Source organism: Dissulfuribacter thermophilus (genome assembly GCF_001687335.1).
Lineage (GTDB): Bacteria > Desulfobacterota > Dissulfuribacteria > Dissulfuribacterales > Dissulfuribacteraceae > Dissulfuribacter > Dissulfuribacter thermophilus.
This window is the reverse complement of record NZ_MAGO01000011.1, coordinates 57,672-115,342: the sequence shown is the minus strand read 5'-3', so window position 1 is coordinate 115,342 and position 57,671 is coordinate 57,672. Positions and strand designations below refer to the sequence as shown.

Annotated in this window: 55 protein-coding genes and 1 tRNA gene (2 of these 56 cut by a window edge); 11 read left to right on the top strand and 45 right to left on the bottom strand. The window is 42.3% G+C overall.

Annotated elements, in window-relative coordinates; translation table 11 throughout:
* The 3 genes in view from DBT_RS10015 to DBT_RS10005 are tightly spaced (at most 16 nt apart) and all read left to right on the top strand, a layout consistent with a single transcriptional unit that may run on beyond the window.
* On the top strand, positions 1–963 hold the end of the coding sequence (locus DBT_RS10015; RefSeq protein WP_083186761.1) for a bifunctional acetate--CoA ligase family protein/GNAT family N-acetyltransferase. It extends 1,776 nt beyond the left edge of the window; only the last 963 of its 2,739 coding nucleotides appear in the window; its start codon lies beyond the left edge, outside the window; its stop codon occupies positions 961–963.
* Complete coding sequence (locus tag DBT_RS10010) at positions 964–1,929, top strand: histone deacetylase family protein (protein WP_083186760.1); 966 nt, start codon at positions 964–966, stop codon at positions 1,927–1,929.
* Between the two features lie 16 nt (positions 1,930–1,945).
* Complete coding sequence (locus DBT_RS10005) at positions 1,946–2,590, top strand: CBS domain-containing protein (protein ID WP_067619999.1); 645 nt, start codon at positions 1,946–1,948, stop codon at positions 2,588–2,590.
* A gap of 41 nt (positions 2,591–2,631) precedes the next feature.
* Here DBT_RS10005 and DBT_RS10000 read toward each other — a convergent pair whose 3' ends face one another.
* The 6 genes from DBT_RS10000 to tatA (DBT_RS09975) form a co-directional block, all read right to left on the bottom strand.
* Positions 2,632–3,663 (bottom strand): Lcl C-terminal domain-containing protein, encoded by a 1,032-nt coding sequence (locus tag DBT_RS10000; RefSeq protein ID WP_067619996.1) that lies wholly within the window; start codon positions 3,661–3,663, stop codon positions 2,632–2,634.
* Positions 3,653–4,531, bottom strand: a complete 879-nt coding sequence (locus DBT_RS09995; protein WP_067619993.1) for a nucleotidyltransferase family protein — start codon at positions 4,529–4,531, stop codon at positions 3,653–3,655. The genes DBT_RS10000 and DBT_RS09995 overlap by 11 nt, the downstream gene beginning before the upstream one ends.
* Positions 4,532–4,541: 10 nt before the next feature.
* Positions 4,542–4,754 carry a twin-arginine translocase TatA/TatE family subunit gene (gene tatA / locus DBT_RS09990; RefSeq protein WP_067619989.1) on the bottom strand — a complete coding sequence of 71 codons (213 nt, stop codon included), beginning with the start codon at positions 4,752–4,754 and terminating at the stop codon, positions 4,542–4,544.
* A gap of 81 nt (positions 4,755–4,835) precedes the next feature.
* Positions 4,836–5,678 (bottom strand): c-type cytochrome biogenesis protein CcsB, encoded by an 843-nt coding sequence (gene ccsB / locus DBT_RS09985; protein ID WP_067620040.1) that lies wholly within the window; start codon positions 5,676–5,678, stop codon positions 4,836–4,838.
* On the bottom strand, positions 5,678–7,036 hold the full coding sequence (resB, locus tag DBT_RS09980) for a cytochrome c biogenesis protein ResB (protein WP_141674278.1): 1,359 nt from the start codon (positions 7,034–7,036) through the stop codon (positions 5,678–5,680). Before resB ends, ccsB begins: the two co-directional genes overlap by 1 nt.
* A 26-nt stretch (positions 7,037–7,062) precedes the next feature.
* A complete protein-coding gene (gene tatA / locus DBT_RS09975; protein ID WP_067619981.1) occupies positions 7,063–7,230 on the bottom strand; it encodes a twin-arginine translocase TatA/TatE family subunit in 168 nt (55 codons plus the stop codon).
* A gap of 421 nt (positions 7,231–7,651) precedes the next feature.
* On the opposite strand from tatA (DBT_RS09975), the gene DBT_RS09970 reads away from it, so the two are divergent.
* The 6 genes from DBT_RS09970 (at position 7,652) to priA (ending at position 14,305) form a co-directional block, all read left to right on the top strand.
* Complete coding sequence (locus DBT_RS09970) at positions 7,652–8,731, top strand: type IV pilus twitching motility protein PilT (RefSeq protein ID WP_067619979.1); 1,080 nt, start codon at positions 7,652–7,654, stop codon at positions 8,729–8,731.
* A 3-nt stretch (positions 8,732–8,734) separates the two neighbouring features.
* A complete protein-coding gene (locus DBT_RS09965) occupies positions 8,735–9,901 on the top strand; it encodes a type IV pilus twitching motility protein PilT (RefSeq protein WP_067619976.1) in 1,167 nt (388 codons plus the stop codon).
* Positions 9,898–10,557: a zinc-ribbon domain-containing protein gene (locus DBT_RS09960; protein WP_067619973.1), complete on the top strand. Its 660-nt coding sequence runs from the start codon at positions 9,898–9,900 to the stop codon at positions 10,555–10,557. Before DBT_RS09965 ends, DBT_RS09960 begins: the two co-directional genes overlap by 4 nt.
* 143 nt (positions 10,558–10,700) lie before the next feature.
* Entirely contained in the window at positions 10,701–11,201 is a 501-nt protein-coding gene (locus tag DBT_RS09955) for a metal-dependent transcriptional regulator (protein ID WP_067619970.1), read from the top strand.
* Positions 11,191–12,060, top strand: coding sequence for a UTP--glucose-1-phosphate uridylyltransferase GalU (gene galU / locus DBT_RS09950; protein WP_067619967.1), 870 nt, complete (start codon positions 11,191–11,193; stop codon positions 12,058–12,060). Before DBT_RS09955 ends, galU begins: the two co-directional genes overlap by 11 nt.
* 145 nt (positions 12,061–12,205) lie before the next feature.
* Entirely contained in the window at positions 12,206–14,305 is a 2,100-nt protein-coding gene (gene priA, locus DBT_RS09945) for a replication restart helicase PriA (RefSeq protein WP_067620038.1), read from the top strand.
* Positions 14,306–14,373: 68 nt separating this feature from the next.
* On the opposite strand, the gene DBT_RS09940 is transcribed toward priA, so the two are convergent.
* The 31 genes from DBT_RS09940 to DBT_RS09790 all read right to left on the bottom strand — a co-directional run bounded on the left by DBT_RS09940 (position 14,374) and on the right by DBT_RS09790 (position 44,865).
* Positions 14,374–15,309, bottom strand: coding sequence for an RluA family pseudouridine synthase (locus DBT_RS09940; RefSeq protein ID WP_067619966.1), 936 nt, complete (start codon positions 15,307–15,309; stop codon positions 14,374–14,376).
* The gene (locus DBT_RS09935; protein WP_067619963.1) at positions 15,306–15,788 is read right to left on the bottom strand and encodes a CarD family transcriptional regulator; all 483 of its coding nucleotides are present in this window, start codon (positions 15,786–15,788) and stop codon (positions 15,306–15,308) included. Before DBT_RS09935 ends, DBT_RS09940 begins: the two co-directional genes overlap by 4 nt.
* Positions 15,789–15,961: 173 nt before the next feature.
* Positions 15,962–16,047 (bottom strand) — tRNA-Leu (locus DBT_RS09930).
* 3 nt (positions 16,048–16,050) lie between these two features.
* Complete coding sequence (secG, locus tag DBT_RS09925; RefSeq protein ID WP_067619962.1) at positions 16,051–16,443, bottom strand: preprotein translocase subunit SecG; 393 nt, start codon at positions 16,441–16,443, stop codon at positions 16,051–16,053.
* The gene (tpiA, locus tag DBT_RS09920; protein ID WP_067619959.1) at positions 16,444–17,208 is read right to left on the bottom strand and encodes a triose-phosphate isomerase; all 765 of its coding nucleotides are present in this window, start codon (positions 17,206–17,208) and stop codon (positions 16,444–16,446) included. It abuts the gene before it with no gap.
* 1 nt (position 17,209) lies between these two features.
* Entirely contained in the window at positions 17,210–18,400 is a 1,191-nt protein-coding gene (locus DBT_RS09915; protein ID WP_067619956.1) for a phosphoglycerate kinase, read from the bottom strand.
* Between the two features lie 15 nt (positions 18,401–18,415).
* Positions 18,416–19,645, bottom strand: coding sequence for a type I glyceraldehyde-3-phosphate dehydrogenase (locus DBT_RS09910; RefSeq protein WP_067620029.1), 1,230 nt, complete (start codon positions 19,643–19,645; stop codon positions 18,416–18,418).
* A 45-nt stretch (positions 19,646–19,690) separates the two neighbouring features.
* Entirely contained in the window at positions 19,691–23,911 is a 4,221-nt protein-coding gene (locus DBT_RS09905) for a PEP/pyruvate-binding domain-containing protein (protein ID WP_067619953.1), read from the bottom strand.
* The gene (gap, locus tag DBT_RS09900) at positions 23,911–24,918 is read right to left on the bottom strand and encodes a type I glyceraldehyde-3-phosphate dehydrogenase (protein ID WP_067619950.1); all 1,008 of its coding nucleotides are present in this window, start codon (positions 24,916–24,918) and stop codon (positions 23,911–23,913) included. The genes DBT_RS09905 and gap overlap by 1 nt, the downstream gene beginning before the upstream one ends.
* A gap of 47 nt (positions 24,919–24,965) precedes the next feature.
* The gene (locus DBT_RS09895; protein WP_067619947.1) at positions 24,966–25,409 is read right to left on the bottom strand and encodes a GNAT family N-acetyltransferase; all 444 of its coding nucleotides are present in this window, start codon (positions 25,407–25,409) and stop codon (positions 24,966–24,968) included.
* Between the two features lie 43 nt (positions 25,410–25,452).
* Positions 25,453–25,854, bottom strand: coding sequence for a PTS sugar transporter subunit IIA (locus DBT_RS09890; protein WP_067619944.1), 402 nt, complete (start codon positions 25,852–25,854; stop codon positions 25,453–25,455).
* A gap of 2 nt (positions 25,855–25,856) precedes the next feature.
* Complete coding sequence (gene rapZ / locus DBT_RS09885) at positions 25,857–26,729, bottom strand: RNase adapter RapZ (RefSeq protein WP_067619941.1); 873 nt, start codon at positions 26,727–26,729, stop codon at positions 25,857–25,859.
* A gap of 41 nt (positions 26,730–26,770) precedes the next feature.
* Positions 26,771–27,244, bottom strand: coding sequence for a PTS sugar transporter subunit IIA (locus DBT_RS09880; protein ID WP_067619938.1), 474 nt, complete (start codon positions 27,242–27,244; stop codon positions 26,771–26,773).
* A gap of 21 nt (positions 27,245–27,265) precedes the next feature.
* The gene (gene hpf, locus DBT_RS09875) at positions 27,266–27,757 is read right to left on the bottom strand and encodes a ribosome hibernation-promoting factor, HPF/YfiA family (RefSeq protein ID WP_161939961.1); all 492 of its coding nucleotides are present in this window, start codon (positions 27,755–27,757) and stop codon (positions 27,266–27,268) included.
* A 16-nt stretch (positions 27,758–27,773) separates the two neighbouring features.
* Entirely contained in the window at positions 27,774–29,258 is a 1,485-nt protein-coding gene (gene rpoN / locus DBT_RS09870; RefSeq protein WP_067619932.1) for an RNA polymerase factor sigma-54, read from the bottom strand.
* Between the two features lie 5 nt (positions 29,259–29,263).
* The gene (lptB, locus tag DBT_RS09865; protein ID WP_067619929.1) at positions 29,264–29,980 is read right to left on the bottom strand and encodes an LPS export ABC transporter ATP-binding protein; all 717 of its coding nucleotides are present in this window, start codon (positions 29,978–29,980) and stop codon (positions 29,264–29,266) included.
* 58 nt (positions 29,981–30,038) lie between these two features.
* Positions 30,039–30,542: a lipopolysaccharide transport periplasmic protein LptA gene (lptA, locus tag DBT_RS09860; RefSeq protein WP_067619926.1), complete on the bottom strand. Its 504-nt coding sequence runs from the start codon at positions 30,540–30,542 to the stop codon at positions 30,039–30,041.
* Between the two features lie 9 nt (positions 30,543–30,551).
* The gene (gene lptC, locus DBT_RS09855) at positions 30,552–31,091 is read right to left on the bottom strand and encodes an LPS export ABC transporter periplasmic protein LptC (protein ID WP_067619923.1); all 540 of its coding nucleotides are present in this window, start codon (positions 31,089–31,091) and stop codon (positions 30,552–30,554) included.
* Positions 31,092–31,195: 104 nt separating this feature from the next.
* Entirely contained in the window at positions 31,196–31,744 is a 549-nt protein-coding gene (locus tag DBT_RS09850) for a KdsC family phosphatase (RefSeq protein WP_067619921.1), read from the bottom strand.
* Positions 31,731–32,576 carry a 3-deoxy-8-phosphooctulonate synthase gene (kdsA, locus tag DBT_RS09845; protein WP_067619918.1) on the bottom strand — a complete coding sequence of 282 codons (846 nt, stop codon included), beginning with the start codon at positions 32,574–32,576 and terminating at the stop codon, positions 31,731–31,733. The genes DBT_RS09850 and kdsA overlap by 14 nt, the downstream gene beginning before the upstream one ends.
* A 79-nt stretch (positions 32,577–32,655) precedes the next feature.
* Positions 32,656–32,886: a DF family (seleno)protein gene (locus DBT_RS09840; RefSeq protein ID WP_067619915.1), complete on the bottom strand. Its 231-nt coding sequence runs from the start codon at positions 32,884–32,886 to the stop codon at positions 32,656–32,658.
* Between the two features lie 43 nt (positions 32,887–32,929).
* The gene (locus tag DBT_RS09835) at positions 32,930–34,573 is read right to left on the bottom strand and encodes a CTP synthase (protein ID WP_067619912.1); all 1,644 of its coding nucleotides are present in this window, start codon (positions 34,571–34,573) and stop codon (positions 32,930–32,932) included.
* A 43-nt stretch (positions 34,574–34,616) separates the two neighbouring features.
* A complete protein-coding gene (locus tag DBT_RS09830) occupies positions 34,617–35,060 on the bottom strand; it encodes an ACT domain-containing protein (protein ID WP_067619909.1) in 444 nt (147 codons plus the stop codon).
* 13 nt (positions 35,061–35,073) lie between these two features.
* Complete coding sequence (locus DBT_RS09825) at positions 35,074–36,369, bottom strand: phenylacetate--CoA ligase family protein (protein WP_067619906.1); 1,296 nt, start codon at positions 36,367–36,369, stop codon at positions 35,074–35,076.
* A gap of 106 nt (positions 36,370–36,475) precedes the next feature.
* Complete coding sequence (cobO, locus tag DBT_RS09820; RefSeq protein ID WP_067619903.1) at positions 36,476–36,991, bottom strand: cob(I)yrinic acid a,c-diamide adenosyltransferase; 516 nt, start codon at positions 36,989–36,991, stop codon at positions 36,476–36,478.
* Positions 36,992–37,002: 11 nt separating this feature from the next.
* On the bottom strand, positions 37,003–40,512 hold the full coding sequence (locus DBT_RS09815) for an AsmA family protein (RefSeq protein ID WP_067619900.1): 3,510 nt from the start codon (positions 40,510–40,512) through the stop codon (positions 37,003–37,005).
* Positions 40,509–41,489 (bottom strand): aminoglycoside phosphotransferase family protein, encoded by a 981-nt coding sequence (locus DBT_RS09810; protein WP_067619897.1) that lies wholly within the window; start codon positions 41,487–41,489, stop codon positions 40,509–40,511. Before DBT_RS09810 ends, DBT_RS09815 begins: the two co-directional genes overlap by 4 nt.
* A gap of 276 nt (positions 41,490–41,765) precedes the next feature.
* Positions 41,766–42,089, bottom strand: a complete 324-nt coding sequence (locus DBT_RS09805; protein ID WP_067619894.1) for a hypothetical protein — start codon at positions 42,087–42,089, stop codon at positions 41,766–41,768.
* A gap of 1 nt (position 42,090) precedes the next feature.
* Positions 42,091–43,038, bottom strand: a complete 948-nt coding sequence (gene hflC, locus DBT_RS09800; RefSeq protein WP_067619891.1) for a protease modulator HflC — start codon at positions 43,036–43,038, stop codon at positions 42,091–42,093.
* Positions 43,039–44,022, bottom strand: coding sequence for an FtsH protease activity modulator HflK (hflK, locus tag DBT_RS09795; protein ID WP_067619888.1), 984 nt, complete (start codon positions 44,020–44,022; stop codon positions 43,039–43,041). It lies immediately after the preceding gene.
* A 171-nt stretch (positions 44,023–44,193) separates the two neighbouring features.
* Positions 44,194–44,865: a TrmH family RNA methyltransferase gene (locus tag DBT_RS09790; RefSeq protein WP_067619885.1), complete on the bottom strand. Its 672-nt coding sequence runs from the start codon at positions 44,863–44,865 to the stop codon at positions 44,194–44,196.
* A gap of 100 nt (positions 44,866–44,965) precedes the next feature.
* On the opposite strand from DBT_RS09790, the gene DBT_RS09785 reads away from it, so the two are divergent.
* Positions 44,966–47,368 (top strand): bacteriohemerythrin, encoded by a 2,403-nt coding sequence (locus tag DBT_RS09785; RefSeq protein WP_067619882.1) that lies wholly within the window; start codon positions 44,966–44,968, stop codon positions 47,366–47,368.
* A gap of 309 nt (positions 47,369–47,677) precedes the next feature.
* Here the strand turns inward: DBT_RS09785 and DBT_RS09780 are convergent, their stop codons facing one another.
* The 5 genes from DBT_RS09780 to DBT_RS09760 are packed head-to-tail and all read right to left on the bottom strand — an operon-like array spanning position 47,678 to position 54,066.
* Positions 47,678–48,859, bottom strand: coding sequence for a hybrid sensor histidine kinase/response regulator (locus tag DBT_RS09780; RefSeq protein ID WP_067619880.1), 1,182 nt, complete (start codon positions 48,857–48,859; stop codon positions 47,678–47,680).
* Complete coding sequence (locus tag DBT_RS09775) at positions 48,837–51,620, bottom strand: response regulator (protein WP_067619877.1); 2,784 nt, start codon at positions 51,618–51,620, stop codon at positions 48,837–48,839. Before DBT_RS09775 ends, DBT_RS09780 begins: the two co-directional genes overlap by 23 nt.
* Positions 51,617–52,483: a CheR family methyltransferase gene (locus DBT_RS09770; protein ID WP_067619874.1), complete on the bottom strand. Its 867-nt coding sequence runs from the start codon at positions 52,481–52,483 to the stop codon at positions 51,617–51,619. Before DBT_RS09770 ends, DBT_RS09775 begins: the two co-directional genes overlap by 4 nt.
* Complete coding sequence (locus tag DBT_RS09765) at positions 52,470–53,825, bottom strand: HDOD domain-containing protein (RefSeq protein ID WP_067619871.1); 1,356 nt, start codon at positions 53,823–53,825, stop codon at positions 52,470–52,472. Before DBT_RS09765 ends, DBT_RS09770 begins: the two co-directional genes overlap by 14 nt.
* A 40-nt stretch (positions 53,826–53,865) precedes the next feature.
* Positions 53,866–54,066 carry an SHOCT domain-containing protein gene (locus DBT_RS09760; protein WP_067619868.1) on the bottom strand — a complete coding sequence of 67 codons (201 nt, stop codon included), beginning with the start codon at positions 54,064–54,066 and terminating at the stop codon, positions 53,866–53,868.
* Positions 54,067–54,182: 116 nt separating this feature from the next.
* On the opposite strand from DBT_RS09760, the gene DBT_RS09755 reads away from it, so the two are divergent.
* A complete protein-coding gene (locus DBT_RS09755; protein WP_067619865.1) occupies positions 54,183–54,632 on the top strand; it encodes an NUDIX domain-containing protein in 450 nt (149 codons plus the stop codon).
* Here the strand turns inward: DBT_RS09755 and glk are convergent.
* The 3 genes from glk to DBT_RS09740 form a co-directional block, all read right to left on the bottom strand.
* Positions 54,565–55,494 (bottom strand): glucokinase, encoded by a 930-nt coding sequence (gene glk, locus DBT_RS09750; RefSeq protein ID WP_067619862.1) that lies wholly within the window; start codon positions 55,492–55,494, stop codon positions 54,565–54,567. The two genes, DBT_RS09755 and glk, sit on opposite strands and share 68 nt — an antisense overlap.
* Positions 55,494–56,567 carry a uroporphyrinogen decarboxylase/cobalamine-independent methonine synthase family protein gene (locus DBT_RS09745; protein ID WP_067619859.1) on the bottom strand — a complete coding sequence of 358 codons (1,074 nt, stop codon included), beginning with the start codon at positions 56,565–56,567 and terminating at the stop codon, positions 55,494–55,496. The genes glk and DBT_RS09745 overlap by 1 nt, the downstream gene beginning before the upstream one ends.
* 92 nt (positions 56,568–56,659) lie before the next feature.
* A protein-coding gene (locus tag DBT_RS09740; RefSeq protein ID WP_067619856.1) for an Rne/Rng family ribonuclease crosses the window boundary here: on the bottom strand, positions 56,660–57,671 show its 3' portion. Its footprint extends 509 nt past the window's final position; only the last 1,012 of its 1,521 coding nucleotides appear in the window; the start codon falls outside the window, past its right edge; the stop codon is at positions 56,660–56,662.

Sequence of the window (57,671 nt, the reverse complement as noted above, 5' to 3'; positions counted from 1 at the left end):
CATGAAATAGCCATTGGGGCAAAAAAGGATGCGACCTTTGGGACATGTGTGCTTTTCGGGACTGGTGGCCGGCTGTTTGAGACACTAAAGGACTATTCAGTAGGCCTTCCACCTCTGAATCAGACGCTTGCCCGACGTTTAATGGAGCAGACCAAGATATATCAATATTTAGCCCATCGGGCATATCCAAGGCCCTCTATAAAACTCCTTGAGCAGACCCTCATCAGGTTTTCACAATTATTGGTGGATTTTCCCCAGATCCAGGAGATCGACATCAATCCATTCTATATTGGGGAAAAGAGAGGGGTCTGCCTAGATGCTAGGATTGTCCTGGATGAAGGCCTTGGAAAGAGGATATTTATGGCCACAGGGCCCTGTTGTCCCTCAAATCTTGTCATATGTCCGTATCCCTGCCATTTCATAGACGATGCAAAGATGAAGGATGGGACTCCTTTTTTGATTAGGCCTATTAAGCCAGAAGATGAACCAAAGATGTATGAGCTCTTCGAGACATTTTCTCCTGAGACCATCCTCATGAGGTTTTTCCAGCCCATATCAGAGATTCCACATGAACAAATGGTGAGATATTGTCAGATAGATTATGACAGGGAAATAGCACTTGTTGCCACTGTTAATGAGGGGGAAAAGGAGCGTTTCATTGGCGTTGGGAGACTGACTATACTGCCGGACAGGGAATCTAGTGAATTTGCAGTGGTTGTTGGTGATCCATGGCAGGGAAAGGGAGTGGGTAAAATACTAATGAAGAGGTGTTTAGAGATTGCAAGGAGTCAAGGTGTGAGGATGGTTTACATGGATATCCTAAGGGACAATTTTAAGATGAGGTCCCTTGCAGAGAGTTTTGGTTTCAAAAAGAGTGAAGTTCAGGACGAGTTGATCAGGTACTCCCTTGATCTTGTTGATAGCCCTTTAAGAGGTCGAAGGTCAAAAAAGAGGAGGAATTAATTGGCAAAATTTGATGATATCTTCTTGATAACACACGAAAAATGTCTATTGCACCAGACTCATATAGATCACCCTGAATCACCAGAAAGATTGAAAGTCATATTGAAAAGGCTAAAAGAGAGCATTTTGGGCCCCTCTCTAAAGATCGTAAAGGCAGACAAAGCCAAGAGGGAATACCTGAAATTGGTTCATAGTGATGAATATCTTTTTAGATTTGAGGAGACCTGTCTATCTGGAAAGGAGTTTTTCGGTCATCCTGACAATTCCGTATCCTACGATACATTTGAAGCATCTCTATATGCCGTTGGGGCATGTCTCAAAGGGGTAGATCTAATCGAGGCAGGTGAGGCAAAATACGTATTTTGCTGCGTCAGACCCCCTGGACACCATGCAGAGGCGGAGATTCCACTAGGCTTTTGTTTCCTCAACAATGTTGCAATTACGGCTCGCTACTGGCAGTCGGTTTATGGTAGGGAAAAAATTGCGATTATAGACTGGGATGCCCATCATGGTAACGGCATTGAGGGAGTTTTTTTAGAGGACCCAACTGTGTTATACATAAGCATTCATGAGCACCCCACTTTCAGTTTTCCTGGTACTGGTTACAGCGAGGACCGGGGTGAAGGACAGGGGAGGGGGGCTACATTGAACATACCTCTTCCTCCTGGGGCTGGAGAAAATGAGGTAATGGAAATCCTTAAGGAAGAGGTAAATATTGCACTTGAGTCCTTTAATCCTCAGGTGATCATAATAGCTGCAGGTTTTGACGGACATGAAATGGACGACATGTCAGGGCTTTCATATCCCACAAGGGTTTACGGAAACCTCGGCATAGCTGCAAGACTCTGGGCAGATAAGTATTGTGGGGGCAGACTATTGACTATCCTTGAAGGTGGCTATCATCTTGAGGCTCTGTCAGCCTCTTGTGAGAGGTATCTTGGAGGATTGGCACTAAGGGCTCAATAAGGAGGACCAATTTATAATGTACATCAGATACCACATGACTTCAGATCCCATTTCTATCAGACCTGATACAACCATAGGACAGGCCAGAGACATACTCAAGGCACACAATTTCAGGCACCTGCCAGTAGTAGACGACGGAAGACACCTAATAGGGATGGTAACTGACAGAGATATTCGATCGGCATACCCCTCATCTGTTGCATCCAGTGGTTATCAAGATGGCCTCCTCGAAGAAGTGGGAAATACAAAGGTGGAGACCATTATGAGTAGGGATCTTTGTACCCTTGGTCCATCTTCAACATTAGATGACGCGTTGTTGCTATTCGAACATCATAAGGTTGGGGCCATACCAGTGATAGACAGAGAGGGGAAGCTTGTGGGCATATTTTCGATACGGGACCTCATAGAGGCATATGGCAGTATATTTGGGCTTGGAGACAAGGGCTCTACGCTAATCGAGATAGAAGATGATGGCTCTCCTTTTGTCATGAAGACCCTCGTGGATGTGTTGTTTAAAAAGGGGATCGACTTTACCAGGCTTGTTAGATTGAGGGAAAAAGGGGTCATTTTTGTGAGAGTCAATACCTTTAATATAAGGTCATTATTGAATGCATTGAAGGCATCAGGTCTTAGGCCATTAGTACCAATAAAGCAAATATAGCCCTATTGAGAACCCCAGGCCAAGAAACTAATATGAGGCCCTCATCCTCCCCTTACTGCCCAGACAGAAAATCCCTTTACATCTTTTTTGCCCACCCCAGTGGCACCTTTCCCTAGGTAAAGGGCCCAGGCCCAATCAGTTTCATAGAAGCTTGTGGTAGAAGACCAGTAAACCTCTTGAAGGTCCTCAAAGAGATGGCCTTTTGGCAATGCTGGAAATGCCTGGGAGCAATCTACTAGGGATTCAAGTTCATTAATATTGGGAAGTCTCCAGTCATTTTTTGAACCATAGGAATTTTTATTCAGTTCAGCGATTAAATAGAGGGCCTCCTCCCATATGACTGTCTCTTTAGAGAGATTTGCGTCTTTTGTCCAGGTAAGGCCTGTAAGTCTATCCAAAACACTTACGTCGTCTACGACTTTAAATCTCCCTTCTGAAAGCCAGCCTCCAATATTGAACTCGCCATCCTGACCGCTTCCATTACAAAGTATCCTTTCTCCCTTTTCATCAAAACAATCCCCCTGACCTGTGGCCAAAAGTACGCCTTTTTCTCTGCCAGTGACTGGCCAGAACATTGCATATTGGTCCTTCCTTCCATAAAACATCCTGGCCCCTTCCATATGGATCCACCAAGCATACTGGGGAAGACCAGCAAAGGTAGTGGAGGTCCAATACCATCCATTGAAGACGTCTTTAAATGGGTGGTCCTTGGGGAGAGATGGATTTTTGGCACCGAGGTCTAGGAGACTCCTTAGCTCTCTCCTGTTTGGGAGTCGCCATGATGAAAATCCAAGGGCATTCTTCGAATTCATCTCTCTTATGTAGTCAATGGCCTCGGTCCATGATACAGGAAAGCCGTATAGGTTGGCGTTAGTAGTCCATATGAGGCCAGTCAAAAGATCAATAACGACCTCGCCTTTTTTTTCAAAACGGGGTTTGGGCCAAAGAACTCCCTTTTTAAATTCCCCATCCTGTCCGCTCCCCTCACATGGAATTGGTTTACCATAGCCGTTATAGCATCCAGTGAGCCCAGTCCAAAGTGGTTTAATTTGTTTAAAGAGTTTATCCTCCATTAAGGACTCCATATGGGGTGAGTACCATGTCTTTGAAACTAGTGGTTGTTTTTATTTCTGTACCTGGCCATACCACGCATCTACAAAGGGTTGTATGGGCAGGAATTTTTACATCTTCGTCTACCCAGGCCCAGTCTATTACCTTTAAGTCTTGATGGAGTGTGGGGGGAGTGATCCCTTTGAAATTTAAAAACAGTTCGTGTGCCTTAAGATAGCCCTTTGGAGTGCCAAGGTCTTGCCAGAAGAAGTTCTTAAAGATCTTTTCTCCTTGGAGGTAACGGACTGCCTTGCCTGACTTAATGGCCTCTTTCAGGATATCTACGCTTGAAAAAGGGTAACGATTCGGACACATAGAAAGGAATTCAGGGCTTATTACGGAGATGCCAGTAAAACAAAGACATGCTTCTCTGTAGCCGGTATTGATTCCTATAACCTTTTCATCATCAACTTTTATGGAATTTAAGGGGCCAAAATCTGTTAGAAGTAAAGTGGCAAAGGCATTATTGCCTTTATGATAGTCCATTAGTACTTCGTAAGGGAAGTTTGTGACTACATCTGAATTTACAACGAGGATGGGGGAGGAGAAATTTAAAAAACGGCTCGCATTTTTTATTCCCCCCCCTGTGCCGAGGAGTTCATCTTCTTCTGATATAACGCAATCTGGATGATTTGATACGATGTATTCCTTGATTTTTTCTTTTAAATGAAAGGCATTTATTACAATATGTTGGAATCCTGATCTGTTTAAGTCGTCAATGATCCTTCCAAGGTTAGGTCTGCCTGCTATTGGGAAGAGTGGCTTGGGGACATGGTACGTTATTGGTCTGAGTCTTGTCCCAAGTCCTGCAGCAAGGCATATGGCCTGCACCTTATTATTGTTATGCCTTTCCTTTTTCAGTACTGGTTGAGTCTTTTTCTATTTCGGGCTTGGCTGCATCTTTATCCTCTACTTCTGTTTCTTTTAGCCCCTGTTTAAAGGCCTTAAGTCCTTTCCCGAGGCCTGCTCCGATTTCAGGGAGTTTCTTCCCACCAAATATGAATAGGGCTATAAGCAAGATAATTAAGAGTTCTTGTGTTCCAAAACCAAACATTATTCTATCCTCCAAATTTAAATCGGGGATATATCCCGTGATTTCTTTCTTTTAATATAATCATAAGCAATATAATTTCAATTATTGCGAACCGTAGCTATGAAGCCCTGACAGTAAAAAGTTTACGCCAAAGTATGTGAAGATCACAGAGCAAAATCCTATAATGGATATAAAGGCGATTTTGGTGCCCTTCCACCCCCTGACAAATCTGGCATGAAGGGCAGTGGCATATACAAACCATGTAATAAGACTCCATGTCTCTTTTGGGTCCCAGCTCCAATATGTCCCCCACGCCTGGTTGGCCCAAACTGCTCCGGTTATGATACCGACGCTGAGCCAGAGAAATCCAAAAATAATGGTCTGATGCATGAGTTCATCAATGCCCTTCAGGCTGGGAAAGGCGCCCAGTAGTCCTGAATCCTTATTAGGGCTCATATTTTTTAAGAGATACATGATGCCAAGGCCGCATGCTACAGCAAAAGCTGCATATCCAATGAAACATGTAATCACATGAGCGATCAGCCAATTGCTTTGAAGGGCTGGGATCAAGGGTTCGATCGAATCCCGCACATTGGGATTAAACGAGGCATAGGCCATGGAAATTGCAGCAAAAGGCATGGCAAATGCACCAATGACCCGGCTCTTGGTCTTGTATTCTACGAATACGTAAGTTAGAGCCGTTGCCCAGGAAAAGAAGACGAGGGACTCGTATAGATTTGAAAGTGGTGCATGGCCATAGCCCAACTGATACGACTCAATCCATCGAAGTCCAATGCCTGCTGTCTGCACGATTACACCAATTACAGTGCTAACTGTTCCTAAGAAACCTACTGGCTTGAGTCGAAAGAGCCAGTGCATAATATATAATACTGATGCACCAAGATAGATAAAAGTACACCAACTAAGTAAATAAGAACTTGATATCATATTTTTTCTCCTAATGAAGCGCTGATTTGTGTCTTTAACTCTTCAAATTCTTTTTTGAAGCCAGTCTTGTTTTTGTTGATTTGTCCTGCGACAATGACTTCAGTAGCCTTGCCCTTAGGCCTTATCATCAACCAGAGTCGCTTGTGTGGTACCCAAAAGGCGATAAATATGCCAAGTATTAGGCCAATGCATCCGAGATACACCAATGGTACTCCAGGGTCCTTTTTAACTTGAAGTCCCGTCATAAAATTATTTTTTATTCCTTCTAATGAGACCCTGTAGAGGACTTTTTGGTTGTTAAATTCTCCGTCTCTTCCTTTTAGTACCCATATGACCTGTGAGCCGCCATTAGGTGTGCCAACCCAGAGGCGAATAGCTGGGACTCCATGTACATTGGGTATATATTGCATTATTCCGATCTCCAGGCCCTCTTCTGGCAGGGGGATTTTCTTGTATGCGGGAATAGAAAGATCTTTTGAACCTCCGTCAGAGCGACTCAACTTTAATTTGACAGTTGGGATTGCCTGGTATGAAGACTGATAAAAACGAACACCTTTGTAGGTGAGCGGGGAATTCACTAAGACCTCTTTCTTTAGGACCTCTTTGCCATTTTCAATTACAGTCAAGTCTGATCTGAAGAGTTTAGGAGCGCCATTGTCATAGAATTGTACATCAAACTTGTCGCATCGAATGGTAAATCCCAAAGGAATAGGGGTGCCGTCGCCGCGACGGTAGATATGATCTGTGCTTTCGCCCTCGGCGATCATGATACTACCGCCGAAGCCAAAGAAATTTCCGATGATTGCCCCTAAAAATATTATGAGAAGGCTGAAATGTAGCCCATAAAGCCCCCAATAACTCCATTTTCCTTTTTCTACTAGATACACTCTTGAGCCATCTTCAAGCGACCGTTCTTTTTTAATGCGTCCTGCAATTTTTGAAAAAGTATTAAGGAGAGCCCCTTGCTTGGAGTCGTCAAGTGAACGACTAAGAGACCACGAGGCCTTAAAAGGCATTCTTAAGAGTTTGTCAGCATCGACATTTGAACTGTCTCGCCTGATAAGTTCAAGAGTGTATGGGAGTCTCCTTGAAATGCATACAAGGAGATTTAGGGAAAAAAGTCCTAAAAGTGCCAAATACCACCAGGAATGATACGTGTCATCCAGATGTAACCATCGGATTAAATTAAAAAGATTGGGACCGTATCGATCAAGGTAAAAATGTAAGCTCTCTCCTTGGGGAATGATTGTCCCCACTATTGAGGCAATTGCCAGGATGATAAAGATGACTACAGCAAGTTTTACAGATGAAAAAAAATTGAGTATGGGATTGTCGCTCTTCTTTTGACTTTTCATAGGCCTAGGGGGTCCGAAATCTGACCTCAATCAGATTGATGTTCGGACTCTTTTTCTTCCTCCTTAAGGGATTTTTTAAAATTTTTTATGCCTTTGCCAAGCCCTTTACCTATCTCAGGGAGCTTTTTGGCTCCAAAGATAATGAGCAAGATGGCAAGGATTATTAAAAACTCCGGTATCCCAAGCCCGAACACCTCTAGCCCCCTAATGCATCCTTTTAACTTACTGCTCTATGGAATGTGTGTCAATGTTCCTATTTTCATTTAATCCAAATTTACACTTGGTCGATTATAGAAGGTAGATATCGGGTCTTTACTGTGTCCAGACATAGCCAGATACTGCTGGTGCTGAAGATAAGATGAAGTTCCTTGTAATTCAAGTAGTTATTAGGTACTAATCATGTTTAAATTTTGAAGATTGCAAAAGCTCGTTGTCCATTTGTTGTGGATATGGAGAGCATTTAATAACATCCTAATAATCTAGGCTAATCATGAATTGCCACCTAAATATGTGGATACTGTCCTTTTTCGATGCTGTTTGTAGTCGTTTAGCAAAAAACGATTGGGAGAATAGGTTAGGACTAAAAAAGAAATAATAGGAAACAAGGGAGGAAAAATGGCAAAGATAGATGCCTTTTTTAAATTGATGAATGAACAGGGTGCTTCTGACCTCCACCTTGCCTCCGGATCTCCTCCAGTTCTCAGGATAAGGGGCGAACTTCATAGGGTTAAATACAAGGTTCTCGAAAATGACGAACTTAAGGCCATGCTCTATGAGATAGCTCCTGAAGAAAAGATCAAGGTCTTTGAAGAGACTGGCGATGTGGACTTTGGTTATGAGATCCCAGGGCTTGCACGGTACCGCGCCAATTTCTTCATGCAGAAAAATGGCATTGCTGCAGTTTTTCGTGAAATCCCTAGTGAGATAAAGACAGCTGAAGAGCTCGGTCTTCCACCAGTTATCACAAAATTGGCCATGCTACCAAGGGGGCTTGTATTGGTTACAGGGCCTACGGGGAGCGGTAAATCAACTACCCTTGCGGCAATAGTGGACCATGCAAACAGACACAGAAAAGACCACATTATTACAATTGAAGATCCTATAGAATTTGTCCATAAGAGCAAAGGCTGTCTGATAAATCACAGGGAGGTGGGAACCCATACGAGATCGTTCAGTGCTGCCTTGAGGGGCGCTCTACGTGAAGATCCTGATATTATACTTGTAGGTGAAATGAGGGACTTAGAGACTATTTCACTGGCTATCGAGGCTGCAATGACCGGTCACCTTGTAATGGGCACGCTACATACCATAAGTGCAGCTAAGACCGTTGATAGGATAATAGAGATATTCCCAACCCATCAGCAGCCACAGGTGAGATCAACACTGGCTGATGCACTTAGGGCAGTAATATCACAGACAATGTTCAAACGCATTGACAAACCTGGAAGATGTGTTGCTTTTGAGATACTCATTGCCACTCCGGCAGTGAGAAATCTGATACGTGAAGGCAAGACCTATCAGATCCCATCTTCAAGGCAAACAGGAAAGAAATACGGAATGCAAACCCTGGATGATGCTATAATGGAGCTACTCCAGAAGGGCTGGATTGATCCCAACGAGGCCTACAATAAGTGTGTTGACAAGGCAAAATTTAGGCCGTATACAACCAGGATTGACGATATCACAGAGGTTTAAACCTTGAGATTTAACGACATAGCCACATTAGTGCAGAAGGCCCTAGATCAGTATCCGAAATTCTCGGATCTCAATCTTACTGTGGGCCGACCAGTTCAGGTGTGTGCAGATGGTGTGCTCAAGCCCGTCTCTTTCCCCCTAATGACCAGCGTGCTCACACCTGTTCAGACAGAGCAGATCGTCATGTGCCTTGTTGAAGGCAACAAGCGCCTTTTATCAGATCTGCTTTTACATGGTTCATGTGATCTTTCGTATCAGCATCCATCAGGGCCCAGATTTAGGGTCAACATTTTTTCTCAGAGGGGCACATACAGCATTGTAATGCGCCAACTGTCCAGCAAGATCCCCACCATTAAGGAAATGAAGATGCCAGAGTGCTTCTATAAGATGGCACAGGAAAAAAACGGGATCATCCTCTTTGTTGGCGCCACCGGAAGTGGTAAGAGTACCAGCCTTGCGGCTATCTTGGACGTAATTAACGAGACTTCCCCTGTTCATGTGGTCACTCTTGAGGATCCTATTGAATTTGTTCATCCTCATAAAAAAGCCACTTTCAATCAAAGGGAATTGGGTCTTGATTTTGATCAATTTGCAAGTGGATTGAGGGCTGCATTGAGGCAGGCTCCCCATGTCATTTTAGTTGGAGAGATTCGCGATAAAGAGACAATGGAAATAGCCCTCAATGCAGCAGATACAGGACACCTGGTTTTCAGCACTCTTCACACTGTAAATGCTGGGCAGGCCATAAATCGCATCCTTGGAATGTTTTCAATAGAAGAGGAACGTCAAATACGTTCAAGACTCGCAGATACCATTCGCTGGATTGTAGCCCAGAGGCTCTTGCCCAAAGTTGGCGGTGGAAGGGTGGCTGCCTACGAGATCCTGCGTTCCAATCTTCAAATAAAGAGCCTTATACTCCAAGGAGAATCAGAGGAAAAGACTTTTTATGGGACCCTTGAAAAGGGTTCTGCCTATGACATGCAGACCTTTGATCAGCATATATTAAAGCTATTTGAAGACAATCTAATCACAGAAGAAACAGCCCTTGCATACGCAAGTAGTAAGGCGAAGGTAAGACAAGGCATTGACCTTATAAAAAGCAAAAGAGGAGAAAAGACCACTGATATTGAAGGGTTGAGCATTGATTTTGATTGGGATGAGTCACCATGAGCACAGATGAAAATTATGTTAGCATAATTTGCCCTAATTGCTCAAGGAAATACAGGATTGGGGCAGATAAGATACCTGCTGGAAAAACAATAATGGTAAAATGCCTCCAGTGTGGTGAAAAGATTCCGGTAGGACTACGGAAAAATCCAGTATCCAGTCAAGATAGCCCTCTGGTTTCATCCGAAATCCTGTTAAAGGCCCAAGAGTACTTTCAACCAGGTCAAAAGGTGGCTATTGTGGTGGCTGATATCAAGGAGCCTTCAAATATTTTCAAATTATTAAATGACATGGGATTTGAGACCAGAGTTGTCAATTGGCCAGATGAACTAGAAGGCCGTTTCAGACTCTTCACTTATCCCCTTTGTTTCTTTTATCAGCAAGGGCAACAGATGCAGGATAAGCTGTTACAATTACTGGTCAAGGCATCTCATCTCCCAGCTGAAACAAGAAGGAAGACATTTTTTCTCTATTGTGCCCCAGAAGGTAATAGGTACGATTCTCTGCAGGCATTTTCATACAGTGTTGACCTTGTGATTTCCCATGCTGACCTTGATAGGTTGAAAGAATTTTTACCTGAGGCAATCAGAGAGAAAGAGTTAAATTATAAGCCTCTCTTTGCTATTCAGGAAGAACTTCAAAAAAAGGGGTTAAAATAGCATCTTCAACCTGTTGGATTATATTTTGGGTTTCTAAACGATTAAGTATAAGTTCTCTTTTTTAAAGAAAAAATGTTTTTATAATTAACATTGAATATAATTTGTATTATTGACAAAATTTGTTTATATTTTACTAATTATCCATGGATAAATCTCACCATATTTTAAGTGCAAGTCTTGAAGATTACCTTGAAGCCATCTACTTAATAATCAAGGAAAAAAAAGCGGTTAGGGCAAAGGATATTGCAAAAAGGCTTGGGGTAAGTAATGCATCTGTAACAGGGGCACTCAGGACCCTCTCAAAGAGGGGTCTTATACATTATGCTCCTTACGATGTTATCAGTCTCACTGAAAAGGGAAATGCTGTTGCAGAGGATATAGTAAGACGCCATGAGATTCTAAAGGAGTTTTTCGTGAAGGCCTTAGCAGTTCCGGAAGAGCTCGCCGATGAGGCGGCATGTAAGATGGAGCACGGTATTCCACAAGAGATCATTGACAGATTTGTCCACTTTATAAAGCTCCTGGAGTCATGTCCGTTGAGTCGAAAGGGCTTGCTTGACGACTTAAAAAAACAATTTGACGGTGACAACGATATTTCAACATGTGAGCATTGTAATAAGGGGGGCGGGCCGGATGGAAATTAGAAAGGCTGTAGTACCTGTTGCAGGACTAGGGACTCGATTTCTTCCGGCTACCAAGGCCATTCCAAAGGAAATGCTAACTATTGTGGATAGGCCTACGATTCAATACATTGTAGAAGAGATTGTAGCCTCTGGTATCAAGGAAGTGGTATTGGTCACTGCATCTGGAAAGAGCGCAATAGAAAATCACTTTGATTATTCCTTTGAACTCGAGACCTTTCTATCCCAAAAGGGAAAACTCAACCTTTTGAGGGAGGTTCGTCACATATCACAGCTAATAGACGTGGTATCGGTTCGGCAAAAGGAGCCATTGGGTCTGGGCCACGCCGTTATGGTAACAGAGACAGTAATCGGCAACGATCCTTTTTTAGTGGTATTGGGAGATGACCTTGTAGATTCAGATGTGCCATGTGCCTATCAAATGCTGCAGGTGTTTAGAAAATTCCAGGAATCAGTCGTAGCAGTTCAGAGGGTGCCACATGACGAAATTTACCGTTATGGAATAGTTGAAGGTGTTGAAGTGGAAAAGGGGATATTTAAGGTCTCAAGGCTAATTGAGAAACCATCTCCTGGAACCACAAAGTCAAACCTTGCGATTATAGGTAGGTATGTATTGAGGCCTGAAATCTTTGGGTGCTTAAAGAGAACCTCGCCCGGTGTGGGAGGAGAAATTCAGCTAACGGACGCACTTGATTCTTTAAGAAGAGAACGAGCCCTTTATGCATATGAATTCAAGGGTAAACGCTTTGACGCAGGAGATAAGTTTGGCTATTTGCAGGCTACTGTAAATTTTGCCCTAGATCACCCAGAACTTGGGGCAAAGTTCGCAGAATATCTGAAGCAGGTCGTGGAAAGACTTTGACCTAAAGCCTGTGCGTCAAATTATGCAAGAAAGATTAAAGGGACGTTTTCAGCAATTGAAGGAAGTCCATGCCTTGAGCACTCTCAAAGAGGGTCCAGTATAACCAAGAGATGGAAAGAGTAGGAATTAGGTGGGTCAAATTCCATTGGAATCTGAAATAAGTCCCGTATTTGTTGCACTTCCCATTCCAAAACAAGGTCTCCTGGCCTATATGCCACCACAGGGGATGGACCAATTGGAACCTGGTATGAGGGTGCTTGTACCAGTTGGATTAAGGCGTCGCATGATCGGTGTTGTATGGGACCCACCAGAAAAAAGAGATCCTCAAGACCTTGATATTGAACTCAAAGAGGTTAGTTCAGTTTTAGATGAAGCTCCAATCATATCAAGGGAGTATAGACGATTCCTGCAGGCGGTATCTTGGTATTACTTTTACCCAGTTGGAATGACCCTAGAGGAGGCCCTTCCAAACCTACTGCTGTCATCAAGGTCGAGTTCGATTGAAAAGATCCTAAATACTAGGAAAAAGACTAGAGTAAGGTTTCAAATTCCACCTTCTGCTCCTTGTCGTCCGAAGAGTCTTACTCAGGAACAGATTAGTGTCTTATCAGTGTTGAAAAAGAGGATTTCAGGGAATCTTTTTTCTCCAGTAGTCCTCCATGGGGTAACAGGAAGTGGAAAGACTGAAGTCTATATTAGAGCAGCAGAGTCGGCCTTGGCCCTAGGCAAAACTGCACTTATACTCGTACCTGAGATAGCCTTGGCCTCTCAGTTGGTTGCGTGGTTTTATAATGCCTTTGGTGACCTAGTGGGCCTGTGGCACAGTAAGATCACAGGTCCTCAGAAGTTAAAGACATGGCAAGATATAAGGGATGGAAAGATAAGGATCATCGTCGGGGTAAGATCTGCTATTTTCGCTCCGTTGGACAATATTGGATTAATTGTAGTGGACGAAGAACACGACGATTCCTTTAAACAAGACGTAAGGCTGAGGTATAGCGCAAGGGATCTTGCCTTACTTTTGGGTAAACTCCAGAATGCTACTGTGGTCCTTGGTTCGGCAACGCCTTCTCTCACAACCTATGAAAAAGTCATCAAGGGTGAATATGAGCTCTTGACCATGACCCGAAGGGTACATGACACTCCACTTCCCAAAGTGGAACTCATTGACTTGAGAACAAAGAGAAAGAAAAAGGAGATCCCCAGGCTGCCCTGGTGGATGAGCGAGGCCCTATATAAGGCAATAGATGAGACCCTTCACTCTAACGAACAGCTTTTATTGTTTTTAAATAGACGAGGTTTTGCAACATTCGTCTTCTGTTCAGACTGTGGCCATGCCTTTCGCTGCCCCCATTGCGAAATTACCCTTACTCTTCACAAGAGCTTTGGTCCAAAAGGCAACAAAGAGCTGTTAGTCTGTCATTCCTGTGGTTTTAATTTGCCAGCCCTACCTGTGTGTCCAAATTGTGGTGGACAGGCCATCAGTTCTAAAGGCATTGGTACAGAACGTGTCTTGGCTGAACTCGTACAGGTGTTTCCCAATATCAGGGCAGAGAGATTCGATAGAGATACCATGGGATCAAAGAAGAAGCTTATCAATACGTTAGAAGGCTTTAGAAAAGGAGACATTGATGCCCTGGTGGGAACTCAGATGATTACCAAAGGACATGATTTTCCAAATCTCAGTCTGGTTGGGGTAATCTGGGGCGATCAATCTCTTCACTATCCTTCCTTCAATGCATCTGAAAAGACATTTCAGCTCCTGACTCAAGTAGCGGGGAGGGCCGGAAGACGGGGAAAGAGAGGAAGAGTAATAATTCAATCTTTCTGCCCAGAACACTATTCTATTGTTTATGCCTGTGAACACGATTATGAATCGTTTTTGAGAGAGGAAAGAAATAAACGTGTAGGACATTTTTATCCCCCATTTGGTCATTTGATAAATTTAATTTTTTCTGGAAAGTTAGAAGAACATGTGAAAAAAATTAGTTTTGAGGCTCAACAAATTGCTATGCGTATTTTGCCAAAAATACAAAAAAGATATACAAAAGCAGTGGAAATCCTTGGGCCCTCTCCTGGGATCAGGCCTAAGGTAAAAGATTTGTTCGTGTGGAATTTATTACTCAAGTCTCAGTCAAGAAAGGCCGTGAGATCGCTGGCTGAAGGCTTGTTGAACAAACTTTCAACTGTTCCCAAAAGAGGGGTACGCATAGAAATCGATTGTGACCCAACAGGATTGGGTTAATGGGTTCTTGGTAGGCCAGTATTGTCGCTTCGATATTGGTTTCCCTTTGGGACCTCGCATTTGTATCCTCATCTGTCAAGCTTCTCTATAACTTCTACCATGTCTGAAGGGACGGGGGCAGTAAAAGAAAGCCATTCATCTGTCTTGGGATGGGGAAATGAGAGTTCAAAGGCATGGAGCATCTGTCGTGGTACATGTATTCTTTCTCTATCTATCTGGATCACTGATGGGCCACCATAGGTCCTGTCTCCAAGTATGGGATGCCCAATAGCTGACATGTGCACTCGGATTTGGTGGGTCCTTCCTGTAAAAATCCTTACAGACAGCAAGGTCGCACCTTTGAGGTACTTCTTTATCTTCCAACGGGTGAGCGCACTCCTGGGAGAACGGGTTACAATACTCATCTTTTTTCTGTGTACTGGATGGCGCCCAATGGGAAAGTCAATTTCACCCTCGAGCTCTTTTGGTTGACCTCTCACAATGGCAACATACATTTTTTTTACCAATCCAGTTTTGAAAAAGTCTGCCAATCTTGAATGTGTCCAGTCATCCTTTGCCACAACTATTGTACCAGAGGTATCCTTGTCGAGTCTATGTACAATACCAGGTCTTAGTGGTTCTGAGCCTTTTGATAGGCGGTCGAAGTGAAATAAAAGCCCATGGACTAGGGTCCTTTCTTCAAGTCCTGCTCCTGGATGCACGGAGAGCCCTGGGGATTTGTCAATGACTACAATCCAATCATCTTCATATAGTATCTTTAGGGGGATAGGGACCGGTTCCACTTTGGGTTCTTTAGGGGGCGGAATAAATACAGTTATTTGGTCGCCTTCCTTAACTAGTTGTTTGGGACGCTTTGCTTTTTCGTCATTTACATAAACCAGACCTTTTTCTATGAGTTGTTTGGCCTTGGATCTGGATACACCTATACCCAGATTTGCAAGGCATACATCGAGTCGAGAAAGGTTTAAGGAAGCAGGGACTTGGACGTTTTTGGGGGGATTCAAGGAGTAAAGATACTCTCTATTTCTTCTTGGACCTTGGATTCCTCAATTCCCTTTGCGATTGCTATCTCCTTAATGAGCAGGGCCTTGGCACTCTCTAGCATCTTTTTTTCCCCAAAGGATAGGGGTTTATCCATCTGTAGGAGATAAAGGTCCCTTAAAACAACCGCAAGGTCTCTTACTGAGCCCGTCTTGATCTTTTCCATGTATTCTCTATAGCGTCTGTTCCATGCCTGAGGGGTGAATTCAACATCGCGATCTTTCAATATTGAATATACTTCCTCGGCCTGGTCCCTTGTCATGACTCCTCTCAGGCCGACCTGGTTAACATTGCCCTTTGGAACCAATATCTTCATATCATTTTCAAGGATCCTCATTACATAAAAGGTGTGTTGATTGCCACCAATGGCCTTTTGCTCTATAGCTTCAATGACACCAACTCCATGGGCAGGATAGACCGCGAGGTCACCTACATTGAACATTTTTCGGCCCCCCTTGTAGAAGAATTAAATGGATTATAGCACAAGTCCATGTGATTTAAAACAGATACCATAAATTTGTCATAGCAAGTGATTACCATTGAGAAGAGAATTAATATGCAATCCTGAAGGGCTCCGATTGGAATATTATGATTTCAGATTTAATATTTAAGAAATGGTGCCGAGGGGGGGATTCGAACCCCCACGGGCGGAGCCCACCACCCCCTCAAGATGGCGTGTCTACCAATTCCACCACCTCGGCACTTTATTTATTGGCATCTGTGCCTTGTGAACTACCACTGTCAGTTTTTTCGGCTTTTTGCCCGCCTTCATCTGCCGGAACCACTGGATGGCCTTCCGGAAGTGCAGCAGGCGCCTCAGGGGCCTTCACTGGTGCTACAGTACTTACATCTTGCATCACTGATGCAGCACCTCTGTGTGATGCAAGATAGGTCAATCCCAAACTTGTGAGCATAAAGAGTACAGCCAGGACCGATGTCATTTTACTCAAAAACGTTGTTGGCCCTGTGCTACCGAAAATGGCCTCGCTGGAACCAAAAACAGCACCAACTTCAGCCCCTTTTCCTTGTTGTAAAAGAACAGTACCAACAAGGAGTATGCACACAATTGTATGTATTATAACAAGTACTGTAAACATTCAGCTCTCAAATCGCACAATTTTTTCAAAACTATTTACCTCAAGAGAGGCACCGCCAACCAGAGCACCGTCTATGTCTGGCTGATTCATCAGCCCTGCAACGTTCTCCGGTTTGACGGAGCCACCATACAACAAACGGAGATTTTCTGCAATAGGTGAATTGAATTTTTGAGCAATCAATTTGCGAATAAAAGAGTGTACCTCTTGGGCTAGCTCTGGAGTTGCGGTTTTTCCAGTGCCAATAGCCCAAACAGGCTCATAAGCTATTGTCACACTTTCCATCTCTTCTAGTGAGACAAGTGATAGCCCACCATCTATTTGTGTGCTGATTACCTCATTTGTGTGCCCCTGTTCCCTTTGTTCTAGGGTCTCACCTACACACAATATCGGACAGATGCCATGGGTTATTGCGGATTTGACCTTTTTGCCAATTAAATCGTCGGACTCTCCGAAGATGTGTCTCCTCTCTGAATGCCCTATTATAACAAAACTTACCCCTATAGCCTTTAGCATCAGAGGGGATATCTCTCCGGTAAAGGCCCCTTGTTCCTCAAAATGCATATTTTGAGCAGCGATATGACAATTGGGGACCTCTTTTACAAGATTTGCGGCCTCGTTAAGGGAGGTGAAGGGAGGGGCTATGATTATATCTCGATCAAAGATATCCTTGATCTTGGGGATAAATTCTTTGAAAAAGGCCCTTGTTTCCTCAAGGGTCTTATACATCTTCCAGTTTGCTGCAATCAGCGGCCTTCTGCCATTCATATTAACCTCCACATCTTTCTAGGGCCTTTACCCCCGGTAGCTCTTTTCCTTCAAGGAGATGAAGAAATGCGCCGCCACCTGTAGACATATATGAGATCTCACTTGTATCGCCGGCCTCATGGATTGCCCTATCAGTATCTCCACCACCTACTATAGTTAACGCATGAAGTGAGGCGAGTGTTGATGATATGGCAAATGTCCCTCTGGAAAAACTCTTTTCCTCAAAGGCACCTAGAGGACCGTTCCAGACCACTGTCTTTGCATCTTGGAGCGCCTCTCTATAGAGAGTCACCGTGGCAGGGCCAATGTCAAAGGCCTTCCATCCAGTAGGAATCTCACCATAAGGTTTGATTATTTGAACGGCATCTTCCATTGACCTGGAAACAACGGCGTCTACTGGAAGATAGAGGGGGATCCCCAATGAACTGGCTTTTTCCAGAATCGACCGCGCTTCCTCTATTAGATCTTCTTCAATCATGGAGTCGCCGACATCGACACCTTTGGCCTTTAAAAAGGTGTTTGCCATGGCACCCCCAATGATTAGTTTATCAACCTTGTTTAAAATATTTTTTATGGCCCCGAGCTTTGAAGAGACCTTTGCCCCGCCCATTATTGCAACTAGTGGCCTAACGGGATTTTCTATTGCCTTATGGAAATAATCCATTTCCTTTTTGAGTAAAAAGCCCATGCCACATTCCTTTACGAATTCGGTCACTCCGACAACTGAGGCATGAGCCCTGTGACAGACGGCAAAGGCATCGTTAATAAAGATATCAGCTAGTTCTCCTAATTCCTTAGCAAGGGTATGGTCATTCTTGGTCTCCCCTGGATGAAAACGAATATTCTCCAAAAGGAGTACATCTCCATTTTTGAGGGCCTCTACATCTTGTTTTACCTGGTCCCCTATACAGTCATTTGAAAGACGGACCTCTTTGCCAAGGATCTCTGAGAGTCTCTTTGCCACTGGGCCAAGACTGAATTCAGGACGCCTTTCACCTTTTGGTCTTCCCAAATGGGAGCAAAGTATGAGCTTTGCCCCCTGTTCAATGCAATAGTTTATGGATGGAAGGACTGCGAGAATCCTAGTATCATCCGCAACATCACCCTCCTTGGATAGAGGACAATTGAGATCCACGCGCATAAGGACTTTTTTTCCAGAGATGGACAATTGGTCAATGCTCTTCATGAGAATAAACCTCCACTCCCCCTAAAACATCTTGTCAGCTATAGAGCAGATCCTATCTGCCAATAAATTGGTGTAGCTTCCAAGTTCATTATCATACCAACCATAGATTACGACTTGAGTCACTGGGATCGTTATGGATGCACAGGTAACCCCACTTTGATCAAGGCCCTTACATACCATTTTGGGATCAATATTTATGGCAGCTGTCCTTGTATGGGTCTCAGTTCCCTCGATTATTGCAGCGGCCTCTGGAAATCCAATTATATCAGAGGAAACATTTTGCTCTTCAGTGTAGACTAGCCTTGGTTTAAGGGTTGTTTCAGCAGCCTTTTGATAAATTGAGTTGATGAGATCTCTCTTAATGGGATTTTCCATGCTCTCATCGTGAATTGAAAGTACTAGAACGATTAGTGATCCTGTATTTGTAGGGATTCTTACGGATTCAGCAATAAATCCTATCTTTTTCATCTCTGGGAGGACCAACCCAAGGGCGTCTGCTGCCCCTGTAGTGGTAAGTATGATATTGTTCAATATACTTCTATTTTTTCTCAGGTCTTTTGCCCCTGATTTTGGAAGCCTGTCTAAAACCACCTGACTAGACGTGGCAGCATGGACAGTTACCATGGAGGCAGAAAGTATGCGGGATGCTCCAAAGTGATCCAATAGAGGTTTTACCATGTAAGCAAGGCAAGTAGTGGTACATGATGCAGCTGAGATCAAATTGTGCTTTTCAGGTATATAATCATCTTCATTTATACCCATAACCGTGGTTACAGCGTCGTCTGGTATAGACTTTGATTTATCTTTGATCTTAAAAGGTGCTGAGAGAATGACCTTTGAAGCACCTGCTTCAAGATGTCCCCTTAAGGAACCCTTGGGGTCATCTGCTGGAACCGTTGGGTCTCTAAATACACCAGTGGTATCGACAACGAGTTTCACATCGTAGTCTGACCATCTGATATCTTTTGGATTTCTGCTTTCCCTCAATATAGTAACAGGGACACCGTCTATAGTCATGGTGCCCTTTTCCTCGTCTAAGTTTTCTATCACCCTTGTCCCTTTATATCCGTACAAAAAATTTGAAAGGCGGCCATAGGTACTGTCCTTTTCAATGGCAGCGGCCAAGTCATTAAGAGACCTTCCAACCTGTCTTCCGATGTTAACAACTATCTCTGAAAAGGATTTTCTAGCAACATGGGTCCAAAGAGATAGTTTCCCAATCCTCCCAAGACCATTGATGCCAAGCTTCATAGGGCGTGGCTGGGATGCCTGTTGAATCATTTTATTCCTCCTTTCTTAAGCATGACTCTTGTGTAGCCCAAAATATACAGCGCCGTTTCTTCCATCAATACTGATGAAATCTCCGGCCCTTAGTTCTATTCCTTGTATTTTAGCCATTTTCTTTTGTTCATACAACTTAAGACCCTTAAAGCCTACAACACATGTCTTTTCCAGTCTTAGAGCCACTATTGCTGCGTGGGATGTCTGGCCACCTTTAGCAGTCAAAAGGCCGTCTGCAAGAGATATCTCTTTTATATCATCTGGAACTGTATCTGATCTTATCAGAATCACTGGATCCTTGGAGCTTTTTTCTTTTAGCATCATTATATCGTCTAGAGTAAAGGCGATCCTTCCAGAAAGGGCCCCCCCACTTACTCCTATGCCGCGGCCTAGAAAGGCATTTTTTAGCGAAGCAGTCTTAACGAACACTGGATAAGACCGTTTCTTCTTTGGAGTCATATCCCTAGTCTGCAATATGTAGAGGTCCTTGGGGTCGGGAGACTCAAAGGTAAATTCTATCTCTTGATGGCTCCAACCCCTCTCAACAATCAGCCTTTTCACATAGTTGAATAGGGCCTGATATATTTCTGGAAACGCCTCCTCAAGGCAAGGCTCTTCTATATTGAGATATTCTTTTTGTTCTAGAGAAATTGGATAGGTACTCACCAGGCCACTTACAATGTCTTCTCCCTGGTTACCAGGTGTATAGTCTCCCCATAGACATACCCTTTCGAGTTTGTGATTGGGATTGGTGGTAAACACCACACCTGTCCCAGAGGCTTCGCTCATGTTCCCGAAGGTCATCACCTGAACTATTACCGCAGTCCCCCATCTGTCTGACAAATCCATGATTTCTCTATATGCCTTGGCTTTGTCAGATTCCCATGAGCGAAGCACAAGTTTTATGGTACACATGAGTTGTTCCCATGGGTCATCAAAGATTTTAATGCCAGCCTCAAGGGTCTTTTCTCTGTACTTTAAGGCAAGAGCCTTCATTTGTTCGCCAGTAAATTGCCTCTTCTTTTCAACTCCAAAGTGTTGCTTGTGTTCCGCCATGAGTTTAGAAAAGATGTCTCTGGAGAGTCCGAACCCCATGGCCCAAGATTGGACAAATCTCCTGTAATTGTCCCAGGCAAACCACATCTTCCCTGTTTCCTGGGCAAGACCTTCAATGGTATCTAGATTGCTCCCAACATTGATGATTGTGGACATCATCCCAGGCATTGATATGGCAGCTCCACTCCTCACCGAAAGTAGTAGTGGTGCCTTGGGGTGTCCAAATCTCTTTTGAGTAATGTCTTCAATGGAGTGTAGAGCGTCCTTGAGGCGTTCTTTGAGCTCCAGAAAGACCCTGGGGAATTCGTCTAATATCTCCCTACACCTAAAGATCTCTGTGGTGATTATGATCCCAGGGGGAACAGGTAGACCTTCCTCGTGAAGGAGTAACAGGTTAAAGCCTTTATTGCCTAGGTGTATCAAGTTCTTAGTAGAAGGATTTGGAGCATTTATGGGACATATGGTGCTGTCTGGATTGTAGCTTAACAAGAGATCAAGGTTCTTTTCAGATAGTGCTGCTCTTTCCTCTTCGAAAATGTGATGGACTCGAGAGACAAAAGTATCCAAGTACTGTAGTCCAAATGTGCCAGCAATAAGATCTCTTAGGAAGCGTTCTGATAGTTGATGAATGAGTTCCCCTTTGGTCTGTGCATTATGGTTTACGCGGTTAAATTTTTCCAGAAGCCTGTCTGGATAGAGCTGTTCGATTATTAGAGGGAGGTTTTCTTGGTGAGGATGGATGTAGTATATGTATATTATGTCCTTTACCCCTTCTAAGAGTCCATGAATTATGTCTCTAAATTGGCCAAAGGAGAATTGGCTAAAACGAAGGGCCTGTTCAAAGAGTCTTAGATATGTCTCGAACTTTTTGGACTGTATTCCATCTATTTTTACTCCACGCCAAAGGAGCTTAAGATATCGTAGTATCAATTCCAGATTTTTGTATGTAATAAATTTTATGTCAAACCCTGTGATAATGCGTTCAAAATAGGTGTTGGCAAGGTTTTCCAGCCTAAAACTGAGACTAAGGGCATCAAATTTTTTTTCATGATATCTGCCATACATAGATGGGATGTCAGCGGCGATGTGTCTTTTAAAGTAGATGTCTTCTCTGCCCTCAAACCTTTGAGGACTAAGTATTACATCTTTCAACGATTCGAGGTGTTTTAAAATGACCTCCAGGCACTCTTCTGGTTCATCTTTGTTCACTGCTTCAATTATCTCTTCAACACCCTCAAATCCCAGTTTCTTGGCTTCCTCGAGGTGATGCAATATCTCTTGAGTCCCTAGTTTGTATTTCAGGGTCTCAAGTCTGTACATCTTTATAAGTAAGATGAATCTTTCCTTATCGCTTGGAGGTATGTCAGGGGCCCTGTATAATAGGCGCTCTAGGGTGTCTTCTTGAATGTTTACTAGTTTTGTAACCCTTTTAGCAAATGGCTCTAGGCCAAGTTCTTCACTCAAAAATCTTACTAGTCGATGGACTGGATCCACAAATTGGCCATGGGTAGGGATTTCCTCAAGGAGTTCTTCGGGCAAATACGGCTTTAGTACAGACTTTTCTCTGCTGTACCAGAAACACAAAATCGCCTCTATGAAATTTACTATAAGGTTATTACTCTCAACGTGACTCTGTTTCCTTAAGAAATGAATCAGTTTGTCCTGCCTGTGGGTAATTTCATCAAGTTCAGTGGATACATCTCTTAGGAGCCCCTCTGCCCCTATCTCATTAAAATAGACTGGGAATTGCTTGGCGAGCTGTTTTACCAGGTTGTAGACAGGTCTTATATTTGAGTTTAAAAGCTTTGAAACATCCTTTTGAAATAGATCTGTGTCTTTAATGCAGATTCCACCAAGTTTGATGTTTATGAGCAGTGCTGAAAGGAGACTTGAACACTGATAGGGCCTTTGGCCAATGAGCTTCATCCAGACCCGTATATTTTGAAGATGGGCTGGATTCCTAAGGACCTGCCATTCCATGTCAACGCCAGTCACGTTTGGGGTTTGGAACCCGAAGCCAATGACCTTTTTCAGAAATAGTTCGGTGATCTGTGGGGCGTCTAGCTTCAATATCTCGGTACCCAGAGCTTCTATACACTGTAGCGCTGTCTGCGGGAATTTTCCTGCCTGTTGTTCAAGCAGTTCAAAGTCCTTAGGGAGCATCTGTTTGAGTTGTGTGGTATCAGCATTCTTGATATAGCCAAGAAGTATCCTGTTGATCCCTCTTATGGTCTCTTCATAGATTATTGAGAGCCCTGGGAGCTCCATTATGTGAAAGAGAAATAGTAGCCCTAATTCATTGTATTTTTTAAGGGTATTGGAAATGTTTCTGTAATGACGCACTATTTCGATATTGCCAGGCAATTTTATTAGTCTATTGAGGGAGCTTATGTCTTTTCCCTTAGAGTTTATTAACTCCCGTATTTCTTTTAGCCCAGTTCTAAGTACCTCATGGGAAATTGGTTCAAATAATGCTTTAATTTCATTTAATTCTGTTTTAGAGAGCTTAATTTGATATTTTTTGATTGTTTGGTCTAGCCATTCAATGGGATCTTCAGACGAAAGCCAGACTTCATAGGCATGTATTCTTATCCAGCCCACGATCTCTATACATGACCTGATAAAGCTTGGCGGAATCTTTTCGAGTTTCAGTCTGTTAAAGAGCAGGCTCAATGACTTTGGAAGGGGATGGAGGCTTTCTGCCATGAATCTGGCAATCATGCATCCCTCCATCATGAGTTCCGAAAACGTCCTTTCAATACTTGGTATAAGTGACCATAATTGATCCGTATCAACTACCTGAAATAGTTTTTCTATAAATGCGAGGAGCGCGTCTGTGGCATCTTTTTTCTGATATTCCTTTGGGGCCTGATGAATTAGGGTTAGAAATAGTTCAAGTTCGACCTGAAATACCTCTGTGGCCCTATCTGTACGGCAATAGACTTGAAGATTTTTTAGGGTAAAGGCACGAAATTCATTGATGATGGCATCCCAATTTTTGAAAGGGTGGTGGATTTCAAATAGGATGTGCTCTGCAGCATTTTTGACACCCTGATAGTCTTTGACTGCATCCCTAAGGACAGAATACCTCGCATTGAATTCTATTTGCTGGACTTGAGTGGCCTCAAGATTTACCCTCAAGGCCTTTGATTCGAAGGTTTTCGCCTGTTTGAACGCCATTATATTATTTCAAATTTGCTCATGTGAAGTATGAGATCAAGTACTCTATTGGAATAGCCCCATTCATTGTCATACCAGGCCAAAATCTTGACCAGATTTTCTCCACGGACCTTGGTACTGAGTCCATCCACTATACTTGAGTGTGGGTCCATGTAAAAATCTGAAGAGACAAGGGGCTCTTCTGTATAGCCAAGATACCTATTTTGGGCCTGTTTCAATACCTCATTGACCTCTGGTACTGTGGTTGGTTTTTCAGTCAATATGACCATGTCCGTAATGCTGACATCGGGGGTGGGAACCCTGATTGACAAGCCGTCGAGTTTACCAGTAAGTTCTGGTATTACTTTGCCTATTGCGCTGGCTGCCCCTGTTTTTGTGGGAATCATGTTTATGGCAGCTGCTCTAGCACGTCTAAGGTCATTGTGGGGAAGATCAAGGAGTCTCTGATCGTTTGTGTAGGCGTGTACAGTGGTAATAAAGCCGCTAACGATTCCAAATCGATCTAAGATTACCTTTGCCACTGGTGCAAGGCAGTTTGTAGTACATGAGGCGTTTGAGACAATATGGTGTTTTGAAGGATCATATTGGTCTTCGTTAACTCCCATAACAATAGTAATGTCGTCTCCCTTTGCAGGTGCTGTTATGATCACTTTTCTGGCACCGCCTTCCAAGTGACCTCTTGCGAGTTCAGCATCCCTGAATCGACCAGTAGCCTCTATCACAAAATCAACCCCAGAGTCAGCCCATGGGACCTCTGATGGAGATTTGGCGTTTGAAATTCTTATCTCTTTTCCAGCCACGATAAGTCTATCCTTCTCAACCCTTACATCAAAAGGCGCCTTTCCGAATACGGAATCATATTTTAATAAATATGCTGACTGTTCTGTATTTGTGAGATCATTAATGTGTATAATTTCAATATCTGAAAATTCTTCGTAGATCTTTGAGGCACGGAAAATTGCTCTTCCGATTCTACCAAAACCATTTATACCCACCTTAATGGCCATTATAAATCCTCCTTTTGAAAAATTAGAAGCCAACGCCTGTGGTTTAACTAAGTAGCTGCACCTATCTTATTCTCCAATCTCAAACTTCCATCTCTATTCGCCTCAGAGACCTGTTGAAATCCCAAGTCCTTATAAAATCTCAGTGCTTCTACATTAGTTACATCACAGTCTAAAACGATTTTAAATACGCCATCTTCTTTGGCCTCTTTAAATAAATTAAAAAATATGAAGTGACCAATACCTCTTTTCCTCATTTGAGAGTGGACGGCTACTTTTTTGACATAGATTTCGTCTAAAATCTTTTGATACACAATATAACCAATTACAGAACATGAAGGATCTTCCACAACAAGGCACCTCGAACAACCACTGTCATCACATAGTTCAGAGTAAAATGCGTTTTTAGTCCACGGATCTTTAAACGAGGACTCTTCGATAAATAAAATTGACTCAAGGTCTTCGTTTGTGCAAGGCCTCAATTTAAGGTTCACGCCATACTCTCAGCCTGATATGTGAGGTAGGGGTTCCCCTGGACTATCCCTTCAGGATTCCTGAGGCTTGATTGATACTTTTTCTGCCGTAAGTCACTAATTCTTCAGTGACTTTTTCTAATGATTCTCCTTTTGACCTACACTGACTCAAACGAATTAGCATAGGAAGATTCACCCCAGTCACTATGTCTATTTTTCCCTTTTCCAAGAAAGTAAGCGATATGTTGGAAGGGGTCCCACCAAACATATCAGTTAGGATTAAGACACCATCTCCTTGATCGACCTGTTTAATGGCTTTTCGGATGTTTGTCTTTAGTTTATCTACTTTTTGTGAGGGATCAATGGTTAATGCCACTATGTTTTCGACCTCACCAACAATAAATTTGGTTGTCTCTAAGAGTTCCTGTGCAAGATTGCCATGAGCCGCAATGATTATACCCACCATTTTTAGACCGCCTCCAAAGCCAAATCTCTGTGAGTGACGATAACGTCCTCTCTAGCCTTTGTAAACAATTCCTTTAGGTGTTCCACAATTGCCACTGACCGATGGCGGCCTCCTGTGCATCCTATGGCAATTACGAGATATGATTTGCCTTCATTTTTATATGCAGGTATGAGAAGCTCCAACATATTGGTGATGTTTTCAATAAATAACTTGGACAATGGATTATCCAAAACGTAGTTTCTCACTTCAATGTTTAACCCTGAATACGGCCTTAGTTCATCTACAAAGAAGGGGTTTGGAAGAAATCTAGCATCGAATACAAGATTTGCTTCTGCGGGCAAACCATATTTAAAACCAAAAGAGACCAGGTGAATAACCATCTGGTCAAGGAATTTTCTCGTGGAATAGAGTGACATTATTTGCTTTCTGAGTTGGTGGACATTTAGATTAGATGTATCTATGATCCTGCCTGCCTGTTCTTTTAAATCGCGCAGCAGTTCTCTTTCCAGTTTGATACCATCTAGTAATGGACCTCTAGGAGCCAAAGGATGCTTACGCCTGGTCTGGTTGAATCTTTGTACTATTATTTCGTCTCTTGCATCTAAGAACAGTATCTCTAGATGAAAACCAGCTTTCTTAATGATGTCAAAGACTTTTTTATGTTCATTTATGAAATCCCGTTCCCTCACATCCATTACGAGGGCCATTTTTACGGGTTCTGTGGACGAGCCTTCTTTTAGTTGAAAAAAACTCGGAAGAAGGCTGACTGGCATGTTATCCACACAAAAGTATCCAATGTCTTCGAAGGATTTAAGAGCCGTGCTCTTTCCGGAGCCTGAAAGACCTGTGATAACTACAGCTTGTACATTCTTCATGGTTCAGTCTTTCCCATGCCTAGTGAGTTGGAACAGCTTTACTATATTGAGAGAGGAAGGGTGCAGTCCACATCTTTGATCACGTCTAAAAGGCGCAGGGCATTGTCAGCATTCATGAGATGTTCGTATACATTGGGTGTCTTAAGCAGTCTAGATATACGAGCCAGAATTTTTAAATAGGCAGTTGATGCCGTCTCTGGAGCTAGTAAAAGGAAAATTGCATGAACAGGCTGATGGTCCAGGGCCTCGAATGGCACTCCTTCCTTGCTTCTGGCAAAAATAACGAGTAGTCTCTCAAGTCCATGGATCTTGCCGTGAGGTATGGCTATGCCGTTTCCAATTCCAGTACTTCCCAACTGTTCCCTTTCCTTCAAGGTCTCAAAAATGGCCTCCGGCGCCACTCCCTGTACGAGGTCTGAAGCCTTTTGAGCAAGCTTTTGCAGGACCTCATCCTTAGAAGCAGCAGATAGATCCGCAATAATACACTTTTCGCAGAGAAATTGGGTGATGAACATAGAATTAGGCTTAAATCCCGTCTATGGTTCTATGAGTCCAAGTTCACCGTCCTTGTGCCAATATAGGACGTTAATGTCATCTGTTTCTGCATTCCTGAAGACCATAAAATTTTTACTGGAAAGGGTGAATTGTTCCACCGCCTCTTCAAGGCTCATGGGCTTTGAATCCATTTTTTCAGTACGAATTACCCTTACGTCTATTTCATCTAGCTCACTTGTAGCTGTTTCCTGGGCTGGCTCTGGAGTGGTATTTCGTTTATTTAGAAGTTTTTCTCTGTACTTTTTTAGTTGTTTCTCTATCTTGTCAGAAACTAGATCGATTGCAGGCCTGATGTCGTCTTGGACTTCCTTTGCAGTGGCCCTAATTCCATCTCCAGAAATGACCACTTCTGCGGCATGTCTGAATTTTTCAACACTCAAAACTACATTCACTTTTATTGGACCATCAGAATACTTCTGAAGTTTTTTCATCTTTTGTTCGACGTATTCTTTTAGTGTGTTCGATGTTTCCATTTGGCGGAAAGTGACATTAATGCGCATTAGTACCTCCGTGTTTCATTTTATGAGTAAGTGGGCGTTTTCGCCTATTAGAAGGCAAAATGCCCATAAGCTCCCTGTATTTTGCTACTGTGCGTCTGGCAATTTTGATATTTTCTTTGGCTAGAAGTTCTACAATCTGCTTATCACTATATGGTTTGAGTGGATTCTCTCCCTGGATAATGTTCTTTATCTTTTCCTTTATGATCTTTGTGGCAATGTCTTCTCCGTCGCCTTTTTTCAGGCTGGCGCTAAAGAAAAATTTTAGTTCGAAAAGCCCTTGGGGGGTTTGTGCATACTTGTTTGCCGTAACTCTGCTAACGGTAGATTCATGTATGCCAATATCCTCTGCAACATCCTTGAGTATCAATGGCTTCAGGTATTCGATCCCCTTGTCCAAAAATTCTCTCTGAAATTTTACAATGCTTTTTGTAACCTTATAAATGGTCTTTTGTCTTTGGTGTATACTCTTTAAGAGCCAAATAGCTGACTTATACTTGTCTTGGATGAATTCCTTTAATTCCTTGTTTCCATTATTGGTTTCAATCGCACTTTTGTAGAACGCGTTTATCTTGAGATGTGGGAGATCGTCCTCATTTAATTGAATTACATAGTCATCATCTACTTTATAGATATATATGTCGGGCACGATGTAATGAGTTTCATCTGAAGAGTAGGAGTTCCCAGGGCGGGGTTCAAGGCCTTTAATTACTTCTATGGCCTGGGCAATATCTTCAAGACTTCTTCCAGTTGCCTTTGTAATTTCTTTATAATTTCGTTTTTCGATGTTATGGAGATGGTTTTTGACAAGTTCTGTGACTAGTGGATCATCAATTCCCAGATATTCGAGTTGTACCAAAAGGCATTCTCTAAGATCTCGAGCTCCAACCCCAACTGGATCGAATAATTGAATCTTTTTGAGTACCTTTAGTACGAGTTCAGGACTTGTGTTTAAATCTTCTGCAATTTCTTCCACCGTGGCCTTTAAGTAGCCTGATGAATCTATATTGCCAATGATGTTGTGTCCAATAGTGCGCTCTTCCTCTGAAAAGTCGCTCATCTGTAGTTGCCACATTAAGTGGTCTGCTAAATTGGTTTTTTTTGTAAGCAAATTTTCATAATTGGGGATTTCTTTTTCTTCAAAGGAATAAGAGGATATAATACGCTTTGAATCGTCCTCCCAATAGGCCTTCCATTCATCTTCCTCTATCGCCTTTTTATCCCACGGGGTCTGTTCGTCCTGGGAGGCTGCGAGCGTTGGGAGGGATTCGTCTACGGCATCATTGGCCTCAACGGTTTCAGATGAATTGGCATTGGGTTCAGCTTCTTCAAGTACTGGATTTTGTTCTAACTCCTTTTGAATAGTTTCAATGAGTTCTACCCTCGACAGTTGCAACAGTTTTATGGCCTGTTGCAACTGGGGAGTCATAACAAGTTGCTGGGTAAGTTTTAATTGCTGTCTGAGCTCAATAGCCATATTTTTTAAAGTTTAAAACCAGTTCCAAGGTAAATATTTCTTGCCCTTTCATCTCTTGCAATAATTTCTGGCGGGCCTTCAATCAGAATTTGGCCACGGTTAAGAATATAGGCATGGTCGCATACAGTCAAGGTCTCCCGGACATTGTGATCTGAAATGAATATCCCAATTCCCTTGGTTTTTAAGTCAGTTATGATTTTTTGTAGCTCTTCTACGCTTATGGGGTCTACTCCGGCAAATGGTTCATCTAAAAGGACAAATTTGGGAGAAGTAGAAAGGGCCCTTGCGACCTCTACACGTCTTCTCTCACCTCCTGATAGTGAAGAGGCCTTTTGGGAAGCTAGGTGAGAAAGACCAAATTCCTCAAGTAGTTCTTCTGCCATCTTCTTCCGAGTCTCTCCTTGGATACCCCGTGCCTCAAATACTATTTCCAGGTTTTCCATTACAGTAAGCCCTCTAAAAACAGATGGCTCTTGAGGTAAATAGGTGATGCCTTTTTGCGCCCTTTTATGGATGGGAAGTTCTGTAATGTCTTCTCCATCCAGAAATACTTTGCCTGAGTCTGGTCTAAGGAGTCCTGCGACCATGAGAAAAGATGTGGTTTTACCAGCACCATTGGGCCCTAGCAGGCCCACAACGGTTCCAGGTTTTATCTTCACGCAGAGTTTGTCTACGACTTTCCTTTCTTTAAATTTTTTGACTAGATCTTTTGATTCTAACATAGATTAATTAAATCTGTTCTTTATAGGCTTACACTTCATTTTTTATTGCTCGGTCCCTTTACTGCTCCCCTGAAAAGACTACAGCTTCCACCTTTTTGCCAGGGGCACTTTCTACAATGCTCTTGTCTTCATTAATGTAAAAGGTGATTTTATTGCCCTTGACAGTATTTTTCCCCTGCCAGACTTGAGCATTCCCTGATAATTGGATAACTTCCGTATCTTTATCATATATAGCAATCTTACCCTTTGCCGTCTTGTTCCCCTGGATGATTCTTACATTGCCCTTGGCGATCAATCGTTTTAGAGCACGTCTGTCCTTGCCCTTGGTCCCTTTTTTTGACTGATAATAGACCGTAAGGACATCTGAATAGATGGTAAGTCCTCCTTTTTTAGCAACGACGTTACCCTTGAAGACAACCTTTCCCTCTTTATCCATTGCCTCCATTTGGTTGCTTGTAATGTGAATTGACTCATCGGTTTTCTTTGTAGGGGCTGCAAGACAGTGGGATGCTAAGAAAAAAAATAAAAGTAGCAGATTGGTGAAAAAAAGGTATCTAGGCATATTGCCTCCTTATTGGCTTTCTATAAAAGTTTTGCTTTCTTTAATTAACATCTTCCCGGTTTTCAAGTTATAGGATAGGGCCTTTCCTGTTACCTTTAGGCCGCCTTTTTGGATTATTACTGGAACATCAGTAGTCAATAGTTCAGAGGAGGGAATGTAACGAAGTTTTTGAGTAAATAAGACCCCGTTATTCTTTGTTTCAAGTCTGACATCATCCAAGAAAAGTGCATCCATTGTGTCTAAATCTAGTTCTCCTTTTAAGGACCTGAGTTTGGCTAATTGAGTCCCGTCCTTTAATACTGAAAGCGTAAGGTGTCTTGCCGTGAGCCTTTTATCTTTTTTTAGGAGTATGGCTTCATCGGCTCTTAATTTCATAATGAGCTGATTCTTCTTTATTTTTTGATAAAAAATGCCCGACATTTTTGCGTCGGCATATATTTTGGGTCGCGGAAATTCTAGTTCATCGTGATTAAATCTGAAGAGATTGGCAATGCCTAAAGCAAGTACACAGATTGAACTTAGCCAAATTATTGCCTTTTTTTTATTCATCCTAGCTATAGCCTTTTGGCAAGTATTGCGCTCTTTTTTGAATTTTGAGGTCTGGGCATTGGATATTTTTTAGATCTCGGCATTCGAATCTCGTGCTTTTCCATCTATTCATCTGGGTAGATGAATTTATTGAGGACTCTACTCCAAAGATTCTTACCCTTGAGTATCAACTCTGCCACTTCCCGGATGGCCCCCATGCCTCCAGGGCGTTTGGTAACGTAGTGGACAAAATCTTTCATGGGTGGTGGACTATTGGGGACAGTAATCGATAGACCAACTACCCTTAAAACCGGTAAATCAACCAAATCATCTCCAACATAGGCTATTTCAGAGTCATGAAGCCCCATTTGGGCCTTGAGGTCATTATAGGCCTCGAGCTTATTTTTCACGCCCTGAAGGCAATATTTTATGCCCAATTCTCTGGCCCTTTTAGAAGTGGCTTCACTCTTTCTGCTCGAAAGAATGGAAAATTCTACATGGTTTTCCATTAGGAGTTTTATTCCAAGGCCGTCCAATACAGAAAAGGATTTTATTTCTTGTCCGCTATCAGTGTAGACTATAGTCCCATCTGTAAGGACTCCATCTACGTCGGAAATTAGGAGACGAATCGAACTTGCCTTTTTAAAAATGATTTCCTTGTCAAGATGCGACATCTACAAATTCTCTTCTTATTTCATTGATCTTTTTTAGGTCCATTAAGAGTTTCTCTGCCTGATGAAGATACAGGCTATTGGGACCATCACAAAGTGCCTTTTCAGGGTCAACGTGTACTTCCAGGAAGACGCCATCTGCCCCGGCACAAAAGGCAGCCCTGGCAAGAAGTGGGGCAAATTCCCTTTGGCCAGATGAGCATCCATCTCCACCTCCTGGGAGTTGTACACTATGTGTGGCGTCAAAAATGACCTTTACTCCCAATTGTTTCATGAGGGGAATGGAGCGCATATCGACCACAAGATTATTGTATCCAAACTGGGTGCCCCGTTCTGTGAGCATAATGGCGTTGTTTCCAGTGCTCTCCACCTTTTTAACAGAATGTTTCATGTCCCAAGGGGCCATAAATTGTCCTTTTTTAATATTTACCGGAAGTCCAGTATTACCAGCAGCAACTATAAGATCAGTCTGTCTCGAAAGAAATGCAGGTATTTGTATGCAATCGAGCACACCTTTACATACTTCTGCCTGGTATGGCTCATGGATATCTGACAGCACTGGGCAATTTAGTTCTTTTTTAATAGTATCCAGTATTTTTAGGCCCTTCTCAAGGCCTGGCCCCCTGTAGGAGCTAATTGAAGTACGATTGGCCTTGTCAAAGGAGGCCTTGAAACAGTATAGAAAACCGGCCTTTTCTGCCACTTCCTTCATAAATTGTCCGATTTTTAAGGCCACGTCCTCGGTCTCTAGGACACACGGCCCAGCAATGATAAGTGGGGTAGGGGATGTGAAAAATTCTTTAAATATCGGATGCATGTTTTCTCTGTTACTCATTTTGCTCTTTATTTAGGGCCTCATTAAAGGCTTTCCTTATCATGTCTTCTGGTGGGATCGACGATCCCTCATATCGCCTTCAAGTGAGGCCGAATTGAGTTATCTCTCTTGCTGCTTGGTCTATATCGAGATCGTTAATCTGCACCGTAGGGCTTCCGATATGTCTATACTTTTGGGCATCATCCATGTTATGGATTACTATATCTTCCATATCCACGGTGATCCCCATTTCCTCTGCTACTCTACTCAGAGCCTGTTCTGTGGCAGAGGTTGAATTGCATTTTTCAAGATGAATAATCCTAACCTTCATTTTGAAATCGCTTTTCTCTTTCTCTCACATTTCGTTTGGAGTTTTAGGCCCCATTCTCAAGCTTATTGTTAAGCGCAGCATGAATGAATGAGACAAATAACGGATGTGGAGATAGAGGTCTTGATTTAAATTCTGGGTGAAATTGGCAGCCCAAAAACCAGGGATGATCTTTTAATTCTATGATCTCAACAAGTTCTCCATCTGGGCTTAGCCCTGCATAGATTATTCCGGCCTTTTCCAATACATCTCTGTATGCATTGTTGAATTCATATCTGTGTCTGTGTCTTTCAAAGATTTCGTCAACCCCATAGGCATTGTAGGCTATTGTCCCATCTTTTAGCTTACATGGATATGCCCCAAGCCTCATGGTGCCACCGAGATCAGTATTCTCATCCCTTCTCTCTATCCTGTTTTTCCTGTAGTCAAACCACTCTTTCATGAGATAAATGACCGGTTCCGGCGTTGAGGGAGTGAATTCAGTTGAATCGGCATTTTCTATCCCTGCAACATTACGTGCGATTTCTATAACAGCCAGTTGCATTCCAAGGCATATCCCAAAAAATGGAACTTTGTGTTCACGGGCATATTGGATTGCCTCTATTTTGCCGGGTATTCCCCTGGTACCAAAGCCACCAGGTACAAGGATACCATTACATTTTGATAGCCTGGATCTTAATTCTTCTCCTGTCAGCTCTTCGCTATTCAGGAAATCAATTTCTACCTCTGACCTATTGGCAACTCCTCCATGAAATAGGGCCTCATTCAGGCTCTTATAAGATTCTTTTAAATTGACGTATTTTCCTACCATGGCGATCCTCACTTTGTGGTGAGGATCATTAATTTTCACCATTAAATCCTTCCATGGATTGAGTATTGGAGCCCTGGTCCACATATTGAGGGATTGGATTACCCTTTCATCAAGACCCTCTTCATGGAATCTCAATGGGACTTCATATATACAGCTTACGTCTTTTGCACTTATGACACATTCTTCTTTGACATCACAGAACAATGCAATTTTAGCCTTAATGTCAGAGGATAGGTCGCCTTCTGTGCGGCACACGAGTATATCTGGCTGAATGCCGATTGAGCGAAGCTCTTTTACACTGTGTTGAGTGGGTTTTGTCTTGAGTTCTCCTGCTGCTTTAATAAAGGGAACATAGGTGACATGGATATATAACGTATTTTCTTTTCCAAGGTCCCCTCTGAGTTGTCTTATGGCCTCTAAGAATGGTAGGCCCTCAATATCTCCAACAGTACCACCAATTTCTATTATGGCGATGTCGGCATCACCTTCTAGTTGTAAAATGGCATGTTTTATTTCGTCTGTTATATGGGGTATTACTTGGACTGTCCCACCAAGGTAATCCCCTCTACGTTCCTTTCTTATGACGGTGTCATAAATCTTGCCAGAGGTATAGTTGTTTTTTTGGCCAAGCTCTGCCTGGGTGTAGCGTTCGTAGTGTCCAAGGTCTAGATCCGTCTCAGCACCGTCGTCGGTTACAAAGACCTCACCATGTTGAAACGGGTTCATAGTACCCGGATCAACATTGATGTAGGGGTCAAGTTTTTGAAAGGTGACCTTTAGTCCTCTTGCCTCGAGTAATGCTCCAAGCGATGCAGCGGCAAGTCCCTTGCCCAAAGAAGATAATACTCCACCTGTGATGAATATAAATTTTGTCCTCATCTCCGCACTCACCTTAAATTTTTAATTCATAAACCTATTCTTATTAAGAATAGAAAAAAATAGGTTCTACAAGTTGGACTCCATTTTGAGAGAGGGCCTCAAGAGCCTTTTCAATAGATTCGTCTTGGACCCTAAATATGAGGACAGCCTTGTGACTGTCGCCTACAAATGCGTAAGTATAGTCAATATTGATATCATCTTCTGCCAATACCCTGACAACCTTATGGAAACTGCCTGGCTCATCGTCTACCTCAACTGCAAATACATCCTGCTCATTGATTGTAAAACCACATTTGGAGAGTGCTGTCTTTGCCTTTTCGGGATTATCGACTACCAGTCTTAAAATACCAAATTCCGCCGATTCTGCCATAGCCAGGGCCCTAATATTTATGTTTGCCTCTTTTAAGGCCTCTGTGACTTCAAGTAATCTTCCCTTTCTGTTTTCAAGAAAGACAGAGATTTGTTTTACTGCATATTTTGCCCTCATATTCCCTCCTATTTTATATCTCAGGCCTCTTATCTATTATACGCTGTGCCTTGCCCATGCTTCTTTCCAGGGTCTTGGGCTCCACAAGTTTAACCTTTGCGTTGATATAGAGTTCATTGAGCATTTCGTTTTGGAGCTTGGTCTTTAGATCTTCAAGGGCGCCTATTCCGCCTGAAATGATCTGCTCATCAACCTCAACCCATACCTCGAGTTTATCGAGTACACCTTTTTTCTCTACCACTATCACATAATTGGGAGTGATCCCCTCTATTTTGGTCAGCACATGTTCTACCTGAGATGGGAATACATTGACTCCGTTTACTATGAGCATGTCATCTGATCTTCCCTTTACTGTTTCCATTGTAATGAGGGTCCTACCACACTTACAGGGCTCGGTGTGCAACGTAGTAATGTCTTTTGTACGATATCTGACTATTGGGAGGGCCTGTTTGGTTATAGTGGTAAAAACAAGTTCACCCTCTGAACCTGGAGGAAGTACTTCAAGGGTTTCAGGATCAATAATTTCGGGAATAAAGTGATCTTCATTTATGTGGAGCCTACCATAAGGACAAGCGGCAGCGACTCCAGGACCAATTATTTCAGAAAGCCCATAGGCCTCATGGTATTGAATTCCCCAGGCCTCGCTAATCGCCTTTCTCAGACCATGGGATGCCGGTTCTGCACCAAAGAAGCCAGCCCTTAACTTAAAGTCATTTTTAAGATCATATCCTTCTTCCTTTGCTACTTCTGCAAGATGAAGAGCAAATGATGGTGTGGCGCAAAGTATTGTTGCCTGAAAGTCCTTCATAAGGAGTAACTGGCGTTTAGTAAAACCTCCACTAGAGGGCACTACTGCAGCCCCGACTTTTTCTGCGCCATAGTGAAAACCGAGCCCCCCTGTGAAGAGGCCGTATCCATATGCATTGTGCACGACATCTCCTGGACCGATGTTAGCCATTTTAAGAGTACGGGCCATCACCTCGATCCAGACGTCCATGTCTCTTCTTGTATAGCCAACTACCGTAGGTTTTCCTGTAGTTCCAGACGAGGAGTGAATCCTTACAACCTGATCCATGGGAGTGGCAAAGAGGGAAAAGGGATAATGATCTCTCAGATCCTGTTTTGTTGTAAAAGGAAGTTTATTTAGGTCGTCTACATTTTTTATATCTTCTGGTTTAATGCCTAGAGAATCAAATTTTTCTCTGTAAAATGGCACGAGGTGATAAACCCTCTGCACCATTTCGCAAAGCCTCTTTGATTGTATCGCTGTAATTTCTTCTCTTGGTGCGCTTTCTATAGGATTCCACATTGTTATCACCCTCCTTTTTATAACCAATCACGGGTATGGCATGGCTAAATACCTGCCTCTCCCCGAACGGTGAAACTTATAACACCTTTTCACAGGTCTGTCTAAATTATTTTTCGATACCTATTCTCGCATAAACTCCTTTTTTAAAGTAGTGTTTAATCTCCTGCATTTCCGTTACAAGATCTGCCAGTTCAATGATTTTGGGATCAGCTCCTCTGCCAGTTAAAATGATTTCTGTCCCCTTTGGACGTGCCTCTATTAAATCTATAATTGTTTCTAGATCAATTAAGCCATATTTGACGGCAATGTTGGCCTCGTCCAGAATGACTACATCAAACTTACCAGAATTCAAAAGATCCTTTATTTCTTTGATGCCTCTTTCTGCCTCTTCTACATCTTCTTTTGAAGGGCGGCCTTTAACAAACTTCCCAGTTCCGAACTGTCTTATCTCAATGTTCGGTTGAGAACCCAGAAATCGGATCTCACTAAAATCACCTTTTTTTAGAAATTGAACTAATAATACCTTTAAACCAGCACCAAGTGCCCTAATGCCAAGACCCAGGGCAGCAGTTGTTTTGCCTTTTCCATTTCCTGTGTAAACGTGTATAAATCCTCTGTCCATTTTGTTTATTACTATTTGAGAGTTTTTTCAGGTACTATAACTCTAATTGGTATGGATATAACATTTTTAAAGATATCTAGCACACCTTTACTGAGGGCCTTTGGATCCAGTGGAACAACTTCTGGATCTTTAATGCTGCCAGAGAGCTTCAATGGTACTGTTACTAGGGTGCGATTTTTACCTCCTATTACATAACCAACAATCGGGATTTTTGAAAGGAGGAGATCAATGGCCTTAAACGGAGAAACCAGTATATATAGGTCGATGTCCCAAGTGTTCAAGGCGACATTGCCTGTTCCATAGAAATTGAGGCCTTCAGCCTTCAATACCAATCTATTTATGACCAGATTATTGTTTTCAATAGGACCTTCAATCTCCAAGTATGAATAGGGCAGTTCACGAGAGAACAGTTTGTCGAGTCCCTGTTTGGAAAATAGATCTATTACGTTCAGGATAGAGAATATCTTGGAGAACATGCTGGAATGTTTGATTATTCCAGGACCAGCCTTTAGCATGAATGAACCTTTTGTCCAGTTTTCGGTCATTCCTTCAAGGGTGATAGAACACTGAAATGGTCCGCTCAGGGCCTCGCCTGGCACTCCTAGACACTCTAGGGTATCTTTGAGATCTGGTCGTTTCTCGTCCTCTTCTGTCCATACGTTTAGTCGAATATTATAGTCTTCACCAGATTTTTCATAGCCTAAGGCTGCATGTACACCACAGAGGAGAGAGGACAGTATATCGATATTTATCTTACCGTCTTTTAAGAGAATTGCATTTCCATGTACATCATTTAAGATCCTGTCATTATAAATTAGTTCAGGAGTCTCAAAATCGATCTTTATGTCATTTATAACGTCTGGCCATAAAAATTTTGTTTTTTTCTTAACCAGAGTTGGTTTATTATCTATATCCATTAATTTTTGCTTCTTTTTAGTAAAAAGAGATAATATTTCATCTACGTCCATAGTTTTTGAAAAGATTGTTAAAGTTGTAGAGAAACCATTTTTAGTGGAGCTTATGACGCCATTTCCGCTTCCTGAAATGCTCCCTTCAGTAAACAACATTTTATTTATTTTTACGTGATTGTTAGAGCCCTTTAGCGCCAATTCTTGGACGAGGATTGGCCTGTTAACTCCCCAACGCCACCATAGGTCTTTTACATATAGGTCTCCGTTGATGTCCACTACGTGTGAGAAGTCCTGTGGCACTCCACCTGAGGATTTTTTTGGGGCTCGTTGTTTATAGCTGGCCTTGTGAACGGTTAGCTTTGGCCCACAGTGTCCTGTGCAAAGGCCTATTCGGCCCTTTATTTTGCCAATAAGAAGCCTGTTATCCTTTAATAAGGCGTCGAGGTCCTTACCAGAAAGAACACCCTTGAATAAAAAGGCAAGCTTACCAGGGTCCCCTCCTTTTGTTTTGGAGTTTACCTCGAGTCTGAGTACTGCATTTGAGGCAGGTCCATTTATGATCAATCTTTCAAGAGACAAGATGTTTTGAGTTTTTCTAAAGGATAAGTCTGCATGTACAGCCTCACCTTTTTTGGTAACTGAGCTAAATTCCCCTGAAATTAGAATAGGTTCTCTTTTACCAAAGTTGATTTTAAGGTCTTTTAAATGTATGGGAAGACGAGGAATAAAATCCTCAGGGATAAAATTCTTTCCAATTATCCACGTCCCAACTCCATTGTGTACAGTGCCTGAAATTGTAATCTGTCCTTTAAAACCACTAAATTTTTGGTGTACAAGATTTAGAGTCAGGTCTAGGTTTGTTCGGTCATCAAATAGTAAAGAGAGGTCTTTTAGCCTGATGTTGTTATTAAAAATTTTTCCCCTTGCAGAGTTTATCTTGACCTTTTGAGGTAGAAGAGGAGAATCCAACTCAAGATCAGCTCCGTCTAGTACTAGAGTGTAGTGCAATTTTTGCGGATTTAAAAAGTCCCCTTTTATCATTAGGTCTTTAATATCTAGTGAGCCTGCCACATTATTGACTATTTTTTTTAATTTTCGATTAAAAGAAGTGTGCTCAATAGAGGTAAGACCCTCTTTTAAATCGACTTGTGCGTCCTTCATCCTCAGAGTGAATGGGACAGGCCTTTCCCATACCACTTGTGTAGAAAGACTGGCCCAATGGGTGTCGCCGTATGATCCAGAAATTTCTTTTAAAGATACCCTTTTTTCACGTGTATTCAGGTAGAAATGGCCTTTTTTTACGAAAAATGGCAAAAATTTCCCTTTAAATTTTATGGAAATATCTTTTGGTCTTGCATTTACTTCGACTATTGGCTTTTTAAGGGGGCCATTTACAGCCAGGGTTCCCATCATGTGGCCCCTGGTCCACTGTATCTTTTGTGCCCAATTTTGGACAAATTTCTCTTTTACTATTTTTTTGACTGCCCAAACAATGTCCTCTGAGCTAGCCGATAAATTTCCTAAAAAGGATAGTCTCTTGTCTGTCCCAATGAGATCAAGGCGAATGGAAGCGTCTTTGCACGTGGTGTCCTTAAGAGTAGCATATAGTCCTTTTCCAGTGAGAATGCCTTTTTTAATTGCGATTGAACCAGTAGTCTTTTGAATGGATAGATCCAGTTTTGGTATGTATATTGGGACGTCTTTTGCCGAAGCAGTTATTACATAGTTCTCAACGTGCTTTAAGCCTTCAGTTGTGCCTTTATATAGTATGTTTAATCTCTCAAGTTCTCCTCCTCTTACGATAGAGCATATTTCCTTAACTACTTTTTTATTACCTAGGTGTTTAAGAAAATAAGATCTCACTTTGGCGAGATTGGGAGTTTTAAAATCTAGGTTCATATCAACCCTGGTTTGGTTGTCTGATCTAGAAAGGTTCATGCTACCTGAGGCGTGAAGGACTGGAGCTTTGAGAGCGAGGCTAAAGCTGGGTATTTTTAAGGTGTCTTTAGTTTTAAAGTTGGTATTGAACTGGGCTTCAAATGACTGAAGTTTTCCTTCAAAGCTACTCCCTTTCAAAAAGATAGATACAATGGATTTGATCGAACTATCCCTGGCTTTTAGTGAACCTGATATGTCTCCAGTCTTTGGATTCAAAATCCCTTGGGCAAAAAAGTTGCATTCCCCATTTATGGTACAAGTGGTGGAAAACAGGATCTTTTCATGGACAAATTTGATTTTTCCTTCTTTTATATCGTAGTGGTGTTGGATCTTGAGCTTTTTAAAGGTAACTGCTCCTATGAGATTTGGATCGTCTTTATGGATAATCCCCAAAAGATTTGGAAAGACCTTTACACTATTGGCTTTAGCAAAAAATGATCCTTTTTGGAGTTTGAGATCATGAATGAGAAAATTTAGAGAAGGAAGGTATGAAAGCTCAATATTATCGAAACTTATTTCGGCATTGGCCTTATTCGATAGAATCTGCTCGAGTTTAGATTTGACTGACTGATTATTTAATAGATAGGGTAGGGCTATAAGTGCCGATACTAGTAGGACTATAACGAATACAAGAGTTATTAGAGAAATTCTGAGAAAACTTTTCAACTTCATAGTGCTCTAAGAGTAGTTTTTAGAATTACGAGATCAAAGAATTCTTCATGGACCAAGAGATCTTTTAATGTAGCCAGTGCAGTGGGAATATAGTCTTTAAAAAAGGACCGTTTTCTCTCCAAATAAAGAAAGGAAAAGGCTCCAAGTACCTGAAGTAGTCTAAAGAGAGACATGATTCTGAATTCATACTTTGCCTGATTCTGATCAATATCTATGCCTCTTTCATTCAGCTTATCTAAATAGAAATTAAAGAGTTGTCCTCTTAGCTGTCGAGGAAGATTCACGTATGGATCATTTAAAAGTGCTGCCAAATCATAAAATATTGGGCCTATCATGGCACCTTGAAAGTCAATAATAAAAATTTTGTCTTCCTTTAAAAGTAGATTTCTAGACTGAAAATCTCTGTGTATAAGAGAGTCCAAATATTTGAATGAGTCAATAGATTGTGAAAAGGATATGAGCTCTTGTTCCAGAGAAGAATTTCGATTGAGTCCCATGAATCTTTCGAGAAAAAATCTTGTAAAATAGAGGGCCTCCCTTTTGGCTGCAAAATGGCCTGTGTAAGAAGGTGTATCGTAACACCATTTTGGATCAAAACCGTCGCGTCCATCCACTTGAAATGATACGAGGCTTGTGATTGCCTTCTCATAGAGAGGAAAGAGAGATTGGCCTGAAGATTTATAGGTATTTGCCTCACTGAATAGAGACCTTGTCCCTAGGTCTTCTACCCAAATTGTTCCAGACTCAGGGTCAAAAGAGATGAGTTTGGGAACGGGAACGCCCTTGGCCATAAGATGGCTAGAAATCCGTGCATAACTAATCTGTTCTGGAATTCCCATAGGGCCTGGCGCTGGTTGCATGATGATCAGCCCTTTTTCTGGCACACGGAAAAAACGCCTAAGTGAACCATCTGCAGCCATTTTTTGATATGGGTATTGACCAGATTTATTTGAACTGTTTGGGATACGTTCTTGCATTTTTACCAAAAACTTGCTTTTATTTTGATATGGACCAACAAAAAATACACCCGGAACAAGGCAAAAAAAGAAGCAATTTATATACTGTACTTTTTATAGGGGTGTGCGCCATTATATTAATAGTACTATTTAAGGCACCACCCGAGACAACAAAAAAGCTTCCCTATGATGAAATTCATCAAAAATTTTATCCAATGGGGAAGAAGGAAGCGGAAAAGTTTTGTCCTTCATGTCACGATCAAGACAAGATTGCTCCGCTTCCAAAGGACCATCCCCCTAAGTATCGTTGTCTGTTTTGTCACAAGAAGGAGAAGCCTCAGTAAACCATTTGGTTAAGGTGTTAGCAATTGTCATTGCCTGTTTTGCACTAGAGATATTAAATTTGCTCTGTTGTCTAAATTCGCCTCTTATCTTTTTGTAGCGCCTGATTGTTACCTTTGGGCCTTTAAATTCTCCTGTCTTGGGGTCCAATTCTTCATATAAGAACATGATAGTGGTCCAGGCGCCACGTGAAAGTATTTCTTTGTCTAATTCGCGGATGATCTCTTTACCTTCAGTATCTTCATATCTAACTGTAATATCATCTATCTTTGTTGCCATATCACCTTCCTGAAAGTCCAGTTTTTAAGTACTTCAAAAAATCATTCTTCGTTGAAAGTATAAGAGTTGTGTTGGAGGCTAGGGCCCGTCTGTAGGTCTCAAGAGTCCTCAAAAAGGCGTAGAAGTCAGGATCTTTATTATAGGCCTGTGCATAGATCCTTGCTGCCTCTTTATCTGCCTTACCCTTAATTTCCTTGGCCTTTTTATATGCCTCTGAACGTATCACCTTGAGTTCTCGTTCTTTTTGTCCCGATATCCTTGCAGCCTCTCCAGCACCCTCAGAGCGGTATTGTTCGGCAATGCGCTTTCTTTCAGAAATCATGCGGGCATACACTTCGCGTCTGACTTCTTCTACATAATTGATTCTTTTAAAGCGAAAATCCAATATTTCAATCCCTAGATTTTCTGTCCTCTCGGATGCTGCCTGCAGTACTTCCTTTTGGAGATCTTCTCTACCAAAGGCAGATTCACTAAAGGCCGTTTTGGCTTTTCCGATTCCAATCTCTATGGCCTCTATTGGTATCCTCTTGTCAGCGCCCTGTACTAGCTCGATGAGGAGGTGTTTAGCTATGACATTTCTCGTCTCGCCGTCTAAGATGTCATCAAGTCTCGACTGAGCGCCACGTTCATCTCTCAAACGCTGGAAAAAGAGTAGGGGATCTTTGATGCGCCATCTGGCATAAGTATCAACCCATATAAAGCGTTTGTCTTTAGTTGGCACCTGACTCGGTTCTCCGTCCCATGCCAGAAACCTTTTTTCAAAGTAATTAGCCTGTTGGATAAAAGGGATTTTTATGTGAAGTCCTGGTTCTTTGATGGGTTTGCCAACAGGTTTTCCAAATTGAGTTATGATTACCTGCTTTGTCTCATCCACTATGAAAAATGCCCCACCAATTACTGCGCCTATTAACAAAGCAATAATGATTAATCCAATTCCAAAGCCTTTCATTTACTTGCCCTCCTTTCCAAGGTTGAGGAGAGGCAAAAGCCCTTTTATCTCCTGGTCTATAATGTATTTTGTCTTCAATTTCGGATAGATCTTATCCATAGTCTCCAGGTAAAGGCGTGCTTTTGTAATTTCAGGGGCCTCTTTATAGGCCTTGAGCAAGGCCTCGAACCAAAGGGCATCACCCTGTGCCTCGTTAATTCGTTCAGTTGCGTAGCCTTTAGCTTGTTGTATGGTTTTTAGGGCTTCTCCCTTAGCCCTTGGTATGATTCTGTTATATTCGGCCATGGCCTGATTTATGAGTTTTTCCTTTTCCTGCTGCGCTTGGTTTACTTCGTTGAAGGATGGTTTAACAGGGTCTGGAGGGGTAACATTTTGGAGCACGATTTGGTCTACGGCAATGCCTGTTTCATATTGATTGCAAAGGGTTTGAAGCGATCTTTTTACCTCTTCTGCAATGGCCCGTCTGCCCGTGGTTAAAACTTCGTTCACGGTTCTATTGCCCACCACCTGGCGCATTACCGCCTCATTCATATCTCTAAATGTGCTTTTCATGTCGCGGACTTTAAATAAGAATTTGAAAGGGTCTTTGATCCTGAATTGGGTACTCCATTCCACCACAACAACATTTAGGTCTCCAGTAAGCATTAGGGATTCAGCCCTATAATTTTTTTGTGCGTAGAGAGTTCGCACCCCTGCTTTTTGGGTACGAAATCCAAATTCTTCTTTGAGCTGTCTTTGGACAGGGACTTTGATTACTTTTTCAATTGGATTTGGAAATTTGAAGTTTAGCCCTGGCGGTGCTTCCCTAACATATTTCCCAAATCTAAGGATGATACCAACCTCTTCTGGGGCAACTGTAAACCATGAATTCCATAGCGTTAGGGCCAGGATAATTGCTCCAAAAAAGATGGCTAGGCTTTTGCCTGCGTTATAAGGGATTTTAAATTTGTTTAGTGGAGTGGTATTGGGGATGTCTCCAGGCATATAGGACTCCTATAAGTTTTTGCTGGGGAATTACAGGAAGTTACATGTAGTTCCCCAAGGTATAAGCGCTTAGTGAGTCCCGCAGATGCGGAGGTCTAGAGCAATAAGATGTGGTGCCTGTGCTCTGCTCTGACGCCCGCCAACCAATGAGGTGCGGTGCCCTTTTAACGCTTATTCCTTTTTAAAGCATACTTTACCTAAATCACATAAACAAGAGCCCTTTAGTCTGCCCCTGGACTTTTTTTTCAGGACTTCATAAATACCCCATTTTTTTATGAGTTCTGCTTCGAGTTCACTGGAAATACGTTTTTTCGAATAAAAACCCTTTTGCTCACGCTGCCTTTGTGCTTCGTAAAGTATGAGCGCAGTTGCAACTGAGACGTTAAGGCTCTGGACCATTCCATGCATAGGTATCTTACAGATGATGTCAGCCTTGTTTTTTAGTTCTTCTGATATCCCTTCGAGTTCATTGCCCATTACAATCACCAGTGGGCGGGTATAGTCAATATCTCTAAAATCTATTGCATCAGGAGTGAGGGCAGTGGCCACAATTTGAAAGCCTTGTGACTTCATCTTTTTTAAAAAGTCCGCTTGGTCCTCTACCTTCTCAAGTATGACCCATTTATGAGCCCCACATGTTATAGCGTCATTTACTGGGAGATTCTTTTGAAGAGAGTAATATATGTGCAATATGCCCACTGCATCTGCGGTTCTAATTATTGCACTTACGTTGTGGTGATTTTGTACATTCTCCAAATACAGTCTGAGGTCTGGTTGCCTTTTCTGGAGGCATTCCTTTATCCTTAGAAGTCTTTTTTCCTGTATAAGAAGCGTCTTATCCATTCAAACTGACCATTGAAAAAGGTTTCAAGTATCTCACTTTGTGATCCGATTCTCTTTAGGGAGCAATTTAATACTCCAAATGTGTTTGGAGGGCAAGGACATGAAATCATTTGATCGTTTTTATTCACTTACATTTGCAATTCCAGCAATAGTTGGAGCAATGTTTTTTGCCAGTATTGTCCTAATTGTAGGAGGAATTGTATTTGAAAGACAAACCAATAGGCTCGTTACGCTAGAAATGACGATTTTGCACGAAAAAGCCTTGTTGCTAGAGCTCTCTAACGCCATCTTTACTGTCAAAGGCAATAGTGAGCTTTCAACAGGAAAACTAAGGGAGCTTCAACAAGAGTTTGCCATGACAGCAGAGTTCCTTTCTAGTTCGCCACAATTTAAGTACTTAGCAGAGCAACAGCTTAGATTGCAAAATGAGTTAGAAGCTGTTTTGAGCTCTATTTCAGGAGCTGGTCATGATGAGATAGTAATTAAAGGTGACAAGTTAATAAATGAAATTTCACAATTTTTAGAGGGCTTAGACGGCGTTCAACGTAAAATTAATGACAGTCTTAAGCACATCAAGTTTGTTAACAATGTATTTTGGGCTGTCATGATTATAGGTGGTTTGATCTTTTTATCTTTTATTACATTTTTTAATCTCAAGTATGTTATGAGACCTCTTCATTCCGTAATAGAATCCCTTAAAGAAGCAATTGAAGGTAGATTTAATACTGTTTTGTATCCTTATGGTCCAAGAGAAATAAAGACTCTTATGAACATTTACAATGTGTTTACAGCTACGATGATGAATATTTTCAATACACTGGATTCTCAAGAAAATATGACCCAAAATGTCAAGGATGCGCTGTCAAAGGCGGTTCAAGGTATTCATGAATTCAATCAAAAAGTGGATGCGGTTGCAGGCAATCTTTCGCATATGTCAACTGAATCTAGATCAAGTTTAGATACAGTAACACAGGCCATGCAAGATTTGTCTGTGGCGGCATCAGAAATTGCCCAGAGTGTCCAACAAGCTGCACAGAAAGCCAACGAGGCACTAGAACTGGGTGGACAGGCATCAACGGCCATAGGAAGGCTAAATGCAAGTTCTGAAAAAATTGGTGATATAATCAAGGTAATTAATGCCATCGCAGAACAAACAAACCTTTTGGCCCTAAATGCCACAATAGAGGCAGCTCGTGCCGGAGAGGCTGGAAAGGGCTTTGCAGTGGTTGCAAATGAAGTCAAAGAGCTTGCCAAGCAAACAGCAGAGGCCACAAAAGAGATTACCCAGATGATCAGGACCATTCAAGACGACACCAAAGGTGCTGTGGAGTCAGTGAATCAAATTGCTTATTCGGTGGAAGAGGTAACAAACTTGGCCAATACAATAGCTAGTGCCACTGAAGAACAGACGGCAACTATAAATGAGATCACTGAAAATGTTTCAAATGTAAACAGCTTGGTAGGGGGTGTAGAGGAAAAAGCCAATTTCTTGAAAGGAGACTTGGAGAGACTGGTCCACATGAATAGGGAGCTATTTGTATGTGAAAAGGGAATGGAGATGGTGAAAGAGGAGTCTTCACTGTTAAATGCCTTGGTAGTAGTGGATATTCAAGTCCAAAAAGATCTCATGGATGTGGTACCAGAGGCGGTAAAGGTAAATACTGCTTTATTCCAACACCTACAATGGAGAGAGAAGCTGGTAAGTGGCATAGTCTCTATGATACCATCTGATGTGGAGACTGATCCAAGCCGCTGTAGCCTCGGAAGATTTTTGACTTCATACGTTCCAAGTGACAATAGAATAAAAGATATATTGCGTAGGCTCATCCCAGTCCATGAGAAAATGCATCGTGATGTGGTTGCAATTCAAAATATGATATCAAGCGGACATGATCGTAAGGAAATTTTTTCGTATTTCGAAGGAAATATTGAGCCATTGTTTAATGAAGTTGTGGAATTACTAACTCGTTGGACAACCATTGCAAAAGGAAGTGTCAATAGAGGATTGGCTAGTGATTCTGACTTTTCTCCACGTGAAAACTCATCTCATACTACATTGAAAGGGCGCAGTTTAGTGACTCAAGATGCCTCTAAAGACAATTTTATTGAATGGGGACCCAAGTTTTCCGTTGACATTAAGGAAATCGATGACCAGCATAAAAAATTAGTTTCTATGGTCAATACCCTGCATAGGGCTTTTAAAGAAGGCACTGATCATGAGGTGATAGCCTCAATTCTAAGTGGGCTAATAGACTATACTGTTTATCACTTTGGAACGGAGGAAAAATATTTTGATGAATTTGGTTATCCAGAGGCAGAACTACACAAAAAAGTTCACAATGACCTTACTAGGAAAGTACTCGCCTTTAAAGAAAAATTTGATGAAGGTAAGGCAACCGTATCGATTGAACTCCTGAAATTTTTAAAGGATTGGCTTACAAACCACATATGTATTACTGATAAAAAATATGTGCCATATCTAAAAGAAAAAGGACTCAAGTAAAGAAAAATATTTACCGTGAAAATACCCGTTGGGATAATTTACCTGATATAACAGGTAGAAGGAAGAAGGTAGAAGGAAGAAGCAAGGACTGAGGACTGAGTGGTGCAGTCATCAATGTTACTTACTTCAACTCAAAACTCAAAACTTCTAAAATTGTTCTTTTCCTTCAATTCAAAACTCAGAACTCAAAACTCAAAACTTTTAAAAGGCTTCTCCCTATTCCTTTTTTCATCCACGAGGGTGACGAATTTCGGTCGTCATGAAAGTTTGGGTTAAAGCAATAGCGGCCAGTTATTCAGAACCATGGTCTTATGCTGGAGCCATGGAGAAGTAAAAGATCGTACCCTGGTCAAGTCCTGGGATTGGGCTGATTACGCCAATCTTTCCTCCATGGAGTCTGACTATTTCTTGGCAGAATGAAAGCCCTAGACCAACGCCCAGGAGACAAGACATCCTGCTATCTTTGGGTATTTGAACAAAGGGTTCGAATATTTTTTTTCTACTATCTTCAGGGATTGGGGAACCAAGGTTTGAGATGCCGCATACTATCCATCCTTCTTCCACGTTGTGTGGGACATATGGGCGTTCATGGGCCCTATTCCTAAAGGCGTTAATTCGTATGCTGGTACCTCTTGGTGCATGCTTAATGGCATTGTCGAGCAGGTTTGTAAGGACTCTCCCAATCAAGCGTCTGTCCCCATAGATTGTGAGGTCATCTACGAGACTTTCTTTTTCTACTATTACACCTTTTTTGGCGGCTGCACCTTCTTCTAGGAACATTACTTCCGTAATCTGATCCATTAGATTGAAATTTTCTAATTCCAGGTAAAGCCTTCCTTCCCTGGCAGCAATTAGGGTAAGCATGTCTTCAAGGAGTTCTGCCTCCTTTTGAATGGCATTTTGTATCTTTGAGATGAGCTCTCTGTGGCGAGCTGAAAGGGAATCATCCATTGCAAGTATTGAGAGAAATCCCATGGCGCTCGTCAATGGATTCCTTAGGTCATGGATCAGCATTCTTGTATGCCACTCCTTGACCTCGAGGGCCTCCTGGGTCCTCCGGCTCTTTTCTCGCCATCTATCCGCCATAGATTTCCTTTCTATAACGGCATTTATCTTCTTGGTTAGAAGGTTTGGACTGATGGGCCTGCTTATATAGTCGTCTGCACCACCTTCAAGGCCTTCTACAGCGTGCTCCTCATTCATGAGCTGGGCAGTTATGAGAATGATAGGTATTTCACAGATCCTGTCATCTCCCTTTATTAGTTTACAAAGCTCAAATCCCGTCATCTCAGGCATCATCACATCTGAGAGGACAAGATCTATTTGTTCTGGGTGTGAATAGAGGAGTTCAAGGGCCTTTTTCCCATTGGATGCGGCAATTACCTCGTAACCCTCTCTCCTTAGGAGTTCCGTAAACACGTATAGGTTGTCGGGAAGATCATCAACTAATAAAATGGTGGGTCTCTTATCAAGAGAACTTTGTCTTGTCATGACTTCCCCCACACTGTTTTCTGTTTTCAGGTTTATTGATCCATTTTTCGATGACAAATATGAGCTCATTTGGAGCAAAGGGCTTTGAAATGTAATCATCGAGCCCAGATGAAAGGATGTGTTCCCTGTCTCCTTTCATGGCCTTTGCTGTAAGTGCAATTATGGGAATATGCTTATCAAGATGTCTTCTAATCTCTGCCGTGGCATTGATTCCATCCATTTCAGGCATCTGAATATCCATCAATACGAGGTCCGGGACATGACGTATAGTCAGGGAAACTGCCTCTTTGCCGTTTGTTGCGTGTATGATCTCAAAGCCCTTTGGAGCAAGTATCTCTTTGATCAAAAAGAGATTATCAGGATTGTCTTCTGCAACGAGAATTTTTTTACATGTGTCCTTAAGTTGTCTATGGGAGCTTTCACTGCCTTTATAGCCAGGCTCGTCGCTTGTTATGTCTTTACAAGAAGAAAGGATTTCATTAATGCACTTTTTGAGTCCTTCCTGTCTGATATTACCCTTTTTAAGGGTCCCTTTTACGTTTGGAGGGAATAGTTTCTCAGTATCCTTGTCAATGTCTAAACTAGTAAGGACTATTACGGGTATTTGTTTTATGTTTTCGTCCCTCCTCATCTCTCTGAGGAAGGCAAATCCATCCATAACTGGCATCTTGAGGTCAAGAAGCACAAGGTCAGGTATTTCTTCTCTTAAGAGCTTTAATCCAATCTGCGGATCCGCACTATAAATGACCTTGAATCCCTCCTGTTTGAGGAGTGTGCTGACTTCTCTACCCACAATCAGGTCATCGTCTACCAAGAGTAATTTATGGACACCTTGCCTCAATTCATCTTTATTGCCACGAGTTAACTGATCTTCAGAAGGAGGAGGCGTTAAAAGGGTGTTTCTGAGTCTTTCGGCCCATTCGTCATCGGGCATCCTGTATTTGCTTCTCCTATCTACTGGGATGAAGACCTTGAAGGTGGTGCCCTTGCCAAGCTGGCTTTCCACCTCTATCTCTCCGCCCAGTAGGGTGGCAAGTTTTTTAGATATGCTTAGTCCGAGGCCAGTACCACCGTATTTTCTGGTATGAGAACCGTCTACCTGTCTAAAAGGCTCGAATATGATTTCCAAGGCATCTTCGGGGATCCCTATTCCTGTATCTGAAACGATAAAGCAAACAAAGTCTCGATCTGCTCCGATCTTTTTTTCTACTATTAGTTTTACTTCCCCTTTTTCAGTGAATTTTATGGCATTTCCCAAGAGATTTGTAAGGATCTGCCTTATTTTCTTCTGGTCAGAGAAAATGGTTTTGGGGGCATTTTCGAATATTACCTCGAATTTTAGGGGTTTTGTCTCAGCCAGGGGCCGAATGTTTTTACATACGTTATTTACAAAGTCAGGCAGGTAGATGATATCGTAATTGACTTCCTCTCTTCCGGATTCAATCCTTGTAAGGTCGAGTATGTCATTTATGAGATCAAGAAGATTTTGGCCATTTCTTAAGACAATATCCAGATATTCTTGCTGTTTGGGGGTAAGTGGAGCACTTTTGTCTTCCTTAAGGAGTCTTACCAGGCCAATTATGGCATTTAATGGTGTTCTGAGCTCATGGGACATATTGGATAGGAAAATTGATTTCATCCTATTGGCTTCTTCTGCCTCTAGGGTCTTTTGTTCCAGGGCGTCGCGTTGAGCTGCAAGTTCTTCGGCCTGGGCCTGTATTTCTTCTGTTTGGGCCAAAAGTTCTTCACTCTGGGCCTGAAGTTCCTCGTTTTGTGCCTGGAGTTTTTCGTTTCGTTCTCGTAGTTCTTCCTGGAGATGTTTGAGTTGTTCTAAAAAGAGGGCTTTTTGAATGGCTACCCCTAGCAGGCCAGAAAGATTGTTCAAGAAAACATAGTGGGCTCTTAGGCTCACAACAGAGGCAATTTCAATTGCACCTAGGAGTTCATCTGCGGCAATGAGTGGGATACAGGCGATATGATGATTTGCTGGTTTTAGGATCCCAGAACTGATCCTTAAATATTTTGAAGGGACATCTTCTACAAAAATCACATCTTTTTTCTTTGCAGCCTCACCCAGTATGCCTTTCCCGATTGAAAAGGGCGGTGGAGTCTGCGTAACTCCCTTTACATAGGCTGGAATAAGTAATTTCTCTTCTTTATCAAAGGTGTAAAATATCCCGGCAACCATGGGTAAGTAATTTGGAAGAGTCTCAAAGATTCGCTCAGCGATCTGTTCCACTTCAACCTCTTCATTCAAGATCTTCGTGACCTCATAACTCGCCTCTATCTCTTTTAGTCTTTGCTCGAGTTCCAAATTCTTTTTTTCCAGACTTTGGGAAAAGGCGATGAGATCGCTTTGATCTGTAACTGCCTGTATTACCCCAATGATTTCACCTAATTCATTGAAGAAAGGAGTAGATTTGACTGTTGCTGGAAAGTTTGTCCCATTCCATAGAATGCATTCATAGTGTTGAATAACTTCTTTTTCACCATTTAGTATGAGTTTGACAGGGCATTCGTCGGTTTCGCAGTGCGTGTCTGAACGAGCTACCTCAAAACAACGTTTTCCAATGATTTGGGGATCAAGTACCTGGCATAGGGCATTCATGGCAGGATTGTGGGCGAGAATTGAGAAATCCGTCCCAACAATCCTGATTGGAGTCATGCTTTGATGATAAAGTTGGTATACAGCCTCATAGGTGAGAATACCATTTTCATCGTATATCTTGACCTTCTCATTCTTGGGTTGAAATGGAATCATGGGCTCGAGTCTCCCCTCAAGTATATTTTGTGCCCTCTGCTAAAAGTTTTAAAATATTTCTCCATATGCTTGGGCATCACTTCTGATTTCCCCAAGATCAAAAAACCCATTGGTTTTAGACACTCGAATACCCTTTTAAAAATTCTTTCTTTGATCTCATTGTCATAATAGATGAGCACGTTCCTCAGAAGAATAATGTCATATTCTGCAAAGACCCCTCCTGGCGGGGATTTGAATTCAGGGTTTGTGCAGTCAAAGGTGAGAAAGGAGACGATTTTCTTCAGGGCTGGATGGACCTCATAGAGTTCATCTTTTTCAACAACAATTCGTTTGAAATATTGGGGATATCTAGTTAGGGCTATTGCCAGGTCCTCTCTTTTGTATATCCCGCGTCTAGCAGTTCTGACGGCAGTTGAGTCTATATCGGAGCCTATTACTGAAACCGGAATATCTCTGGCCCAAGCATTGTTCTTCATGAATTCACACAAAAGAATCCCCATGGAATAGGCCTCTTCACCTTTAGCGCTGGCCACGCTCCATGTGCGTAACTGACCTCGACCAGTCTTTTTTATGCGATTGAACAAAAGAGGTAGCACCCCATGCTCAACGGCCTCAAATACCTCTGGATCTCTAAAAAAGGAGCTGACCTTAATTGTCAGAGAGTCGAATAGATGTTGAAATTCGACTGGATACATTTTTAGGTAATCGAGATATATGGAAAAAGTAGGTTTTCTAGTCAAAATTAGTCGCCTTTTAATACGCCTTATAAGTGTCCCTTTTTTAAAATGTGAAAAAGGGCACCCAGACCATTGTTCCAATATTCTCACGATTTCGTCAAGGGCTTCTTTTTCAGTTTGGTCCATGTTTGAATAAAATTTCTGGTATATACCTTATGATTTCAGTGACGGTTCTTTCGTCCATCTCCAACTGAGACAATGAGGTAGTGTCGAATAGGTTTGACATGGTATCACATCCCAGACCAATGCCTAGCATATTGCATATGTAGTTTGCGATATGGACAATGGCAACGAGTTCCATTGCATCTTTGGCCTTGCGTGGTTCATGGTGGAATGCTATGGCAACTTCCAGAGACAGTGGCAATTGCCATGAGTTGGCAATCAATCTCCCTAGTTGAGCATGGTCGACTCCCAATATCTTTTTTTCTGCCAATAAAAAGGGTATCTTTTCTATGGATACCGTTCTTTTGACTTTGAAAAACAGGTGGATGAAATGCCTTTCAACGAGTATCTTTCCAATGTCGTGCATAAGGGCAGCAAGATAGGCCTCTTCTGGATCAATACCCTGAGTATTTTCAGCAAGGAACTGAGCAAGTTCTGCACAGGCTACCGCATGATGAAAGAAGGCCTGCTCATCTAGTCCATAGCCATTAAAGGGTCTTGAATACAGGTCTTGGACGCATGCCTGCATTACGATCTTTTTAAAGTTTTTTGTACCCAATAGGCTGATAGCATGTGAGATTTTGCTGATGCGTTGAGGAAGTCCATACTTGGCTGAGTTTACAATGCTGAGTACACGTCCTGCAAGGATCTGGTCCTTTAATATGAGCTTCTCTAGCTCTTTTAATGTGGTAAGATCTCCTCCGACAAGTTGAAGGGCGCGAATAGCGATCTTTGAATCGGGTTTTAGTTCTTCTGCTGCCTTTCTGAAGAAATCAGAATCGAATTCTTGGGCCAGTTTTTGTCCTTTTTCGCTTTCTTGTTTTAGAATGTCACGAGATTTTGTCGTCCTTGATAATTCAATCTGAACTTTTCCCTCAGGGAGAAAGAGTTTTAGCCTCCTTCCTATAGAACCCCCAACGCTTCTGGTGATGATGGGGATTTTAAGTCTTTCCAGGACCTCTTGGGTCTTTAAGATGTTTCGTTCTCCTACGCCAATGTTAGGCATCCTTCCCTTGGTTATGATTTTTGCTCCCCCTGCAATATGCGCCTCTAATCTTGAAATATCCACTCCATATTGCCTCATGCGGTCTATCAGGGTGAGGATGCCTGTTTCTGCATAGAGGCTGGGATTTCGATCCATTTTTTGTTTAGGGCCATTAGGCAGGAGTATATGTAGGAGACCCCCAGCCTCTTTAACGGGATCAAACAGGGTGACGCCAACACAGGAGCCTAAAAAGGTTTCAAGGATCAGTTTTTCTTTTGCACCAGTTGCAAGGTCTCCTGGTTCTACAAAGATGTGTTTCATGTTATTAATTTATAGGTGCACGCACCTATGATCTTCTAGGTCACCCGCATGACTCTAAAAACTTAAGTTTTTTTTCAAATTCTTCCTTGGTGATTTCTCCCCTCTCATATTGTCTACGGAGTTTTTGCTTTGGATCTTCAAGGAATTTTTCTAAAAACTTAAAATGGCTGCGAAAGAGAAAAAGAAGCATGATAAGGAATACAATGCCGAAGAATAAGACGAGACTCAATAAGTCACTCATAGTAACCTCCATTACTCTCTAGCCAATAATTTATAGCAAAAACCCAAAAAATGCGCTATACAAACCAAAATAAATTTAACTATTCCAAGGTGTGCAGGGTCATTTCAGGAGGATTTATGCCTGTTTTGTCATCAGGGGTTATTGTGGTACGACGTGAACAAGGTAGGTGGTTATATCTCCTTTTACAAGCCTTTGGATACTGGGATTTTCCAAAGGGGCTTGTTGAAGAGGGAGAAGAACCGTTGGATGCGGCGATACGAGAGGTAGAAGAGGAGACAGGCATCAATGATCTGAGATTTAATTGGGGATATGATTTTAAAGAAAGTGCTCCCTATCTTGGTGGTAAAAAGATTGCACGATATTATGTTGCCGAGACCCTGACAAAAGAGGTAGAGCTACGGGTAAATCCTGCACTCGGCCATCCTGAACATGACGCCTATGCATGGATGGACTTTGAGTCAGCTTATGATGTACTGGCTGAGAGGGTCAAGCCCTGTATCAAGTGGGCACATGAATTAATCGAATCCCGGCCCCAAGGAGTCCAAGATAGGGATGTAGAACGATGAATACAGGTATGTCGCGAACAATCGCCTTCATCCTGCCTTTGTCTTCAAATGCATCTCTAAAGCCGAACTCAGCAAACACTTCCTTAATCTTTGGCGCAATACCACCAGCTATATAGACGCCGCCAAATGCCAGGGACTTAAGTGCCAGGTTGGCGGCCTCTTTTCCGTAGTTTTTAATAAAAATCTCCAGGGCTTTCATGGCATTTTCGTCTCTTTTTTGTAGGGCGAGCTCGACCACTGTTTGAGGTGAGACCTCATTGCCAGACAGAAACAAAAAGATATCCTTGAGTCCAGGACCAGAAACTACCCTCTCTATGCTCACATGGCCATATTTTTCCTTTAAAAATTGAAAGAGATGCCATTCTGTTTCGTCACAGGGGGCAAATTCTGTGTGTCCGCCTTCTGTGGGCAAAACGTGAAACCTTTGGTTGTTACATGGTATTATGATGGCCTCCCCAAGACCGGTTCCTGCTCCAAGAATGGCACGAGGGGAATTGGCCCTTGTTTCTTTACCTCCAACCTTTAAGAGGTCAGATGTTGACAGGGCAATTACACCCCAGGCAGCGGCTTCGAAGTCGTTCATTAACACCACCTTTGGGATGTCAAAAGCCATTTGTAAGGCCTCAATCTCAATCCCCCACGACAGATTTACGCAATTTGCTTTACTGCCTGAAACTGTGCCAGCAATTCCTATTGAAATGGCCTCACAGTCATAATGCCCTATTGTCTTTAGGTATTCACTGAGAATCTCTTCAAAGGAGCGGAAAGAATTAGAAGGATATATCTTTATCTCTTCTATTCTTCCGCCTTTGAAGAGTGCAAGCCTTGTATTGGTCCCCCCAACGTCTGCTACTATGATCATCAGGAAAGGTCTCTAATCTTTTGGGAAAGATCTCGTGTAAGCGAGAGCACCTTTTCTGATAGCTCCTTGGACAGGAGGCCAGTTCCGCAACTCGGTGTTATCAGACTTGAGTTCAGGAACTCTTCTTTAGTGATTCCCAGCTCCCTCAACACCTCTTCATAACGTTCCATAAGTGAGTCTGGGGTGGCAGAAAGTATCTCTTCTTCTTTTTGGGTGGGGACAAAACCCCAGGCTATGATGCCTCCCTTTTTGATAAAATTCAGGATCTTGTCTTTATATATCAGGAAACGGTCGAGATAATCAAATGCATCAAAGCTTATTATGTCCAGCTCTAGTGATGGATCCAAAAGCAAAGACCATTCAGTATTTGCACAAACATGTACTCCACAAAGTGCCCCTTCGTCATGTATTGCATCTATACTTATCTTGAGATCTTTTTGTACCTCTGAGGCACTTATCCCTACCATAGTGGATGATCCAAAGCCGGCGAGCGCTGGTTCATCTAGAAAAACTATTGCATGAGGCGAGAGTTCCTTTAGTTTTTTGGCCTGAAACGCAGCTTTTAGCGAAAGTCCTTGGACTATTGCCTCTCTGAGTTGAGGATTATAAAAGGCAAATTTCCCGTCCTTGTCTTTAATACCTGTAAGGAGTGTAAAGGGCCCGGTAATTTGACCTTTTAGGGCATATGGCTTTGGATCCATGGACCTAACTTTTTCCAAAAAGCAGTAGAAGCCCTTACCACGGTCTTTGGAGAGGGCGAACACTGATTCTTCAATGGATTTCGCGCCTTCTTTTACCGCAAGGAACTCTTCAAAGAATTGAAGAAATTCAGCCTCGAAGTCCTCTGCGTTAGGGTCAAAATAGACAGTGTCATCACTTTGTCTGAGGCCAGGAAATCCTTCAGTAAATTGAGTTAGAAGCCGTTCTTGAGGGTAACACGGAAGTTGTACCCAGATGGGTATTTGGTCTATGTATTTCAAGACTACGTCTTGAGCATTATCGTGGTCTTCAAAGGGAAGACTTCCTATTAGGGTAGCATGTGCCTGAGGATTAAAATTGGTCGAAGATTTCATGGTCATCTCCTTACTCCTTAGTCATCACTCATCACTCAAATTCAACCTAAGTCCTGCACCTTTGTCCCCTTTTTGTCGTGCAGGATTTAGGTTCAAGGTTTATATATAATGTCATGCTGTTCTACATGCATCTCGGGCCTAGAGACAATAGTTATGGTCTTATTGAGCATTTCTTCAAGGTATTCTAGGTGATGTGCCTCATGATTGAGAATGAGATCGCCAACCCTTGGATGAACATGTATTTCAATTTCACTACAGTTTGCCCATTTGGCCTCACTTTTGACACGTCTGAATATATCATAGGCAATGGTGCGCCTTGATTTTAAGTTTCCTTCTCCTTCGCAATAAAAGCAGGGTTCAGACATGATACGAGACAGACTATCCCTGTTTCTCTTTCTAGTCATTTGAATGAGACCAATCTCTGACATCTTCAGTATATTGGCCTTACATTTGTCTTTGCTAACGGCCTTTGATAGGGCCTTGAAGACCTCCTCTCTGTGAGCGGGGTTCTCCATGTCAATAAAATCAATGATAATTATTCCGCCTATGTTTCTCAGCCTAAGCTGATAGGCAATCTCCTTTACTGCCTCTAGGTTTGTCTTAAGTATAGTCTCCTCGAGGTGCCTTCTACCTACGTATTTACCGGTATTTACGTCGATTGCAGTCAGTGCTTCTGTACTCTCAATAACAATATATCCGCCAGACTTCAACCACACCTTTTTCCCCAGGCACTTAGATAGTTCCATTTCAATCCCAAAGGCCTCGAATATGGGCTTGGGATAGTCGTAATATTCCACCATTGGCCTTAGGTCATGGCAGAAGGCATCTACAAATTCTACTATTCTTGCATAGGCGGTTTCAGAATCCACAACCAGCCTTTTGACATCTCCTGTAAAGAGGTCTCTTACAGCACGAAGAGTGATATCAAGATCTTCATATACAAGGCCTGGGACCTGGATTGAGGCAGCCTTCTTTTGGATGTTTTCCCAGAGTTTTATCAGGAATTCCATCTCACTTTGGATGTCTATGGCACTAGCGCCTTCGCTTGCAGTACGGGCTATAAACCCAAGTCCCTGGGGCCTCATTGCCTCTATGAGATCGCGA

Bases quoted from the DNA above. Each gene is read 5' to 3' on its own strand.
- DBT_RS09825 (WP_067619906.1), bottom strand. From the start codon at position 36,369: ATGTGGAATCCTATAGAAAGCGCACCAAGAGAAGAAATTACAGCGATA.
- lptC (WP_067619923.1), bottom strand. From the start codon at position 31,091: ATGAATAAAAAAAAGGCAATAATTTGGCTAAGTTCAATCTGTGTACTT.
- DBT_RS09835 (WP_067619912.1), bottom strand. From the start codon at position 34,573: ATGAGGACAAAATTTATATTCATCACAGGTGGAGTATTATCTTCTTTG.
- gap (WP_067619950.1), bottom strand. From the start codon at position 24,918: ATGGCCATTAAGGTGGGTATAAATGGTTTTGGTAGAATCGGAAGAGCA.
- DBT_RS09910 (WP_067620029.1), bottom strand. From the start codon at position 19,645: ATGAAGCTTGGCATCAATGGTCTTGGGAGGATTGGGAAACTATCTCTT.
- DBT_RS09785 (WP_067619882.1), top strand. From the start codon at position 44,966: ATGAAATCATTTGATCGTTTTTATTCACTTACATTTGCAATTCCAGCA.
- cobO (WP_067619903.1), bottom strand. From the start codon at position 36,991: ATGGACAGAGGATTTATACACGTTTACACAGGAAATGGAAAAGGCAAA.
- kdsA (WP_067619918.1), bottom strand. From the start codon at position 32,576: ATGAGTAACAGAGAAAACATGCATCCGATATTTAAAGAATTTTTCACA.
- DBT_RS10000 (WP_067619996.1), bottom strand. From the start codon at position 3,663: ATGGAGGATAAACTCTTTAAACAAATTAAACCACTTTGGACTGGGCTC.
- rpoN (WP_067619932.1), bottom strand. From the start codon at position 29,258: ATGGCTATTGAGCTCAGACAGCAATTAAAACTTACCCAGCAACTTGTT.
- rapZ (WP_067619941.1), bottom strand. From the start codon at position 26,729: ATGAAGAATGTACAAGCTGTAGTTATCACAGGTCTTTCAGGCTCCGGA.
- DBT_RS10005 (WP_067619999.1), top strand. From the start codon at position 1,946: ATGTACATCAGATACCACATGACTTCAGATCCCATTTCTATCAGACCT.
- hflK (WP_067619888.1), bottom strand. From the start codon at position 44,022: ATGCCTGGAGACATCCCCAATACCACTCCACTAAACAAATTTAAAATC.
- galU (WP_067619967.1), top strand. From the start codon at position 11,191: ATGGAAATTAGAAAGGCTGTAGTACCTGTTGCAGGACTAGGGACTCGA.
- DBT_RS09905 (WP_067619953.1), bottom strand. From the start codon at position 23,911: ATGGCGTTCAAACAGGCGAAAACCTTCGAATCAAAGGCCTTGAGGGTA.
- resB (WP_141674278.1), bottom strand. From the start codon at position 7,036: ATGAAAAGTCAAAAGAAGAGCGACAATCCCATACTCAATTTTTTTTCA.
- tpiA (WP_067619959.1), bottom strand. From the start codon at position 17,208: ATGAATGGCAGAAGGCCGCTGATTGCAGCAAACTGGAAGATGTATAAG.
- DBT_RS09790 (WP_067619885.1), bottom strand. From the start codon at position 44,865: ATGGATAAGACGCTTCTTATACAGGAAAAAAGACTTCTAAGGATAAAG.
- hflC (WP_067619891.1), bottom strand. From the start codon at position 43,038: ATGAAAGGCTTTGGAATTGGATTAATCATTATTGCTTTGTTAATAGGC.
- DBT_RS09815 (WP_067619900.1), bottom strand. From the start codon at position 40,512: ATGAAGTTGAAAAGTTTTCTCAGAATTTCTCTAATAACTCTTGTATTC.
- DBT_RS09935 (WP_067619963.1), bottom strand. From the start codon at position 15,788: ATGTTCAATGTAGGTGACCTCGCGGTCTATCCTGCCCATGGAGTTGGT.
- DBT_RS09850 (WP_067619921.1), bottom strand. From the start codon at position 31,744: ATGTCGCATCTTGACAAGGAAATCATTTTTAAAAAGGCAAGTTCGATT.
- glk (WP_067619862.1), bottom strand. From the start codon at position 55,494: ATGATCATAGTAGCAGACGTTGGGGGGACCAATACAAGGCTTGCACTC.
- DBT_RS09960 (WP_067619973.1), top strand. From the start codon at position 9,898: ATGAGCACAGATGAAAATTATGTTAGCATAATTTGCCCTAATTGCTCA.
- secG (WP_067619962.1), bottom strand. From the start codon at position 16,443: ATGTTTACAGTACTTGTTATAATACATACAATTGTGTGCATACTCCTT.
- DBT_RS09755 (WP_067619865.1), top strand. From the start codon at position 54,183: ATGCCTGTTTTGTCATCAGGGGTTATTGTGGTACGACGTGAACAAGGT.
- DBT_RS09970 (WP_067619979.1), top strand. From the start codon at position 7,652: ATGGCAAAGATAGATGCCTTTTTTAAATTGATGAATGAACAGGGTGCT.
- DBT_RS09890 (WP_067619944.1), bottom strand. From the start codon at position 25,854: ATGGTGGGTATAATCATTGCGGCTCATGGCAATCTTGCACAGGAACTC.
- DBT_RS09830 (WP_067619909.1), bottom strand. From the start codon at position 35,060: ATGAGGGCAAAATATGCAGTAAAACAAATCTCTGTCTTTCTTGAAAAC.
- lptB (WP_067619929.1), bottom strand. From the start codon at position 29,980: ATGTTAGAATCAAAAGATCTAGTCAAAAAATTTAAAGAAAGGAAAGTC.
- DBT_RS09840 (WP_067619915.1), bottom strand. From the start codon at position 32,886: ATGAAGGTTAGGATTATTCATCTTGAAAAATGCAATTCAACCTCTGCC.
- DBT_RS09880 (WP_067619938.1), bottom strand. From the start codon at position 27,244: ATGTTCATCACCCAATTTCTCTGCGAAAAGTGTATTATTGCGGATCTA.
- DBT_RS09955 (WP_067619970.1), top strand. From the start codon at position 10,701: ATGGATAAATCTCACCATATTTTAAGTGCAAGTCTTGAAGATTACCTT.
- DBT_RS09760 (WP_067619868.1), bottom strand. From the start codon at position 54,066: ATGAGTGACTTATTGAGTCTCGTCTTATTCTTCGGCATTGTATTCCTT.
- tatA (WP_067619989.1), bottom strand. From the start codon at position 4,754: ATGTTTGGTTTTGGAACACAAGAACTCTTAATTATCTTGCTTATAGCC.
- DBT_RS09775 (WP_067619877.1), bottom strand. From the start codon at position 51,620: ATGATTCCATTTCAACCCAAGAATGAGAAGGTCAAGATATACGATGAA.
- DBT_RS09745 (WP_067619859.1), bottom strand. From the start codon at position 56,567: ATGAAATCTTCGACCAATTTTAATCCTCAGGCACATGCTACCCTAATA.
- DBT_RS09805 (WP_067619894.1), bottom strand. From the start codon at position 42,089: ATGGCAACAAAGATAGATGATATTACAGTTAGATATGAAGATACTGAA.
- lptA (WP_067619926.1), bottom strand. From the start codon at position 30,542: ATGCCTAGATACCTTTTTTTCACCAATCTGCTACTTTTATTTTTTTTC.
- DBT_RS09770 (WP_067619874.1), bottom strand. From the start codon at position 52,483: ATGGACCAAACTGAAAAAGAAGCCCTTGACGAAATCGTGAGAATATTG.
- DBT_RS09765 (WP_067619871.1), bottom strand. From the start codon at position 53,825: ATGAAACACATCTTTGTAGAACCAGGAGACCTTGCAACTGGTGCAAAA.
- DBT_RS09780 (WP_067619880.1), bottom strand. From the start codon at position 48,859: ATGACAAGACAAAGTTCTCTTGATAAGAGACCCACCATTTTATTAGTT.
- hpf (WP_161939961.1), bottom strand. From the start codon at position 27,757: ATGGAAACATCGAACACACTAAAAGAATACGTCGAACAAAAGATGAAA.
- DBT_RS09810 (WP_067619897.1), bottom strand. From the start codon at position 41,489: ATGCAAGAACGTATCCCAAACAGTTCAAATAAATCTGGTCAATACCCA.